Consider the following 56,967-nt stretch of genomic DNA (forward strand, 5'->3'; position numbering starts at 1 on the left):
GCGGCGACCGCCGCCTGGGCGCGGTCTCCGATGCCGCGCTTGGGGACGTTGAGGATCCGCCTCAGGTTGACGTCGTCCGCCGGGTTGGCCACGACGCGCAGGTAGGCCAGCGCGTCCTTCACCTCGCGCCGCTCGTAGAACCGGGTGCCGCCGACCACCTTGTACGGGAGGCCGGTGCGCACGAAGACCTCCTCCAGGGCCCGTGACTGGGCGTTGGTGCGATAGAAGACGGCGACGTCCTTGGGCCTGACCCCGTGCTCGTCGCCGAGCCTGTCAATGGTCTGGGCGACGAAGGAGGCCTCGTCGTGCTCGTCGTCGGCGACGTAGCCGACGATCATCTCGCCGTCACCCAGGTCGGACCACAGACTCTTGTCGCGCCGGCCCGGGTTGCGCGAGATGACGGAGTTGGCCGCGCGCAGGATCCGTTCGCTGGACCGATAGTTCTGCTCGAGCAGGATGGTGCGGGCCTGCGGGTAGTCCTTCTCGAACTCGACGATATTGCGGATCGTGGCGCCCCGGAAGGCGTAGATCGACTGGTCGGCGTCGCCCACGACGCACAGCTCGGCAGGGGGCACGTCCTCGTCCTCGGTGCCGACCAGCTCGCGCACCAGGGTGTACTGGGCGTGGTTGGTGTCCTGGTACTCGTCCACGAGCACGTGCCGGAAACGTCGGCGGTAGTGCTCACGGACGGCCGGGAAGGCCTGCAGGATGTTGACGGTCATCGAGATGATGTCGTCGAAGTCGAGAGCGTTGGCCTGGCGCAGCCTGCGCTGGTAGTCGGTGTAGGCCTGGGCCACGACCGCGTCGTAGGGGTTGTTGCCCACCTGCGCAGCGAACGTCTCCTCGTCAATCAGCTCGTTCTTGGCGGAGGACACCTTGTGGCACAGCACACGGGGCGGGTAGCGCTTGGGGTCCAGGTCCAGGTCGCGGATCACCATGGCCATCAGCCGCTGGCTGTCGGCGGCGTCGTAGATCGAGAAGGTCGACTTCAGACCGACGGTGGCTGCCTCGCGACGCAGGATCCGGACACAGGCGGAGTGGAACGTGGACACCCACATCGCCTTGGCCCGCGGGCCGATGAGCCCCTCCACCCGCTCACGCATCTCCGCGGCGGCCTTGTTGGTGAAGGTGATGGCCAGCACCTGCCCAGGCTGCACCCCACGGTGTGCCAGCAGGTAGGCGATCCGGTGCGTGAGCACGCGTGTCTTGCCGGAGCCGGCCCCCGCGACGATCAGCAGCGGACCGTCCGCGTGGACCACTGCCTCCCGCTGCGGCCCGTTGAGTCCTGCGAGCAGCACCTCCGGGTCAGCGCTGGCGGGAGCCGCCTGCTCCGGAGCGAAATCGGGGGCGGGCTCCTGCTCGAGAGCCCAGAGTGGCACGCCGGAGTCGTCCACGGGCACGCTGCCGCTGGCCTGCGCAGGTGACATCGGGGGCAGCGGAACATTGTCGAAGAGCGTGCTCATGGTGCGGCTCAGTCTAGGTCGCTCGGCCGACAGGACCACCGCGTTGTCCACCGGCAGTCCGACGTACGCTGTCCCCCGTGATTCGCGAAGCGACCGAGCAGGACATCCCGGCCATCCTCGACCTGGTCCGCGAGCTGGCCGAGTACGAGAAGGAGCCGGAGTCCGCCGTCGGCACCGTGGACTCCTACCGCGCGGCCCTCTTCCCCGAGCAGGGCTCACCCACGGTGTGGGCCCATGTCGCGGAGGTGGACGGCAGGGTGATCGGCATCGCCGTCTGGTTCCTCACCTTCTCCACATGGACGGGCCGCAACGGACTCTGGCTCGAGGACCTCTACGTCTCTCCGGCACACCGCGGCAGCGGGATCGGCCGGCGGCTGATGGCCACGCTGGCCCGCATCTGCACCGAGCGCGGTTACCCCCGCATGGAGTGGACCGTCCTCAACTGGAACACCCCGGCGATCGAGGTGTACCGGCACGTCGGTGCGGCCCCCCTGGAGGAGTGGACCACCCAGCGCCTCACCGGCGACGCGCTCACGGCCCTGGGTGCCGACGAGTGATCACGAGCCCTGCCCTGTCGACCGGCACGACGAACTATCTCGACGGCTGGACGGTCGCCCTGCTCGTCGCCGGGTTCCTGAGCATGGGCGTCTGCGTCGTTGCCGGCCTCCGCGGCCACGGCCCGGGCAGGTTCACGCTGGGCGTCACGGCGCTGCTCCAGGCGGTTGTCACCGTCGTCTTCGGTGCCTACCTGCTCCGGTCGCTGGGCGGGGAGTCGCCGGTCGGGCCGGTCTGGGAGCTGTGGGCGTATCTGGTCACGGTCCTGATGGTGCCGGTCGTGGCCTGGCTCTGGGCCCGCAGCGACTCGTCTCGATGGGGCACGTTCGTGCTGGCCCTCGCCGGCTTCGTGGTCGCCGTCATGGGGGCCAGGGCCGGACAGATCTGGCACGGAGTGGGCTACCAGTGAGCAGTGAGCAGGGAGGGCACCACCGACCCGCCGCGGGAGCCGTCCACAACCCACGGGCCTCGGGACCGGGGCGCCTGATCATCGCGTTGTATGCCGTTTTCGTGATCGGGTCCCTCTCCAGGGCCGGCTTCCAGATCGCCACCCGCTTCGCCGAGGCGCCCCTGGCCTACACCCTCTCCGCCGTCGCCGGAGTGATCTATGTCGTGGCCGCGGTCTCCCTGGCCGTCCGCGGCCCTCGGGCCTGGTGGGTCTCGCTCGTCGCGATCAGCACCGAGCTCGTCGGTGTGCTCGCCGTCGGCTTGTGGAGCGTGCTGGATCCGGCGGCGTTCCCTGACGCGACCGTGTGGTCCGGCTTCGGTCGCGGCTACCTCTACATCCCACTGGTGCTGCCGGTCGTTGGCCTGTGGTGGCTCCGGAGCACCCGCCCTGCTCGCCGCGCCATGGTCTGACCCACGGCCGAGTTCCGGACGTGAGGACGGACGCACCCGGCCCGACGTCAGGTCTCCTCGACCGCCCCACTGGACTCGTCAGGCGACGGCTGCTACCTCCACAGCGAGGCGACGAGCACGTTGACGATGGCCAGGGCGCCTGCGGCGTGCACCATGCCGGCAGCCACCGGCTTGTCCTTGCGTGCGCGGGCGGCGGCGATCTCGGTGAGGGCGGCCACGGCGAGCGCCACGACCAGCTTCACCGCGATCTTGGTGTTGTTGACGTCCATGTCGTCCATCGCCCCCGAGGCCAGACCCGTCAGGATCACCCCGGTGAGCACCTGCAGGCGCGCTCCCCACACCATCACGGTGTTGGGCACCAGCCCCTGCGCGCTCTGGGTGGCCGCCACCAGGTAGCCGCCGACGAGGGCGGCCAGCCCGAGCATGTGGGTCACGACGAAGAGGTTGTAGACGAAGTCCATGCCGCCTACCTTAGGTCCCGAAGCAGGACCCGCCGCTGCCAGTCGAGCAACGGTGTGGTGGGCAGGGACGCCACCGGGATCCAGCGGGCATCCGCCGTGCTCCCGCCCACATCGTGGATGACCGGCGGCACCGGCTCGGGACACTCGCCCCGATAGACGGCCGACACCGCGTGGTAGTCCTCCAGGCGACCGGAGGGCGCCCGTCCCGTCCAGTGCCGACTCACCAGCTCGAGCGGCCGCAGGTCCCGGACGCGCTGTCCGGTCTCCTCCCACACCTCGCGCACGGCTCCGTCGACGAGGTCCTCGCCCGGGTCGACGCCTCCGCCGGGCAGGCCCCACACCTCGTGCTCGCTCATCGTGAACGTGGTGAGCAGCAGGGACGGGACGCCGAGGTACTCGGCGACCACCACGACATACGCGCTCAGTCGTTGATGAGGCTCTGGCTGCTCCCCCGGCGCGACCCGGTAGATCAGGACGACCTGGCCGTCGACGACCTCGCTGCCCACCCACACCGGCTCGTGCCCGTGGGCCTGCAGGACGGCAGCGGGGTCGACCCCGTGCGGCACGGACTCCTCGACCAGGGTCCGTCCCACAGCGTCGACCGCACGCACGCGCGCCACGTCAGGCCTCCCTCGTCGACTCGACCGGTTCCAGCATCAGCATCAGGTCGTTGGCCAGGTCATTCCACTGGAACCGCGCGGTGACGTACTCCCGGCCCGCGCGTCCCCAGGCTGCGGCGCGCTCCCGGTGCTGCAGCAGATCGCTCACCGCAGCCGCGATCTCGTCGAGGTCACGGCCGTTCACCAGGTGCCCGGTGAGACCGTCGACCAGCGTGTCCGCCGCGCCACCGGAGTTGCCCACGACGACCGGGAGGCCGCTGGCCTGGGCCTCCAGGACCGACAGGGGGACACCCTCGGGCTCCAGTCCACGCCAGCGGGTGCGACTGGGCATGGCGAAGACGTCCCCGGCAGCGAAGTACTCGGGCGTGCGGGACCAGGGCACGCGGCCGGTGAGGGTGATGTCGCGGCCCAGACCCGCCTGTTCCACCTGGGCCACGAGCCGGGGACGGGACGGGCCGTCCCCCACGATGAGCAGCGCTGCGTCGGGAACCCGGGCCTGCACCCGCGGCCACGCCGCGATGAGGGCGTCCTGCCCCTTACGGCGAACGAGCCGGGACACACTGACCACGACGGGACGGCTGCTCAGGCCGAGCTGTGCGCGCAGCCGCGTGCCGTCCACCTGGGGGTGGTAGCGCTCGACGTCGACGCCTGGCGGAAGGTGCTGCATACGGCCCGCCGACTCCGGCGAGAGCACCGTGGCCAGACGGCTGCGCGAGTACTCCCCCAGATAGGTCACCGTGTCCACGCGCTCCCCGATCCGGCGCACGACGGACCGGGTCCCCGGGAGCCGGGACCACCACTCCTCCGCGCTGTGCGTGGTCGCCACGGCACGGCGCACCCCTGCCGCGCGCAGTGCCGGCGTCATCTGGGCGAGGGGGGCGGCCGAGCCGAACCAGACCCGGTCGCACCCGAACTCGCGCGCCGTGCGGGCGCAGCGCCGCACCACCCCGGCGGTGGGCAGCAGCACCCGCGCCTCGTCCCGCACCACGGTGTAGGGCAGGCCGGCATCGAAGGCGGCGGCCCCGCGCTGGCGGGCCGTGTGGACCACCACGGAGCCGGGCCCACGAGCCGTCGCGATCCGGTCCGCCATGGACTGGACGAACGCCTCGATCCCGCCGACGCGGGGACCGAAGTCATTGGTCACGATCAGGGTGGCACCGGACACGAGGGCCCCCTTCCGGACGAGATGTTGGCGGTGTCGCACCCTACCCTTGCGCCCAGGCACCGCGTCCGCAGGTATCGTGCTCTGGGTTGTCTACACAGGTCCGGGCGGGCCGGGGGAGGTATCTACGACGTGCGAGAGCACCCAGCACGAGGCCGTAGCCTGTCGGACGTGCGCACCCCTGTGTCCCGACCGAGCCGACGTCCGGTGGTCACCGCGTGACGATCCACGCGACCGAGGACTACGAGCCCACCCGGAAGTTCGGATGGCGCGAGGTCCTGCAGTCGGTGGTCGGCCTGACCATCGCCACCCTGCTCCTGATCTTCGTGCTCCCGCGGGTGGCCGACTCCTCCTGGCCGGACATCCTGCGCCAGATGGCCCTGGTCGGCGGGTGGGTCGCGGTCCTGATGGTCGTGCTGAAGCTCATCGGGTTGTACTCCTACACCTTCACCCTCACCGGGTCGCTCCCCGGCCTCAGTCACCGCCGAGCTCTGCTCGTCAACGCCTCGGGGTCGATGATCAGCAACATCATGCCCATGGGTGGCGCGGTCGCCGTGGCGATCACCTATGTGATGTGCCGGTCGTGGGGGTTCATGCGCCGCAACATCTCCACGTCACTGGTGGTCACCGGGGTCTGGAACATCATGGCGCGCCTGGCACTGCCGGTGATCGCCATCCTGGTCGTCATCATCGGCCCGATGGACACCCCGGCACCGGTCATCCTCGGCTCGGTCATCGCCGTGGTCGCGCTGCTGATGGTGCTCGCGTTCTTCCTCGCGGTGATCTACAGCGACAAGGCCTCGCACCTGGTCGGGCACAGCCTGGGGTGGGTCGCCAAGCCCTTCTCCAAGCGGCTGCGCGCGGGGGCCAACCTCGACTCGCTCATCCAGGACCAGCGCGGCCGCTGGGGCAACGTCGCGAGCAGCAACGGCTGGAAGATGAGCCTTGGCCTGGCCGGCATGCTCGGCATCTTCTTCGTCCTGTACCTCGTCGCGTGCCACACCGTCGGCGTCGAGCTGCCGATCGCGCACATCTTCGCGGCCTACGCCATCCGCCAGCTGCTCACCGTGGTGGCCATCACCCCGGGCGGCCTCGGCATCACCGAGGCCGGCACTGCGGCGGTCCTCATCGCCTTCGGTGCCGACCCGACGGCCGCCGCGGCGGCAGCCCTGCTGTATGCCGTGGTGACCCACCTCCTGGACGTGCCCCTGGGCGCCCTGGCCATGTTGATCTGGTGGCTCAGCCCCAACCGGCCCACGACCTACCAGCTCGACAGCCAGGGTGAGCTCGCCCCGACACCCCGGGGCGCCGCGCTGCCCGGTGGCGAGCGGGCGGAAGCGGTGGGCGACCCCGCCCCGAGCACCGCCCCGGACGAAGCGCGCAACGGGCAGGACTAACCTGCTAGCAGCCGACTGACCTGACGGGCGTGTGCCTGCTCGGCGACAGAGTCGTCGATCTCACCGGGCTCCCAGCCTCCGGTCGCCCGGGTGGCGGCGACCCGCAGCAGGTGGTCGGCCAGGGCCGGGTTGGCCGGCAGGACCGGCCCGTGGAGGTAGGAGCCGATCACCTCGTGCACCCGGGCCCCCTCGGTGCGGTCCGCACCGTTGTTGCCCTGCCCGTGCCGCACCGTGCCGAAGGGCTCCTGCCCGGCCGCCAGGACCGTCGAGCCGGAGTGGTTCTCGTAGCCGACGACCTCCCCGGCAAGGGTGTCCAGCACCACCGGGCCGATCATTCGCGTCGCGTTGCCGGTGGTGGTCACGTCGAGGATGCCCAGGCCCGGCAGGCGCGTGCCGTCCACGGTGAGGAAGGCCTGACCGAAGAGCTGGTACATGCCGCAGATCATCAGCATCGGCATCCCGTCGGCGGCGTACGCCCGCAGCCGGTCGGCGTGGGTGAACAGGTCCTCCTGGACCCGGACCTGGCCGGAGTCCTGGCCACCGCCGCCGAGGAGCAGGTGGGCGTGCTCAGGCCACGGGGCACCGGGGTGGTGCTGGTGGACGACGGGGGTGTAGCCGTGCCAGCGCAGGCGGCTCGCCAGCGCGCGCGTGTTGCCCAGGTCGCCGTAGATGCTCATCTCGCGGGGGTAGAGGTGGACGATGTGCACGGTGCCCTTGCTAGGCCCACCGCCTCCGGTGCCTGCAGTCACTGGGCGTCCTCCCCGAAGCGTGCGAGCCCGTAGCGGGCGGCCAGCCGACGACGCAGGTGCATCATCGCCGTGTAGGTGCAGAAGATCCGTTTCGGACCGTCCGCGTGCTCGTGCAGGAACTGCTCCAACGCCGCGTCGAGGTCGGTCTCGGTGCGCTCGACCGGCACCTCGTCATACTGCAGCCGCAGGGCCATGTCCCACCCGCGCACCCCGCTGGTCAGGGCGACCCCCTGCTCGCGGAGGCTCTCGAACGAGACGTCATAGAGCCAGGAGACGTCCCGGCCATCGGCGTAGTTGTCGTTGATGGCGATCATCGTGGCCACCGGCTCGGAGCCGTAGGTGCCCAGTGCCACGGTGAACCCGGCCGGGTTCTTGACCAGCACGAGCTCGAGCGGCTGCCCGTCCACATCGATCACCTCACCGCGCCCGAACGGCGGGGTCACCGAGGCGAGGGTCGTCGCGGCGACACCGGGTTCGAAGCGCTCACCCAGCACCGCCCGGGCGGTGGCGGTGGCGGCGGTGGCGTTGATCATCGCCGCCAGGCCGCGCTGCCGCAGCGTGACCGGACCGACGTCGGCCCCGGACCCCGTGACCGTGAAGGAGCGCTCGTCGTGGACCAGGAGCAGGGAGGCGTCGGCGGTGACCGGCAGGGCGGCCGCCCCGTCGACCTCACGGACGTCGGCCTCCTGCAGCTCGGGCAGCCGGTCGGCACAGGCGGGGTCGACCCCGAACCATCCGACCGAGACGTCCGGACCGACGCTGCGGTGGATGCGCGAGATGAACGAGTCGTCGACGTTGAGCACCACGCCCGTGGTGGTCTGCTCCGCCAGGCGGGTCAGGAGCTGGGCCGTCTGGTCGATCTCGGCGAACCGGTCGAGCTGGTCGCGGGCGACGTTGAGCAGCAGGGCGTGCGTGGGGGCGACCGCCGCGGCGAAGTGCAGGGCATGGGCCTCGTCGAGCTCCAGGACCGCCCAGTCCGCGTCGAGCCGGCCGCTGAGCGGGACCTCGGAGAGCATCGCCGAGATGACCCCACGGGTGAAGTTGCTGCCCGTCGGGTTGGTGAAGACCCGCTGCCCGTGGGCCCGCAGCAGCGCCACCAGCATCTTGGTCGTCGTGGTCTTGCCGTTCGTGCCGCTGACCACCACCACACCACCCGGCAGGTCCGCCAGGGTGTGCGCCAGGATGCCCGGGTCGATCCGTTCGGTCACCAGCCCGGGCAGTGCCGAGCCCCCACCGCGCAGCCGGGTGGCGTGCCGGGCCAGCTTGCCGGCGGCGATGGCGAGGGTGGAGCGGATCACGCGCGCAACTCTAATCGCGCTCCCGGCACGGCACCGCCCGCCACACCCAGCACCACCGCGGGGAGACGTCCAGGCAGAGAGCTGCCCGCCACACCCCGACGGGGGTATGACGGGCAGTTCCGTCCGCGGGTCAGCGCAGCCAGCCGTTGCCGACCTTGCCTCCCCACCAGCGGCCCAGACCCCAGGTGTCGCCGGCGAGGGTGTAGGCAGCCACCAGCAGGACCGCCGCCTCGATCCAGTGCGCGTCGGTCACCGGGTTCGTGAAACCCGCGCCCGCCTGGCCGATCGGCAGGGCGGCGAGGTACATGAGTGCCATGAGGAGGGTGCCGCCCCAGGCGGCGATCTTCAGGCCGGCCCCGGTCAGCATGGCCAGGCCGATGCCGAACAGCCCGACCATGAACAGGACGTCGGCGACCGGCCCGAAGCTCTCGGCCACCCAGACGAAGACCTCTTTGAACGGGCCCGAGGTCGCGTGGACCAGGTAGCCCTGTGCGGGAGCTCCACCGTTGACGACGGCCGCCTCCGCGGCGGTGCCGTAGCCCAGGCCGAACAGCTTGTCGACGAAGGGCCACATGAAGGTCCAGCCGATGAGGATCCGCAGGAACGCCAGCAGCCTGCGCGCGACGCCCGAACGGACGATGTCGGCCTGGTGGACGACGCCGTCGGCGCGCGCCGCGCGCCCTACAGCAGCGTCGTCCTGGGCGGGGAGGTGGACTGTGACGCTCATGACGATCCCTTTCGGTCTGTGCGGTGGAGGTCGTTCTCGACTTCCACTATTGAGTGTAGTACTACAGATCGTCGCAAGTGCGCCAGAAGTGGCCGTGAGCGGTGTCTGCTACCTCACACGTGTCGCCGCCTGAGCTCGTAGCGCCTGGAGTGCGTGTCGAGTCACCCCTTCGTGAGGGAGGTCCGACATGACGACGATCGTCGACGACTACCGGCTGCTCATGGCCGACGTGTACGAGGTCGCTGGCCTGTCCCGGCGGACGGCGGAGGCCCTGGCGAGCGCGGCCGGTCAGGCGCTGGGCCGGCTGCAGGCCTCACTCCCACTCGATGGTGCCCGGCGGCTTGCTCGTCACGTCGAGCGCCACGCGGTTGATCTCCTCGACCTCGTTGGTGATCCGGTTGGAGATCCGGGCCAGCACGTCGTAGGGCACGCGGCTCCAGTCGGCCGTCATGGCGTCCTCGCTGGAGACCGGTCGCAGCACGACCGGGTGGCCGTAGGTACGGCCGTCACCCTGCACACCCACCGAGCGCACGTCCGCCAGCAGCACGACGGGGCACTGCCAGATGTCGCGGTCCAGACCGGCCCGGGTCAGCTCCTCGCGCGCGATCGCGTCCGCACGGCGCAGGATCGCCAGCCGCTCGGCGTCCACCGCCCCGATGATCCGGATGCCGAGCCCCGGCCCGGGGAAGGGCTGGCGCCAGACGATCTGCTCCGGCACGCCGAGCTCGAGGCCGACCTGGCGGACCTCGTCCTTGAACAGCGTGCGCAGCGGCTCGATCAGGGTGAACTGCAGGTCGTCGGGGAGGCCGCCGACGTTGTGGTGGCTCTTGATGTTGGCGGCGCCACTGCCGCCACCGGACTCCACCACGTCGGGATAGAGCGTGCCCTGCACCAGGAACTTCACCGGGTGCCCCTCGGCGTCGGCGGTGCCGGCCACGTCCCGGGCAGCCTGCTCGAAGACGCGGATGAACTCCCGACCGATGATCTTGCGCTTGGTCTCCGGGTCGGTGACCCCCGCGAGCGCATCGAGGAAGCGCTGCTGCGCGTCGACGACGACGAGCTCGACCCCGGTCGCGGCCACGAAGTCCTGCTCGACCTGCTCGGCCTCCCCCTCGCGCAGCAGCCCGTGGTCCACGAACACACAGGTCAGCTGGTCACCGACGGCGCGCTGCACCAGCGCGGCGGCCACCGAGGAGTCAACGCCGCCCGAGAGCCCGCAGATGACGCTGGCGTCACCCACCTCCTCGCGGATCCGGGAGACCAGGTCCTCGACGACGTTCTCGCTCGTCCAGGTCGGCTCGAGCCCGGCGCCGCGCAGCAGGAAGTTCTCCAGGACGCGCTGCCCGAAGCTGGAGTGCAGCACCTCCGGGTGCCACTGCACCCCGTAGCGTCGCGCCTCGTCGTCCTCGAACGCGGCCACGGCGGCACCGGGCGTGGTCGCCGTGACGCGCGTGCCCTCGGGCGCCTGCGCGACGGAGTCGCCGTGGCTCATCCACACCGGCTGCTCGTCCGGCTGCCCGTCGAAGAGGGTGCTGGCGGTGTCGGAGATCCGAGCCCGGGTCTCTCCGTACTCACGCAGGCCCGTCTTCTCGACCGAGCCGCCCAGGGCGGTCGCCATCGCCTGGAAGCCGTAGCAGATGCCGAGCACGGGCACCCCCGCGGTCAGCAGGGCCGGGTCCAGGGACGGTGCCCCCTCCGCATACACCGACGAGGGCCCACCCGAGAGGATCAGGGCCGCCGGGTTCTTGGCGAGCACCTCCTCCGCGGGCATGTCGTGCGGCACGATCTCGCTGTAGACGGAGGCCTCACGGACCCGTCGCGCGATCAGCTGGGCGTACTGCGCGCCGAAGTCCACGACGAGGACGGGGCGCTGCTGGAGAGCATCGGTCACCGGGACAGGTTAGCCGGGTCGGGCCCTGCGGACCGACTCGGTCGGGGCCGGTATGCCGAGGGGCCGGGTCGTGCGGTCAGGCCGGCACCCCGGTGGCCGCCGACTCCCTGGCCTCGATCTGCGCCCTGGCGGTCCGGGTGACCCGGTGCTCGACCCAGAAGGAGAGGAAGGGCACGCAGCCGGCCAGCATGACCAGGACCATGGGGCCGATCTCCCAGCGGAGGGCGAAGCCGAGCAGGGCCACGGCGACCAGGTAGACCATGTACAGGAAGCCGTGCGGCATCGCCCACCAGTCGAGTGCGTGGTTCTGGAACCCGTAGCGGAGCACCATGTGCACGGTGAGGACGAGGAGCGCGACACCGACGACGAACGCCATCACCTGGAAGAACGTCAGCTTGGCGCGGTCAGACATGGTGGGGCTCGATCCTCTCGTCGGCGGGTGCGGTGGTGCTGCTCACTGTAGGCGGACTCCCTGAGCGCTCCCGCGCGGCGTCGTGCAGCAGCTTGAGGTACATGAACACCGCGAACGCGGCGAAGACCCACCACTGCAGCGCGTAGCCCAGGTTGCGCCAGTCGACCTCGCCCGCGGTGAGCTGCGGCGGCGGCACGGGCGCCACCGTGTCGGCGGTCAGCCGTGGCTCCTCGGCCGTGCTGAACAGGAACCCGTTGTAGAGGTCCTCCGGCCACTCGTTGGCCAGCACCGACAGGTCGATGGTCCCGCGCTGCCCCTCGGGCAGGACGGCCTCCCCGAAGTAGGGCGACTCCCCCGGCGCCAGCTCGCCGCGGACCGTGACGGGCTCGGCCGGCGGGACCCCGGCCTCCCCCGGGTCGTCGACGAAGCCGCGCAGGACCGGGATGACGGCCTGCCCCTCGTCGACCAGCAGCGGGGTCACGACCCAGTACCCCGGCCGTCCCTCGAGCACCCGGTCGGGCACCAGGAACTGGCGTGCCCCGTCATACTGCCCGCGGGTGACGACCGGGTGACCGGCACCGTCCGCCGGGAAGGGGGCGTGCGGGGCCAGGACCTCGGTGAGCGGCTTCTCCACGAGCGCGTCGCGCTGCTCCTGGAGCTTCTCGACGGCGTCGTGCTGCGCGACCGACAGCTGCCACAGACCGAGCCACACGAAGGAGAGGCAGACCGCGGCGACGACTCCGAGGAGCGTCAGCCAGCGGGGGGTGAACAGGGTGCGCAGCACCCTCCCAGGGTAGGCGACCTTCCTGGCAGGGCCGGCCGGTGCTCAGGCGTCGGGGTCGGTCTCGAGCGTGTCGTCGAAGACGTAGATGGAGCCGCCGTAGCAGGCCACCCAGACCGTGTGCGTGATCGGCTCGTAGGTGATACCGATCGGGTTGGCGTCGGTCGGCTCCTTCTGCAGGACCTCCATGTCGTCGGTGCTGATCTTGGCGACGGAGGGCTCGTAGTAGTTCACGACGTACAGGGCGGTCCCGTCCGAGGACAGGATCATCGAGCGCGGCTCCCGGCCCGAGACGACCTGGTCCACGATCTCCTCGGTCTCGGTGTCGATCTTGTAGATGGTGTCGGCCCCGCTGACCGCCATGTAGAGGTACTTCCCGTCCGCGGAGAGGTTGAGGTGGCGCGGCTTGCGGCCGGTCTCCATCATCACCTCGGACTCGCCGGTCACCAGGTCCACCTTGAAGAGCTTGTCGGCATACATCGCGGCCACGTAGGCGGTGCGGTTGTCCGGCAGTACCTCGATCCCCCGGGGGGCCGCCGCGATCGGGATGGTCTTCTCCTCCCGCGCAGTCTCGACATCGACCACGGAGAGGGTAGAGTCGCACCAGTTCGAGACCAGGACCTTGGTCTGGTCGGGCGTGATGTCGACGTACTTGGGCACGGCACCGACCTTGATCGCCTGGTCCCACTCCATGGCCTCGGCGTCGAAGCGGTAGAGCAGCGAGGGACCGACCCCGTCGGCCGGCGTGCAGTCGTCGAAACCGTCCTTGCCGAAGCCCTCGCCGTACATCGTGTACTGCGAGACGTAGGCGTACCTGCCGTCGGCGGTCCACGCGGCCTCCACCGGCGACCCCGACGCGCTCCCCGGGTGCCCCTCGATCCCGAACTCCTCCGGGACGATCTCGTCGGACAGGGTGGCGACGAGCTCGCGGGACTCCGCGTCGTAGACCGTGGAGGTGTGCCGGTACATCATGTTGTTGGCGATGACCAGGCCCGCGCCGGAGGCCACGACGGACTTGGGCGTGATCTCCCCCGTCAGGTAGTCGACCCGCTCCATGAACGACTCGTCGGAGGGGATGGGCGGCGGACCGGCCACGGGGGCGTCGCCGGTCGGCGAGCCGGTGCTCTCGGATCCATCGGCACCCCCGCCGACCGCACTGTCGAAGCCGTCCTTCGCGGTGCCCTCCGTGGGTTGCGGGGACGTGTCCGCGGGGGCCGGGGCGGCGGCCTCCGGCCCGGTGTCCTGCGGGCCGTCGTCTCCGCCCGCGGTGAGGCAGGCGGTCAGCGAACCGGCCAGGACCAGCGCTGCCACCCCGCCGACGAGGGCACGGCGCCGCCGGTAGGTGGGTTCACGGCGAACTCGCATGGTCTGCTCCTCGGGCGCGGGGCGGCCGGTGGCTGCACCGTGCCGGCCCCTGGTCACGAACAGCACCAAGGGTAAGGGCAGGAACGGCCCGCGCCCTGCAGGCGCTCCCCGCCTCAGCGAGGTTGGTAGGGAGCGACGACGACCTCGACGCGCTGGAACTCCTTGACGTCGGTGTAGCCCGTCGTGGCCATGGCCCGGCGCAGAGCACCCATCAGGTTGGTCGTGCCGGAGGCGTCCCGGCCGGGGCCGTTGAGGATCTCCTCCAGGGAGCCGGCGGTGCCCACGCGGACCCGCTCGCCGCGCGGCAGGAACGGGTGGTGGGCCTCCGAGCCCCAGTGGTAGCCGCGCCCCGGAGCCTCCTCGGCACGGGCGAGCGCGGCACCGATCATCACCGCGTCGGCGCCGCAGGCGACCGCCTTGACGATGTCGCCGGACTGGCCCATCCCGCCGTCGGCGATGACGTGGACGTAGCGCCCGCCGGACTCGTCCAGGTAGTCGCGACGCGCGGCGGCGACGTCGGCGATCGCCGTGGCCATCGGCGCGTGGATGCCCAGCGTGGTGCGCGTCGTGTGCGTCGCTCCCCCACCGAAGCCGACCAGGACTCCCGCAGCGCCGGTGCGCATCAGGTGCAGCGCCGCCGTGTAGGTCCCGGCGCCCCCGACGACGACCGGCACGTCGAGCTCGTAGATGAAGCGCTTGAGGTTGAGCGGCTCGGCGCTGCTGGAGACGTGCTCCGCCGAGACCGTGGTGCCCCGGATGACGAACAGGTCGACGCCGGCGTCCACGACGGTGCGCCAGAACTGCTGGGTCCGCTGCGGGGACAGGGACCCGGCGACGGTGACGCCCGCCTCCCTGATCTCCCTGAGCCGCTGGGTGATCAGGTCGGGACGGATCGGCGCGGCGTACAGCTCGCGCAGCCGCGCGGTGCTCGCTGCGGCCTCCAGCCCGGCGATCTCCTCCAGGTAGGCGCTCGGGTCGTCGTAGCGGGTCCACAGCCCCTCCAGGTCGAGCACCCCCAGCCCGCCGAGCCGTCCCATCATGATCGCCGTCTGCGGCGAGACGACGGAGTCCATCGGCGCCGCGATGACCGGCAGCTCGAAGTGGTAGGCGTCGATCTGCCAGCTGATCGACACGTCCTCCGGGTCGCGGGTGCGCCGGGACGGCACCACCGCGATGTCCTCGAAGGAATAGGCGCGCCTACCGCGCTTGCCACGGCCGATCTCGATCTCGCTCACCGGCTCAGGCTACAAGCAGGCCGCCGGGATGCTGGGACGGCCACCACACGGCATACTGGAAGTTGAAAAATTGACCGACTGGACCGGCCCCCTGGAGGCACACCGTGGAGCACGCCGACCGCACCCCGACCACCGAGCGGCAGCCGGTGCTCTACCTGAGCCACGGGGCCCCGCCGCTGGCCGACGACCAGACCTGGACCGGGCAGCTGCACGCCTGGTCCGACCGGCTCCCCCGCCCCACGAACATCCTGATGGTCTCGGCGCACTGGGAGAGCGCGCCGCTGACGGTCAGCGCCAGCCGGCAGCAGGTGCCGTTGGTCTACGACTTCTGGGGCTTCCCGCAGAAGTACTTCGAGGTGGAGTACGCCGCGCCGACCGCTCCCGAGCTGGCCGACGAGGTGACGGCGATCATCGGCGACTCCGTCCACCGGGACGAGGGCCGCGGCCTGGACCACGGGGCCTACGTGCCGCTGGTGGAGATGTTCCCCGACGCCGACGTCCCGGTGCTGCAGATGTCGATGCCGACCCTGGACCCGCGCGAGCTCTTCGAGATCGGGCGCCGGCTGGCGCCGCTGCGGGACCAGGGCACGCTGATCGTCGGCTCCGGCTTCACCACGCACAACCTCAAGTGGTTCAACCCGCGCAACCCGGCCGACGCGCCCGCCCCACAGGTCTCGCAGGAGTTCGACCACTGGGCCGCCGAGGCGCTGGCACGGCAGGACGTGGACGCCGTCCTGGACTTCGAGAACCAGGCACCGGGCGCGCTGGAGGCGCACCCCCGGACCGAGCACTGGGCCCCGCTCTACGTGACGCTCGGGGTCGCCGAGGCCAGCGGCGGGCTCGACAACGAGGTCGCCGTCGACGGCTTCTGGTACGGCCTGTCCAAGCGGTCCTGGCAGTTCGGCTGAGCGGGGAACGTGCGCTCGTGAGTGGAAGCTAGCCCCCTCGGGGGGCGTTCACTCCACTCACGAGCGGGACACCCCCCTGCTGATCAGCCGCCGACACTGTAGTTCGGCGCCTCCACGGTCATCTGGATGTCGTGCGGGTGCGACTCCTGCAGGCTGGCCTGCGTGATGCGCACGAACTGCCCGCGCTCCTGCAGCTCGGGCACGGTGCGCGCACCGACGTAGAACATCGCCTGGCGGAGTCCACCGGACATCTGGTGGACCACGTTGGCGAGCGCACCCTTGTAGGCGACACGCCCCTCGACGCCCTCCGGCACGATCTGGTCGTCGCTGCTCACCTCGGCCTGGAAGTAGCGGTCCTTGGAGTAGGACGTCCTGCCGCGCGAGCTCATCGCGCCGAGCGAGCCCATGCCGCGGTAGGACTTGTACTGCTTGCCGTTGACGAAGATCAGCTCGCCCGGGCACTCCTCGCACCCGGCCAGCATCGAGCCCATCATCACCGACTCGGCACCGGCCACGAGCGCCTTGGCGATGTCCCCGGAGTACTTCATCCCACCGTCGGCGATCACCGGCACACCGGCGTCACGGGCTGCCTGGGCCGCCTCGTAGACCGCCGTCAGCTGAGGGGCCCCGATGCCCGTCACGACACGGGTGGTGCAGATCGCGCCCGGACCCACACCGACCTTGACCGCGTCGGCGCCCGCGTCCACGAACGCCCGCGCCCCCGCGCCGGTCGCCACGTTGCCGCCGACCACCTGGACGTGCCGGGTCGCCGGGTCGGTCTTGAGCCGCTTGACCATGTCGATGAGCATCCGCACGTGCCCGTGCGCCGTGTCGGCGACCAGCACGTCGACACCGGCCTCGATGAGGGTGGTCGCCCGCTCCCAGGCGTCGCCGTAGTAGCCGATGGCCGCGCCCACGAGGAGCCGCCCCTCGGAGTCCTTGCTGGCGTGCGGGAACTGCTCGGACTTGACGAAGTCCTTCACGGTGATCAGACCGGCCAGGCGGCCCTCCGCGTCCACGAGGGGCAGCCGCTCGCGCTTGTGGGCCCGCAGGATGGCAGCGGCATCCTCCCGACTGACGTCCTCCGGCGCCGTCACCAGCGGCGTCGGGGTCATCACGTCGCGGACGAGCGTGTGCTCCCACTCCGCCACCGGGGTGAAGCGCAGGTCACGGTTGGTGCAGATGCCCAGCAGGTGACCCTCGGCGTCGACGACCGGAAGGCCGGACACGCGGTACTGCCCGCAGATGGTGTCGAGCTCCTCGAGCGTGGCCTCCGCACCGATGGTCACCGGGTTGCTGATCCGGCCGGTCTGGGTCCGCTTGACCAGGTCCACCTGATAGGCCTGGTCCTCGATCGAGAGGTTGCGGTGCAGGATGCCGATGCCCCCCTGACGGGCCATCGCGATGGCCATCCGCCCCTCGGTGACCGTGTCCATCGCGGCCGAGACGAGCGGGAGGCGCAGGCTGATCTCGCGGGTCAGCCGGCTCGTGGTGTCGATCTGCTCGGGCACCAGGTCGGTCTCGCCCGGCAGCAGCAGGACGTCGTCGTAGGTCAGGCCCAGGGCACGGAACGGATCGGGGACGGCAGGTGCCACAGTCATACGGCCCATCCTAGAGTCGTGCGGGCCGACGAACCGCGCCCACCTCGGCGGCGGTGACGGCTCTCACACCGAACCAGGGTCTTGGCGGGCGGCCTGCGCCGTGAGACGCTGCGAGAGCGGATGATCCGGCAGCTCGGATTACCACTGGGCCGTGTGACTGTGGTTACAGTGACTCGACCGAACGAACCACATATCGCCCGGCCACAACCGGACGGTAGCTCAGGATCACGGACGCACACACGGTGTGCCTGAAGGACGAGAGGTGGGCGCAGGTGAGTGACACGACTGCCGGACCAAGTCCGGTTGCAGAGCAGTGGGAGTGGCAGTTTGACGGGCTGTGCCGGACGGTCAGTCCAGAACTCTTCTTTCACCCGGAGGGCGAGCGCGGCTCGGCCCGAAGGCGGCGCGACGAGCGCGCCAAGCGTCTCTGCCTCCAGTGCCCCGTACTGGAGGCGTGCCGGACGCACGCGCTGCGCGCACGTGAGCCCTACGGTGTGTGGGGCGCGATGACCGAGGAGGAGCGCGCCGCGATCCTCGCCGAGGCCGACATCACTCCCGAGACACCCACCACGGACCCCGTACCGACGGACGAGCCCGGTCGCAACACGGCGTGACGCCGAGCCGGACCGGGCTCATCACCGGGCGGTGCCCGGTCGGGTCAGCCCCGACCGGGCACCAGCTGGTCAGTGGCTGTGGCCGTGACCGGCGTTGTCCTTCTCCTCCGGCTTGTCGGCGACCAGCGTGTCGGTCGTCAGCACCATCGAGGCGATGGAGGCGGCGTTGCGCAGCGCGGAACGAGTCACCTTCACCGGGTCGATGACGCCCGCGGCCAGCAGGTCGCCGTACTCACCGGTCGCCGCGTTGAGGCCCTGGCCGACCTCGAGCTCGGAGACCTTGGCGGTCGCCACGTAGCCCTGCAGGCCGGCGTTCTCGGCGATCCAGCGCAGCGGCTCCTGCACGGCCTTGCGCACGATCGTGGCGCCGACCGCCTCGTCGCCCTCGAGCGAGAGCTCATCCAGCACCTTGGAGGCGTGGATCAGGGCCGAGCCACCGCCGGCGACGATGCCCTCCTCGATGGCCGCACGGGTCGCGGAGACCGCGTCCTCGATGCGGTGCTTCTTCTCCTTGAGCTCCACCTCGGTGTGCGCGCCCACCTGGATCACACAGACGCCACCGGAGAGCTTGGCGAGCCGCTCCTGCAGCTTCTCGCGGTCCCAGTCGGAGTCGGTGTTGGCGATCTCCGCGGTGATCTGGTCCACGCGGGCCTGCACCTCGTCGGCCGCACCCTCGCCGTCCACGATGACCGTGGAGTCCTTGGTGGAGACGATGCGGCGGGCCCGGCCGAGCACCTCGAGGCCGACCTGGTCGAGCTTGAGCCCGACCTCCTCGGCAACGACCTGCCCTCCGGTGAGGACCGCCATGTCCTGCAGCATCGCCTTGCGGCGGTCGCCGAACCCGGGGGCCTTGACCGCCACGGCGTTGAACGTGCCACGCATCTTGTTCACGACGAGGGTCGAGAGGGCCTCGCCCTCGACGTCCTCGGCCACGATGAACAGCGGCTTGCTCTCACCGATGACCTTCTCCAGCAGCGGCAGCAGCTCGGAGACCGAGGAGATCTTGCCCTGGTGGAACAGGATGTAGGCGTCCTCGAGGACGGCCTCCATGCGCTCGGCGTCGGTGACGAAGTAGGGCGAGAGGTAGCCCTTGTCGAACTGCATGCCCTCGGTGAAGTCGAGGGACATCGCGGTGGTCGAGGCCTCCTCGACGGTGATCACACCGTCCTTGCCGACCTTGTCGAACGCCTCGGCGATGAGCTCACCGATGGTGGTGTCCTGGGCCGACAGGCTCGCGACCTGGGCGATCTCGTCGCGACCCTCGACCTCGCGGGCGGTCTCGAGGAGACGGTCCGAGATGGCCGTGACGGCCTTGTCGATGCCGCGCTTGAGGCCGGCCGGTCCGGCGCCCGCGGCGACGTTGCGCAGGCCCTGGTGGACCATCGCCTGGGCGAGCACGGTCGCGGTGGTGGTGCCGTCACCAGCGACGTCGTTGGTCTTGGTGGCGACCTCCTTGGCGAGCTGGGCACCCATGTTCTCGTAGGGGTCCTCCAGCTCGACCTCACGCGCGATGGTGACACCGTCGTTGGTGATGGTCGGGGCGCCCCACTTCTTGTCCAGGACGACGTTGCGACCCTTGGGGCCCAGGGTCACCTTGACGGCGTTGGCGAGGGCGTCGACGCCCCGCTCCAGCGCCTTGCGGGCGTTGTCGTTGAATTCCAGCTGTTTGGCCATCAGGGCCGGTCCTTCCGTAGCGGTGGGTCACTGCACGACACCCCGGCGACCCCTGCTCGTGCAAGGGGCCCCGGGGCGTCGGCGGAGGTCAGTTGCTGGCGACGACGGCCAGCACGTCACGCGCGGAGAGGATGAGGTACTCCTCGCCTCCGTGCTTGATCTCGGTGCCGCCGTACTTGCTGTAGATGACGCGGTCGCCGACGGCGATGTCGAGCGGGATGCGCTCGCCGCCGTTCTCGTTGAACCGGCCCGGGCCGACCGCCAGGACCTCGCCCTCCTGGGGCTTCTCCTTGGCGGTGTCCGGGATGACCAGGCCGGAGGCGGTGGTCTGCTCGGCCTCGACGGCCTTGATAACGATCCGGTCTTCGAGCGGCTTGATGGAAACCGACACGGTGGGACCTTCCCTTCGCGAGTTCGACTAGTCAGTGTCTGCGTCCGGTCCGGGCCGCCGTCGCGGGGATCGGCTCGTTCCGGGCATTGGCACTTGCAGGTGCAGAGTGCTAACCCTGAATCTATGCATCGTTTAGCACTCGGTCAAGCCGAGTGCCAGATTTTCGCTCAGAGGAGAGGGTGCAACGGCTCCAGGATCCACTCCGCGGCCCGCGAGAGCAGCCCCCGCTGCTCCCACTCCTCCAGGGTGAGCTCGCGGGAGTTGGCGAGGTCGCGGCGGAAGATCTCCTCCATCTGGGCGGCCTGCCCCCGGTCGTGGATCTCCAGGTTGACCTCGTAGTTGCCGATCAGGGACAGCCGGTCGATGTTGGCCGTGCCGACCGTGGTCCAGGTGCCGTCGACGGTCGCGGTCTTCGCGTGCACCATCACGTCCTGGTAGAGGAAGATGCGCACCCCGCCGCGCAGCAGGGTGCTGTAGTGCGACCGGGCGACCCAGTCGGCGACGACGTGGTTGGACGCCTCCGGCATCAGCACCCGGATGTCCACGCCCCGCCTCGAGGCACTCAGCAGGCCGGTCAGGATCTCCCGGTCCGGGATGAAGTAGCCCTGGGTGATCCAGACCCGGTGCACGGCCCGGTCGATCGCCTCCAGGTAGATGTTGCGCACGGGGAAGACCAGCCGGCTCGGCTCGTTGCGCGCAGCCATGATCCGCGAGTTCCACACCTCGGTGCCCGAGTCGGGCAGCTCGGGGTGGCTGCGTTTGCGGTGCCTGTTCCAGAAGTCCACGAACGTGTTCTGGAGCTCCCAGACCGCGGGGCCCCTGACCCGCATGTGCGTGTCCCGCCACCGGTCGGCATACAACGAGCCGATGTTGTAGCCGCCGACGAAGCCGACCCGGCCGTCGACGACCAGCACCTTGCGGTGGTCCCGCCCGGTGCGCCGCACGTTGATCAGGAAGCCCGCCCGGATCGTCGGGAACTTCAGGAGGTGCACCGAGGCGGGGAACCGCTTGAACTCGGTCGGCACCACCAGGTTGGCGAACCCGTCGAAGACGACACAGACCCGCACGCCGCGCTCCGCGGCCCGGATGACCGCGTCCTTGAACTCCTGTCCGGTCTCGTCGGCCTTCCAGATGTAGGTGACCAGGTAGACGAAGTCGGTGGCGTCGTCGATCGCCTGCAGCATGTCCCGGTAGAGGTGCTCACCGTAGGTGTAGGTGCGCAGCTCGTTGCCGTCGACCTCGGCCGGGAGCGGCTCGTGCGGTGGCACGGAGTGCTCGTCGGGGGTGCGGTCCTTGCGCATCTTGTCCGCGACGGTGAGCGCCATGGCCAGGCCCACGGGCGTCGCGACGCTGGCCACCCCCGCCCCCAGCAGCAGCCGGCGGGTGCTGCGCTGCAGTTGGCTCCATCGGCTCATGGGCTGAACCTAGCCGGTCCGGCCCACTGTTCCTACCAGGTATCCGCCACCCGGCGGTGGCGAGCGCGCTCGCCGGCATCGGGGAGGATGGACGGATGGACCCGCAGACCGCCGCAGCCCTGAGCGAGCCGTCGGCGTGGGCACTGCTCCAGTCCCTGCCGGAGTATGACGAGGGGTCGGCCCTCGTGCTCGGCACCCGGTTGCGCGCGGACGGGCACGACCCGACACTCGTCGCGGCCCTGCTCACCCAGTCCCGGCTGCGGGCCCGGGGGCGGGTGAAGTTCGGGGACCGCGTGGACCGCATGCTGCTCACCCCCGACGGGGTCGAGCAGGCCACGCGCTGGCAGCTCGCGCAGCGACATGCCGCACGCTTCGCGGCGGCGGGCGTGGAGACCGTGTGGGACCTCGGCTGCGGGCTGGGCGGTGACGCGCTGGCCCTGAGCGCGGCGGGCCTCGCGGTCGAGGCCGTGGATGCCGACCCGGGCACCGCCGCCCTGGCCGCGGTCAACCTGCGCGACGCTGCAGCGACGCGGGTCAGGTGCGCCCGGCTCGAGGACCTGGACCTGCGGGCGGAGGCGGGCGCGCCCGGCACCCGAACCGCGGCCTGGCTGGACCCGGCGCGACGGACCCCCGGGCAGACCGACCACCGCGGGCGGACCAGACGCACGTTCTCCCTCGACTCCCTCTCCCCGACCTGGGAGCAGGTGCAGGGGGTCGCCGCGGAGCTGGGCACGGTGGGCGCCAAGCTCTCCCCGGGGTTCCCGCACGACGCCGTCCCGGCCGGTGCCGAGGCGCAGTGGTCCTCCTTCGGCGGCGAAGCGCTGGAGTGCGTCGTCTGGTGGGGCGACCTCACCCGGCACCCCGGCCGGACCGCCCAGGTGCACACCGGCCCGGCGGACAGCGGGCAGTGGCTCGAGGTCCGCGACGAGGACGGTGACGACTGGGCCGGTCCCGTCCCCACCGCCACCTCCCCCGACGAGCTGGGCGAGTGGCTCTACGAGCCCGACCGGGCGGTCCTGCAGGCCGGACTCACCGGCGTCCTCACCCGGCTGGTCGGCGGGACCGAGACGGCGCAGGGGGCGGGCTACGTGACCGGACCGCGGGAGATCGAGGTGCCGTGGGCGCGCCGGTTCCGGGTGCTCTCGGTGCACCCCCTGTCGACCAAGCCGCTGCGCCGCTGGGCACGGGAGGCCGACGTCGGGCGGCTCACCATCAAGAAGCGGGGCGTCCCGATCGACCCGGACCGGCTCCGCCGCGACCTACGGCTGACCGGGACCCGGGAGGCGGTGGTTGTGCTCACCCCGCTCGCCGGGCGTCCGGTCCTGCTGGAGGTCGAACCCGCCGGGTGACAGGGGCCCTGGCTTCGCGAGCCAGTGCAGCCGCTCGATCATGATCGCGCTGCCGCCCCTGCCGTTCCAGGTGACCGTCACGCCCTCGGCCTCCAGCCCGGCGACGACCTGTCGCCCCACGGCCTCGTCCTCGGCGTACCTGCCGGCGGCCGAGGCCGACGCGTGGCGCGAGGCGGCGAACCGGAGGAACAGGGTGCCTGGGCCGTCGGTCAGGCGGCCCGCGTCCTGGGCGTGGAAGAACACGTAGCCGTGGGCTCCGGCGGCGGCCCGGGCTCCGTGGCCAGCTCGTGCCCCTCGGGCTTGTCGTGGGCGAGGTTCTCCAGCGCCAGCACACCGGCCCCGGTCAGAACGGCGAGGGCACCGCGCACGGTCCAGCGGGAACCCCTCGGACGCGATGTCGGTGGCCAGCCCGTCGTGCCACTCGAACGGGTCGGTCGTCGTGAGGAAGGCGACCTGCGCACTCCGCCGCAGGGATGTCTCGGCGTGGGCGAGCTCTGCCGGGTCGAGGGCGCCCTCGGACGTCTCGGGGCCGGTCGGTGTGGAGCGGCCACCCGGACGTGCCGCGACCGGGACGTCGAGCGTCCGAACAGGCGTCGGACCCCCATCGGGCCAACCTAGCCGCAGCCGGAGCCGACGGGGTGGTCACCGACCGCGGTCGGGAGCACACCAGGAGCCTCCACCTCGCCCAGGAGCACCCGGACGAGTGCCTCCATCGTGGCCGGGTCGCGGCCGTAGGCGGCGACGAGCGCGGTGGTGGCCGTGCTGTCGGCCAGGGCGTAGGGCTGATCGGTCGCGACCACGACGTCGCCGCTGCCGGTGCCGGGACCTCCGGGTCCGCCCCCCGCCTGGTAGCTGGTGCCGCCCACCAGCACCACCGAGTCCCCGCCGCCCGTGCCCAGCCCGGCGGCCTGGGCGGCCGCGGACAGGTTGGCCCGGTCGCTCTCGGTGCCGCCCTCGATCGTGATCGAGTCACCGACCAGACGCTCGCCGCAGGTCCCGGACAGCTGGGTGATCCCGGCGGTGGCCGCGCGCACCGAGAGGTCTCGCCGCGAGCCGATCACCGAGAGGTCGGGGGCCGGGACCTGCTGCTGGTGGCGCAGCAGGGCGACCGTCCGGGCCGCGGACTCCTCGAGGTCCTCACGCTGCAGCGTGCCGTCCTCCAGCGCGAAGACGATCGCGTCGATGCTCGCCACCGGGTCAGGGGGCATGAGCAGCACGTCCGCGCCGGCGCGCAGGGCCTCCACCGCCGGGTGTCCACCCGACTGCGTGATGGCGCCCATGTTGAGCGCGTCCGTGACCACCAGGCCGGTGAAGCCCAGGTCCTCCCGGAGCAGACCGGTCAGCACCTCGTGGGACACCGTCGCGGGCCGCTCCGGGTCGAGGGCCTCCACCACGATGTGGCCCGGCATGATGGCTGGTCCCCCGGCGTCGACGACCGCACGGAACGGCACGAGGTCGCGCTCACCGAGGACGGCCAGGTCCGCGGTCTGGCGGGCCGCGCCGAGGTGGCTGTCGGCCGGGATCGTGCCGTGGCCGGGGAAGTGCTTGGCGACCGGCAGGATGCCGGCACCCGAGAACCCGCGGACCTGGGCCACCGCGGTCTCCGCCACGACCGCGGGGTCACTGCCGGGCGAGCGCGCCCCGATGGTCGGGTCCTCCGGGCCCATCGTGACGTCGGCGACGGGTGCGAAGACGACGGTGTAGCCGAGGGCCCGCAGCTGCTCCCCGGAGGCCCGGGCCACCTCCTCCGCCAGCCCGGCGTCGCGCGCGGCACCCAGCGCCATCCCGGCCGGCCAGTGGTCCAGCGGCGCCCCCACCCGCGTGATGGGGCCGCCCTCCTGGTCGATCCCGAGGAAGGCGGGCCAGTCCCGGCCGTCCGCGGCGACGGCCTCCTGCACGGCGGCGGTCAGCGCGATCAGGTCGGGCACCCGCTCGTCCACCGGCACGGGGACGTTGGCCCCCAACGTGATCACCCCGGCCAGGTGGTGGTCGCTGACGAGCTGGGCCGCTGACCCCGGGTCGGTGCCGGCGTAGGCAGCCACGACCAGCTGACCGGCGAGCTGCCGGTCCGGGAGGGCAGCCACGTCCTCGCGTGCCGCGGCGAGCTCCTCCTCACCGGGCAACCCGATCCCGTCCTCACCGGACGGCGGGGCCGCGGGCTGGTCAGGGGTGGGCGCCTGCGGACCGGTCGTGCTCGTCGTGGCGTCGCCGCTGGTCGGTGCACCATCCCCCGTGGTCGGCCCACCGTCGCCCGTGGTGGGCGCACCGCCGTCGCCAGGCGGTGCCTGGTCCGAGCTGGTCGGCACAGGACCGGTCTGAGCCGTCTGCCCGTCGCTGCCGGAGCCGCTGCACGCCCCCAGCAGCAGCGTCGCGGCCGTGGCCGCCGCGAGCAGGTGGGCGGCGCCGACGGCCCTGACCTGCGCCAGTCCGCGCCGCGAGCCGCTGCGGCCCGGCGTGCCTGCCCGCCCGGGCCCTCCCCGGCCCGGGAGCGGAGGACGCGGGCGCGGTCTCACGCGCCGACCTGGGCCAGGGGCCGGATCTGTCCCACCGGCTGGGAGGAGTCGGCCGGGATGTCCAGGGGTGACGGCTCGTGCCCCTTGGCGATGAGCAGCGAGCCCAGGGCAGCGACCATCGCGCCGTTGTCCGTGCACAGGTCACGGCGGGGCACGCGCAACCGGATCCCGGCCTCGGCGCACCGCTCCTCCAGCAGCTCCCGCAGCCGGTTGTTCGCCGCCACGCCACCACCGAGCTGCAGGTCCATCACCCCGTGCTCGGTGCAGGCGAGCACGGCCTTGGCTGTGAGCACGTCCACGACCGCCTCCTGGAACGAGGCGGCGACGTCGGCGACCGGCACCGGCTCGCCCGCCCGCTCCCGCGCCTGGACCCACCGCACCACGGAGGACTTCAGCCCGCTGAACGAGAAGTCGTAGCGGTGCCGGTCCATGTCCTTGCGGGACGTGAGCCCGCGGGGGAACCGGATCGCGGTCGGGTCGCCGTCGCGGGCGGCGCGGTCGATGTGCGGTCCGCCGGGGTAGGGCAGCCCCAGCACCCGGGCCACCTTGTCGTAGGCCTCGCCCGCGGCGTCGTCGATCGTCTGCCCCAGCGAGCGGATGTCGCTGGTGATGTCGGGCACGTGCAGCAGGTTGGTGTGTCCGCCGGAGACGAGAAGGGCCATCATCGGCTCGGGCAGCGGGCCGTGGTCGAGGACGTCGACCGCGACGTGGGCGCCGAGGTGGTTCACGCCGTACAACGGCACGCCCAGACCCAGCGCCAGCGACTTGGCCGCGGCCACCCCCACCAGGAGTGCCCCGGCCAGGCCGGGGCCGGCCGTGACGGCGACCGCGTCCACCTGGTCCAGGGTCACCCCCGCCTCCGTGCACGCCCGCTGGATCGTCGGCACCATCGCCTCAAGGTGCGCGCGGCTGGCGACCTCCGGGACGACGCCCCCGAACCGGGCGTGCTGGTCCACGCTGCTCGCGACGGCGTTGGCCAGGAGGGTGGTCCCCCGGACCAGCCCGATCCCGGTCTCGTCGCAGCTGCTCTCGACTCCCAGCACCAGCGGCTCAGCCACGGGTCACCTCTTTCCGCATGATCAGCGCGTCGACGCCGCCCGGCTGGTAGTAGCCGCGCCGGCGGTGCAGCTCCGCGAACCCGTTGCGCGCGTACAGCGCGATCGCTGCCTCATTGTCCTCCCTGACCTCCAGCATCACCTGGGACGCACCGGCACCGGCCGCGCGTTGCAGCAGCCGGTCCAGCAGCACCTGGCCGTGGCCCTGCCCGCGCCGAGCCGGGTCGGTGGCGATGGTCATCACGTCGGCGGTCTCCCCCGCCAGGTCCAGCCCGGCATAGCCGACCAGCCCGTCGTCCTCGAGGACCACGTAGTCGCGTCGCGGCCGCGCGGCGAGCTCGGCCCAGAAACCTGCCGGTGACCACGGGTCCTGCGGGAAGCACCCGAGCTCGAGGCGGTGCACCTCCGGGAGGTCCTGCCACCGCATCGGCCGCAGCCGCGTCGTGCTCACGAGACCACCTTGACCGGTCCGGGCTCGACGGCGTCGGGACGACGCAGATAGAGCGGCTCGGGAGGCAGCAGTATGCCGTCCGCCGGGTCCTCCACGACCCGCTCCCCCGCGGTGAGGGCCCGGTGGGCGACGACCCCGAGCAGGCCGGGACTCACCTCCACGGGGGCGTCGGCAGCGGCTCGGGTGAGCACGTCGTAGAGCAGCGGACCGCGTCCCACGGCCGGCAGTGACCGGACCTCGTCCGGCAGGTCGGCCGCCCGGGCGACCCCCGGTCCACCGGTGCGGCGCACGGTCCCCTGCTCGACGGCATACCGTGCCCAGTAGACCTCCTTGCGGCGCGCGTCGGTCGCGACCAGGAACGCCCCGTCGGCCACCTGCGCCGCGTGCGCCTGCTCGGCCAGGGCGTCCAGGGAGCAGATGCCGTAGACCGGGAGACCGCGGACCTGCGCGAGGACCAACCCGGTGACGATGCCGACGCGCAGCCCGGTGTAGGGGCCGGGCCCGACGCCCACCACCACTGCGGTGAGGTCGGGGACCGTGGCTCCCGCGCGGGCGAGGGAGTCCTCCACGGCCGGCGCGAGCAGCTCCCCGTGGCGGCGCGAGTCCTGGTGGGTCACCTCGGCGAGGACGCGCCCTCCGTCGAGGACGGCGGCGCCGAGGGCGCCGGTGGCAGTGTCGAGGGCGAGCAGCACCGCACCAGGCTACGTGCTCCGGCTGGTGGGACCCGCACGCACGGACTCAGATGTCGAGCAGCGCCACGTCCGACGGGGTGACCCGACCCTCCCGCACGAGCACGCGGCACAGGGAGCGGACGACCGCGGGGTCGTACTCGTAGCCGAGGTTCAGGCGGATCCGCTCCAGTGCGTGCAGGGTGACCGGTGGCCGGGTCGAGCCGGCGGTCAGGTCGTCGAAGGCGTTGCTGACCTTCAGGATGCGGCACAGCTGGCTCACGTCCCGGGCGTCCCGGCCGTAGCGGTAGGGCGCTGCCTGCCCGGCGACGATCAGCGACAGCCGGCTCAGCTCGGCGGTGCGCGCCAGGATGGCGGCGCCGGTCTGGGCGATCCGCCGCTGGTCCAGCGGCGAGGTCGTGATCGTGGCACCACCCGGGATGGGGCGGCGCAGGGACACCTGGCCGAGGTCGTGCAGCAGGGAGGCGTACTCGAGGTCGACCAGGTCGCGCTCTGCCAGACCCAGCTCCCGGCCGATGGCGACGGACAGGTGTGAGACGCGGACCGCGTGCCCGGGCGGGGTGAAGCCACCCTGGTCGGTGAGCCGGGACAACGACCTGATCGTCTGGCGCTGGGCGTCGCGGACCATCGACTGACGGCTGACCGCCAGCTGCAGGAGCAGCAGGGGGGCCAGGAAGAGCGGGATCGCGATCGGGCCGAGGGCACTCACTGCCAGGGCGAGCACCACGGCGCTGAACGTCGTGGCCAGTGCCAGGGGACCCACGGCCCCCACCTCGTCGACGAGTGACTGCCACAGCAGCGCGTGGGTGCTCAGCGAGTGCCGCATGGCCATGAGCACCAGCTGCAGCCCCATCGCCACCGCCCCGACCGCCAGCATCGCCAGGGCCGTCAGCCAGATGATGTCCTTCCAGTCACTGACCCAGTCCGACAGGGGGCGGCCGGCCAGCGGGAGCTCGCCGTAGAGCAGCGCCGCCAGGGCCACCACGAGGATCCGCGAGGCCACCTGGGAGGGGACGAAGGCGCCGATCGAGAGCCACTGCCGCAGGGCGTGACCGAGCAGGGTCGCCACCCCGACCACCACGACGACCAGCCCTGCGGAGTAGCCCGCGGTCACGGCCACCGGCAGGGTCGTGGTCATCGGCATCGCCAGGGCCGCGGCGAGCGCGATCGGTGGGAAGTCGCGGGTGCCGAGCACGCTGACCCGCCACAGCTCACCCACCACGATGGTGACGGAGTAGACCAGGGCGGCCCCCCAGCCGATCGGCGAGACCTCACCCAGGTGCAGCGAGGCGTGCACGACCGAGCCGACCATCACCAGGGCGGCCAGCCAGAGGATGCCGTGGGCGCGGCGCACCAGGGCGCGCAGCCGCCTCACCGGGGCACCTCGCCCTCGGGTGACCAGTCGGCATACAGGTCGCTGACCAGGGGGTCGTCGTGGTCGTGTGCGTCGCCGACGGCGGTCCGGACGTCGTCCTCGATCACGGTGGGCCACCAGCGTCGGGTGGCCAGGGCCTCGGCCAGCGCCTCGACGACCGCGCCGTCCAGGTGCGTGCCGGACCGCCCCCGCAGCACCTCCAGGGCGCTGTCCTGGTCGAGCGCGGCGCGGTAGGAGCGGGTGGTGGTGAGGGAGTCGAACGCGTCGGCCACCGCGATGACCCGTGCGAACAGCGGGATGTCCGCACCGGACAGCCCGGCGGGATAACCGCGGCCGTCCAGGCGCTCGTGGTGGTGCAGGATGCCGGGCACCGCACCACCGAGGAAGTTCATGCCCTCCAGCATGCGGACGCCGGCCTCCGGGTGGGTGGTGATCGTCACGAGGTAGTCGACGTCGACCGGTCCGCTCGCCCGCGGGATGCGCGGCGCCGCCGCGATCAGCCCGATGTCGTGCAGCAGCGCCGCGTAGTGGAGGGCCTCCGCGTCGGCGGTGTCGATGCCGACCCTCGGAGCGATCCGCCCGCACAGCTCGGCCACCCGGGCGCTGTGCCCGACGGAGTAGGGGTTGGCCTCCTCCAGCGCCGCCACGATGGTCTTGACGGTGCGCAGGTGCGAGCGCCGCTCGACGGAGTCGCGGCCCAGCGTCCACTGGGCGATGAACATCGGCCCGAGGATGAGCACGGCGCTGAACGTGCCCACCCCCACCGGCGCCCACAGGACCACGAAGAGGAAGGCGATGAGCGCGTGCGTCAGGTAGCCGCCGCCGAGCCGCCGGAAGGTCCGCACCGCGACGTCCCAGACCTGCGAGCCGCTCACCACCCGGGCCATGCCGCCGATCAGCAGCGTGTTGAGCATGGTCATCACGACGTAGCCCAGGACCAGGGGGATGGCCACCCGCCAGAGCAGGCCGAGCGGTGTCAGCCCGCTCTCGCCCGGCACGAGGCCGCCGGCGGAGATGTAGACGAACCCGCCGACCCCGCCCATCAGCCCCGTCATCCCCGCGTTGAACAGCCGGGTCCGCAGCCGCTGGCTGCGCACGCTGCCGAGGTAGGAGAGGAAGCCGACGATCACGGCACCGGACGGACCGACCAGCGGGAGCGCGGCCGCGAGGATGACGGTGGCGACCGACACGCCGAGGTGTGGTCCGAGGTCACGCTCGCGCAGGGAGGAGCCGAGGATGCCGAGGACGGTCAGCACGGCGACCGCGTCACCGGCCGGGGGGCCGGTGAGCTGCCCGCCGGCGAGTCCCAGGGCGAGGGCCGCGAGGCAGACCGAGGTGACATAGACTCCGACCGGCAGGGAGGTCTTCTCCGCCGGGCGTGGTCGGTGCACACGACCGGGAGAGGACTGGACAGGCTGAAGCGGCGTCGACACCTGACTATTCTCAGGCATCGACGCCGCTCAGAAACTCACTCGGCCGCGAGGACCGGTCAGTCCTCCCAGCTCACGACGTCGATGTAGGCGAAGCCTCCACCAGCGCTGCCAGTCAGCAGGTTCATGATCGCTGCAATCATCAGTCTCAGTCCTTCCCGGGGCCGATACATTCTCGTGCGCGATACCCCTCCTGCGTGGGTGTTGCGCGCGTAGGAGCAAGCGTGTCACAACTTGTGAACTATTGACGAACCGAGGGGAAGAATGTAACCATTCTTTGCCGAATCTTTACTCACTGGGTGGTTCGCCTCACGCGCGGCCGCTCGATAGACGCCTGCCTGGGTTCCCGCGGTGCGTCCGCAGGTGACGCGGCGGGGACGATCGCGAGGATGTGCGAGAATGGGCGGCCGGACCGGTGGACGCGGATCAGTGTCTGGAGTCGTGAGACCGACCGGCCACCGCCGAGCCCCAACCGTGAGGAGATGCCATGAGCAAGCGAGGACGCAAGCGTCGCGACCGCAAGAAGAAGGCCGCCAACCACGGCCGCAAGCCCAACGCCTGAGCGCGTCGCAGCGACGCCGAGCACGGCGTCAGGCCGACACAGAAGGACCCCGTTGCCCTGGTGGGCACCGGGGTCCTTCTGGTGCTGGGTCCTTCTGGTGGTGCAGGGTGCGCTCGCCGGGCGTGCGCCTCAGCCGCGCTCGTCACTGGCCAGGTGGCTGGTGACCGTGATCGTGCTGATGCGGGCCATGATCTGGGTCCGCAGGGCTGCGGGTGCGGCCTCCGAGCTGCACGCGCGCTTGACCATCTCCTTCAGGAGCAGGTCGCGCTCGTACTCGCGCAGGCACGACCCGCAGGCGTCCAGGTGCTCGCGGATGCGCCTGCCGTCCTCCTCGGCCGCCTCGTGGTCGACGTACTCGAACAGGCGCAGCACCACCTGCGCACAGTCGGTCTCCGCCTCGTGTCCCGTCTCGCTCATGACGTCACCGTTGCCTCGTTGATGAAACCGCGCTCCAGCGCGTAGTCCGTGAGCAGGTCGCGCAGCTGACGCCGGCCGCGGTGCAACCGCGACATGACCGTGCCGATCGGGGTGTCCATGATCTCGGCGATCTCCTTGTAGGAGTAGCCCTCGACGTCGGCGAGGTAGACCGCCATCCGGAAGTCCTCGCCGATCGAGGCGAGCGCCCGCTTCACGTCGGAGTCGGGGAGATGGTCCAGCGCCTCGGTCTCGGCCGAGCGCAGTCCCCGGGAGGTGTGCTGCGCGGCGCGCGCCAGCTGGTAGTCCTCGACCTCGGCCGCGTCCGACTCCAGCGGCTGACGCTGCTTCTTGCGGTAGGTGTTGATGTAGGTGTTGGTGAGGATGCGGTACATCCACGCCTTGAGGTTGGTCCCCGGGCGGTACTGGTGGAAGGCCGCGAAGGCCTTGGCGTAGGTCTCCTGCACCAGGTCCTCGGCGTCCGTCGGGTTGCGGGTGGTGCGCAGGGCCGCGCTGTACATCTGGTCCAGCAGGGGCATCGCCTCCCGCTCGAACCGGGCGGCCCGCTCGGCGGGGTCCTCCGCCGCGACATCCACCTCGTGGTCCGGGTTGACCGGCTCCTCCGTCACGTCTTCGCTCGTCATCGGGGTCCACGATAGCCCGGACCCCTGTGACGACGCGCTCCCGCCGAACCTGACGGGACCGGGCACCCGCACACCGGCATCGGTGGCGGCCAGGCAAGCGACCGTCATACAACCTCCTAGGCTCTCGCACTCTCCCCCGGGTCAACAGCAACGCCCCGCTGACGATTCCCGGGGCGGTGCGGTGGCAGGATGGGCCGGTGAACGCGTCCAGCCACGAGGGTCCGCTCCGCCCCCTGCGTCAGGCGAGCAAGCTGCAGAACGTCCTCTACGAGATCCGCGGCCCCGTCGCCACGCGCGCCGCCCAGCTCGAGGCCGAGGGACACCGCATCCTCAAGCTCAACATCGGCAACCCCGCGCCGTTCGGCTACGAGGCGCCCGACACGATCCTGCAGGACATGATGGCCGCCCTGCCGACCTCCCAGGGCTACTCGGACTCACGAGGGATCCTCTCGGCGCGCCGGGCCCTGGTCAGCCGTTACCAGGACGAGCCGGGCTTCCCCGATATCGATGTCGACGACGTCTACCTCGGCAACGGGGTCTCCGAGCTCATCATGATGGTCCAGCAGGCACTGCTGGACGACGGCGACGAGGTGCTCATCCCCGCGCCGGACTACCCCCTGTGGACCGCGGCGACCAGCCTGGCCGGCGGCACCCCCGTGCACTACCTGTGTGACGAGGCGGCGGGGTGGGCGCCGTCGATCGAGGACATCCGGGCCAAGGTCACCGAGCGCACCAAGGCGATCGTGGTGATCAACCCGAACAACCCGACCGGCGCGGTCTACTCCCGGGAGGTGCTCGAGCAGATCGCCCAGGTCGCCCGCGAGTACTCGCTGCTCGTCCTGGCCGACGAGATCTACGACCGGATCCTGTATGACGGGGCGCGGCACACCAGCATCGCCGCCGTCGCACCCGACCTGCTGGTCGTCACCTTCAACGGGCTCTCCAAGACCTACCGGGTCGCGGGCTACCGGGCCGGGTGGCTCGTCCTCAGTGGGCCGAAGTCGCACGCGACCGGGTTCCTGGAGGGCATCCAGCTGCTGGCCTCCACCCGGCTGTGCCCCAACGTCCCCGCCCAGCACGCCATCCAGGTCGCGGTGTCCGGGCGGCAGAGCATCGAGGAGCTCATCCTCCCGGGCGGGCGGCTGCTGGAGCAGCGCGACACCGCGTGGTCGATGCTCAACGCGATGGACGGCGTGAGCTGTGTGCGGCCGGAGGGGGCGCTCTACGTCTTCCCCCGGCTCGACCCCGAGGTGCACGAGATCCACGACGACATGCGACTGTGCCTGGACCTGCTGGAGCAGGAGCGCATCCTGGTGGTCCACGGGACCGGTTTCAACTGGCCCGACCCCGACCACCTGCGCATCGTGACCCTGCCCGCGCACCGGGACCTGGCTGACGCCCTGGAGCGGATGGGCAACTTCCTGGCCTCCTACCGGCAGTGACCCACGCGGGCGGGACCGTGTCGCCGGCGAGCCGTATGTTGGGGGCATGTGCGGTAGGTACGCGGCGACGGCAGACCCCGACGAGCTGATCGAGGCCTTCGAGGTGGACCTGGACGCCACCGGCGCGACCTCACGCAGCGTCCTGGTCAACCCACAGGACCCTCCGGCCGGCACCCCGGACTACAACATGGCACCGTCCAAGCAGGCCCCCGTGGTCCTCAGCCGGGTGCCCCGCGACGCCGACGGCGAGCGCGCGGACGGCGCGGACCCGGTGCGCCAGCTGCGGCTGCTCACGTGGGGGCTGGTGCCGTCCTGGGCCAAGGACCCCAAGGTCGGGATGCGGATGACCAACGCCCGTGCCGAGTCCCTGCTCGACAAGCCAGCCTTCGCGCGGGCCGCCACGGCCCGGCGGTGCCTCGTGCCGGCGGCGGGCTGGTACGAGTGGCAGGTCTCCCCCGTGGCCAAGGACACCCGGGGCAAGCCGCGCAAGCAGCCGTTCTTCCTGCACCGCGGCGACGGTGACGACATCGGCTTCGCCGGGCTCTACGAGTTCTGGCGCGACCGGGAGGCCGCCGAGGACGACCCGGCCGCGTGGATCGTCAGCTTCACCATCATCACCACCGCCGCCGAGCCGGGGCTGGACCGCGTGCACGACCGCCAGCCGGTCGTGCTGGAGCGGTCCGACTGGCAGGAGTGGCTCGACCCCGCGACGACCGACCCGGACGCGGTCCGCGCGCTGCTGGAGTCGCCCGGCCCCGGCCGGTTCGAGGCCTACCCGATCGGCACGGCCGTCAACGCCACGCGCAACAACGGTCCCCAGCTGCTCGACCGGCTACCCGACGAGCAGCTCGTCGGCGCGGTCAACCCCGCCACCGGAGAGGTGCTGGGCGGATGATCGCCGAGCCGACGGCGATCGACACCAGCCAGGGGCCGGCCGCCGTCCGCGTGCACGCCCCCACCGCCGGCGACCGGGGCACCATCGTCCTCGGGCACGGCGCCGGCGGGGCCCTCGGCTCCTGGCCCAAGGACCTGCAGAGCGTGCTGTCGGCCACCGCGCACGGCTGGACGGTCGTCCTGGTGGAGCAGCCGTGGCGCCTGGCGGGCCGCAAGGTGGCCACCCGTCCCCCGACCCTCGACGCGGCCTGGCGCGAGCTGCTGCCGGTCCTCACCGGTGTCCCGCTGCCCCGTCCCCTGGTCGTCGGCGGGCGCAGCGCCGGCGCCAGGGTCGCCTGCCGCACGAGCCCGGGCGACCCGGAGGCCGGGTTGCCGCGCGCCGACGGCGTGCTCTGCCTGGCCTTCCCGCTGCACCCGCCCGGTCGACCCGACCGGAGCAGGGCCCCGGAGCTGGCGACCCCGGTGCGCCTCGGCATACCGACCCTGGTCGTGCAGGGCAGCGCCGACCCGTTCGGTTCCCCGACGGAGGTCCGGGAGTCCCTCGCCGCGGAGCTGGGCACCGGCGAGCCGGCCACCGCGTCGCTGCACCTGGTCGAGGTCCCCGGCAACCACTCCCCCTCGCGCGACCAGGGCCTGGTGACTCGCACGGTCCTGCACTGGCTGGAACAGTTAGGTTAGGACCAGAGGGCGACCCCACCGTCGTCCTGCCACCGGCCGACACCACAGGAGCATCATGGTCTTCCGCAAGTTCGCCCGCCCGCTGCTCGCCAGCGCCTTCATCACCCGCGGCATCGACGCGCTGCAGCACCCCGGCTCCCGGATCCCGGCCGCCGAGAAGTTCTCCAGCACGGTGGCCGAGCCGCTGGGCCTCCCGGCCGACCCCGAGCTCCTCGTGCGCGTCAACGGCGCCGTCATGGCCGGCGCCGGCACCCTCCTGGCGATGGGCAAGTTCCCCCGCCTCGCCGGGACCGCACTGACCCTCAGCCTGGTGCCCGCGACCGTCTTCGAGCACCGCTTCTGGAAGGAGTCCGACCCCGAGGTCAAGGCCGCCGAGAAGAAGGCCTTCTTCGGCAACCTCGGCCTGCTCGGCGGGGTGCTGCTCGCCTCGCTCGACACCGCCGGCAACCCGGGCCTGGTGTGGCGCACCAGGAACGCCGCGCACATCGCCTCCCTCGAGTCGCAGCTGGCCGCCCGCAACGCCGTCTCGTCGGTCTCCGACAAGCTCCCCTTCTGAGCACTGTGGTCTGGTCCGCTCCCGCCGCACCGGGACCCGTCACCGGCACCGTCGTCGTGCCCGGCAGCAAGTCACTCACCAACCGGCACCTGCTGGTCGCCGCCCTGGCCGAAGGCCCGACCACCCTGCACCGGCCCCTGGTCTCGCGCGACGCCGAGCTGATGCTCGGTGCGGTGCAACAGCTCGGGGTGCGGGTGGACCGCTCCACCGACGACGCCACCTGGGTCCTGACGCCACCGGACCGGCTGCGCGGCGGCGGGAGCGTCGACTGCGGCCTGGCCGGCACGGTGCTGCGCTTCGTCCCGCCGGTCGCGGCGCTGGCCGACGGCCCGGTCCACTTCGACGGTGACGAGCAGGCCCGGTCCCGGCCGGTGGCCCCCCTGCTCGACGCGCTCGCGGCGCTCGGCATCGAGGTCGACCACGGCGGCCGCAACACGCTGCCGTTCACCGTCGTCGGCACGGGCCGGGTGCGGGGCGGTGAGGTCGGGGTGGACGCCTCCGCGAGCTCGCAGTTCGTCAGTGCCTTGCTCCTGGCGGCCCCCCGCTTCGAGCAGGGACTGATCGTGCGGCACACCGGGGACCGGCTGCCCAGCCTCCCCCACATCGAGATGACCGTGCAGACCCTCCGCGAGGCCGGCGCGCAGGTCGACAGTCCCGAGCACGGGGTCTGGCGGGTGGCCCCCGGGCCGCTGCACGGCCGGGAGATCGACGTCGAGCCCGACCTGTCCTCGGCGGCACCGTTCCTGGCTGCCGCCGCCGCGACGGGCGGCACCGTGACCGTGCCGGGCTGGCCGGTCCGCACCTCGCAGGCCGGCGACCGGATGCGCGAGATCCTCAGCACGATGGGATGCCGGGTCGAGCTGACCGGGTCCGCCGGGCCCACTGGCACCCTCACCGTGACCGGACCGGGGCGCGGTGGGCTCCGGGGCGCCGACCTGGACCTGCACGACGTCGGAGAGCTGACACCGGTGGTCTCGGCGCTGGCGGCGCTGGCCTCCTCACCGTCCCGCATCAGCGGGGTCGCCCACCTGCGCGGGCACGAGACGGATCGGCTGCACGCGCTGGAGACCGAGTTGAGCCGGCTGGGCGGCGAGGTCACCCAGACCGATGACGGCCTCGAGATCGTGCCCGCCCGGCTCTACCCCGCGCCGTTGGAGACCTACGAGGACCACCGGATGGTGATGGCCGCAGCGGTCCTGGCACTCCACGTGCCGGGCACCGAGGTGCTCGGGGCCGGGACCGTCGCCAAGACCTTCCCTGGTTTCGAGCAGGCCTGGACCTCGCTGGTCCTGGGCCAGGGCGCGACCGCCGTGGCGGACAGTGGCCGGGTGTGAGCCGGTACGACCACCTCGACGAGTCGGCCGTGCGGGTCCGCCCGTCCCGCCGGGGTAGTCGTCCTCGCACCAAGGAGAGACCTGCCCACGAGGACGCCGTGGAGGCCCTGGTCATCGGTGTCGACCGTGGGCGCTACACCACCCGCCTCGACGACCGGCAGGTGACCGCCATGCGGGCCCGCGAGCTGGGCCGCAAGAGCATCGTCGTCGGGGACCGGGTCGGTCTGGTCGGCGACACCACCGGCGGCCCCGACAGCCTCGCCAGGATCGTGCGGGTCCTCCCCCGCTCCTCGGTGCTGCGACGCTCCGCGGACGACACCGACCGGGTGGAGCGGGTCATCGTGGCCAATGCCGACCAGATGGTCATCGTGACCGCCCTGGCCGACCCGGAGCCGCGGCCGCGCATGATCGACCGGTGCCTGGTCGCCGCCTACGACGCGGGGCTCGACCCCCTGCTCGTCCTCACCAAGTCCGACCTGGCCTCCGCGGAGCCGCTGCTGGACATCTACCGGCCGCTGGAGGTGCCGTATGTCGTCACCTCCCTCGATCCTGTCGGCGCCGGTCCCGCGGACCATGGCGTGGAGGAGGTCCTCGGGCACCTGCAGGACAGGGTCAGCGTGTTCGTCGGTCACTCCGGCGTGGGCAAGTCCACCCTCGTGAACGCCCTCGTGCCGGACGCACGTCGCACCACCGGTGTGGTCAACGTCACCACCGGTCGGGGCCGGCACACCTCGACCAGCGCCGTGGCCCTCGAGGTCCCGGGGGGCGGTTGGGTGGTCGACACCCCGGGCGTGCGGTCTTTCGGGCTCGGGCACGTCGACCCGAGCACCTTCATCGAGCACTTCCCCGACCTCGCCGAGGGAGCACTGGAGTGCCCACGGGGCTGCAGCCACGACGAGCCGGAGTGTGCGCTCGACGCGTGGGTGGCGGCCGGCCGCGCCGGCGCCTCCGGTGCGGTGCGGCTCGAGTCGCTGCGGCGGCTGCTCCGCAGCCGCACCGGGGACACGTCCGACCCGACCACCGGCTGACCCAGCGTGCGCCATCATGGGGTGTGGCCCTTGCCGTGTGCCTGCTCTTCGACGCACGGACGGAGCGGCGGCTCGTCAACCTCTGGCGGAGCCTCGAGTCCGTCGGCATCGCCAGTCTGCCCTCGCACACCCACGGCCACCACGTGCCGCACCTGTCCTACGCCGTGCTCAGCACCTATGAGGTGGCGGCCGTGCGTGCCGCCCTGACGGCCCTGCCGGAAGGGCCGCCGGTGCCGCTCCACCTGGATGCGGTCGGCTGTTTCCGTCGCGGTCGGGCCTCGCTCATCCCGGCCGTGTCGGTCGACCTGGCGGCACGTCAGGCCCGGGTCGTCGAGGCCGTCGAGGGCACGGGCGCCGACCTGCACCTGCACTACCGACCCGGCCAGTGGGTCCCGCACTGCAGCATCGCCACCAGGCTGCGCCGTGAGCAGGTGGGCGATCTCACCGTCCTGGCCTACGACGTCCTGCCGATCGAGGCGGTCGGGGACCGGGTCGCCCTCATCGACAGCAGCACCGGCGAGCGCTGGCCGCTCGACGCGCTCGTGTGACGTGCCGCCGGCCGACCGGGACCAGCCAGGGCGGGCCCGGAGGAGTGCGCACGCTCGGCGCCGGGATGCAAGAAGGCCCCACGCTCAGTTGCGCGGGGCTTCCTTGTGCAGTCGGTCGTGCTCAGCTCAGAGCGGCCGGACCTTCTCGGCCTGCGGGCCCTTGGGGCCCTGGGTCACGTCGAACTCCACCTTCTGGCCCTCCTGGAGCTCGCGGTAACCGGAGCTCTCGATGGCGGAGTAGTGGACGAAGACGTCAGCGCCTCCGCCGTCCTGCTCGATGAAGCCGAAGCCCTTCTCGGAGTTGAACCACTTCACGGTGCCTGTAGCCACTGGTGCTGCCTCATTCTTGATCGCTGGCGGGGCCCACGAGTGCGGCGCCTCCGGACCGCCGCGGACTCCCTCGATGCTGCACTCCGGAACACCGAGGCGCGGTAACGACGTAGGACTCTGATACGGCGGGTCGCCCCGACGCTAACACGCGCAGGCCCCGAGCCCTAGTCGCAGGCGTGGAACGTCCCCGCGTCGAAGGGTGGACCTCCCCGGTGAACGGGCCTGCACGGGCTAGCGTGTCCCCGATGGCCACCTTCGACGACGACCTCCGTCTCGCCCACGTCCTGGCCGACGCGGTCGAGCGCTTCACGCTGGAGTCCTTCCGCAGCGACGACCTGGAGGTCGAGTTCAAGGAGGACGGCACTCTCGTCAGCAACGCCGACCGGCACACCGAGGAGCTCCTGCGCCACCAGCTCGGCCGCACCCGCCCGCGCGACGTCGTGCAGGGCGAGGAACTCCCCACCACCGGGCACGGCAACCGGCGCTGGATCCTCGACCCCATCGACGGCACGACCAACTACGTCCGCGGGGTCCCGGTGTGGGCCACCCTCATCGGGCTCGTCGTCGACGACGAGCCCGTGGTGGGGCTGGTCGCCGCGCCCGCCCTGAACCGCCGGTGGTGGGCGGGCACCGGCTCAGGTGCCTGGACGGGCCGCTCGCTGTCCCGGGCCAAGCGCATCTCGGTCTCCGACACCTCCCGGATCGAGCACGCCTCGCTGTCCTTCGCCGAGCTCAACTCCTGGCTGGACCATCCGCGGCGGGACGGCTTCCTGCGCCTGGCGGCACGCTGTTGGCGCACCCGCGCCTACGGCGACTTCTGGAGTCACGTGCTCGTGGCCGAGGGAGCGGTCGACCTGGCCATCGAGCCCGCCCTCGCGGTCCACGACATGGCGGCGCTGGCCCCCATCGTCACCGAGGCCGGCGGCCGGTTCACCGACCTCGAGGGCACCGACGGTCCCTTCGGCAGCAGTGGGGTGAGCTCCAACGGGCACCTGCACGACGGCATACTGTCGCTCCTGCATGACGGACTGACCAGCGAGGACGAGCGCCCGCACCGTCCCTGAGGGGTGCCGCGAGCGGCTCCGCCGCGCCATACTGGTCAGGTGCCCGTTGCGCGAGCCCTCGCCGCGGCCTGTCTGGCGGTCCTGCTGGCCGTCACCGGCGCCGGGCCCGCTCCTGCCCAGCCGTCACCCGATGAGGAGACCAGCCTGGAGCGCGACGACCCGGCCCACCTGCTGGCGGTCGTCACCAAGCAGGTCCCGATCAGCCCGCTCGACTACGAGCCGGACGACCTGGTCACCTGGCCGGGCACGGACTACCGGATGCGTGCCGAGGTGCGCGAGCAGTTGGAGCGGTTGTTCGCCGCGGCCCGGGAGGACGGCCACGGGCTGCGCGTGATCAGCGGCTACCGCTCCTACGACACCCAGGCCGGGACCTACGACTACTGGGTGCGGCACTACGGCCGTGCGGCGGCGGACGCGACCAGCGCCCGTCCCGGGCACAGCGAGCACCAGACCGGGCTCGCCGTCGACCTCGACAGCACCACCGGGGAGTGCTACCTGGAGCAGTGCTTCGGGGAGACCGCTGAGGGCCAGTGGGTGGCCGAGCACGCCCACGAGTTCGGGTTCCTGCTGTCCTACCCCAGCGCCGCCCGCGCCCTGACCGGCTTCGCCTACGAGCCCTGGCACCTGCGCTACGTCGGGCCCCGCGTCGCCACGGACATGCACGAGCGCGGGGTGCTCCTGCTCACGAGCTACCTGGGGGCCTCGGCGTCCTCGGCCCGCATCGGCGAGCTGCTCGGCTCGCGCGGCTGAGTGACCACGTCGACCCTGCCGCGGCCCAGGGCCCGGATCCCGGCGGCGTGCTGGGCGTCCCCGACGAGGACCACGGTCCAGGGCTCCCCGCGGTGCCGGTCCCAGGCCGCACGGGCGACCTCCGGCTCGAGGGTGCGGATCTGGGCCACGGTGCGGCTCACGAAGTCGACCTCCAGGCCGTCCAGTGCCAGGGAGACCGCCTCCCCGGCCACTGCCTCACAAGTGGCGAACCGTCCCGGGGCCGTCCGCGCCTGGTATCCCGCGGCATGGGCCAGCTCGGCGTCGGTCAGGTCACTGCCTCGCAGGTCCAGGATGTCCAGGAGCGCCTCGACGGCCTCCACGGTGACCTCGCCCCGCACGGACCCGGAGGCCAGGAACAAGCCACCGTGCGCACGGTGCCGGAAGCCGGCCCGGATGCCGTAGGTGTAGCCCCGCTCCTCGCGCAGGACGCTGTCGATGCGAGCCTGCGGGGAGCCACCGACCGCGAACGAGAGCACCTGGTAGGGGCCCCAGCCCGCCGGGTCGGTGCGGCTCGGCCCGGGACCGCCGACATGGAGCTCGGTCTGCACCGCGCCCGGGCGGTCCACCAGGACGATCCGCCCGGCGTCCGGTGCCCGGGTGCCCCGCGCGGCCTCGGCGGGGCGGTGCCCCGGCCGGCTGGGCCAGCGCGCGAGCGCGGCCTCGAGCAGCTCGTGCAGGGCGATGCCGGACAGGTCGCCGGCCACCGCCAGGACGGCACCGTCAGGGTGCAGGGTGGCCGCGTGGTAGGCCCGCACGTCCTCCGCGGTGATCCGGGCCACGGTCTCCCGGCTGCCGCCGCCGGGGCGGGAGGCCCGGTCGGCCGGGTCGAAGTAGGTCCTGATGAACTCCAGGGCCGCCAGGCTCGCGGGGTCGGCACGGTCCTGGCCGATGTCGGCCAGGCGCCGCCGCACCTCGCGACGCACCTCTGCCTCCGGGAAGTCGGCCTCCGTGAGGCACTCGACGAGCAGGTCGAGGGCGTCGGGCAGGTTGCGGCTGATCGTGTCGACCTCGACCAGCACGGCCCGCTCCCCCACGCCGGCGTGCAGCGCGATGCCCTTGCGGGCGAGGAGCTCGGCCATCTCGTCGGCGGTATGCCGCGTGGTCCCGAGATCGAGGCAGCGCGCCATGATGAGGCCGACCCCCTCGACCTCGCGGGGCTCACCGGCGAGCGGTGCGGGGACGCCGAGCTGCAGGGACAGGACGTGCTGGCCGGGCATGTCGAAGGCCTGCACCGACAGCCCGTTGGACAGCACGAACCGCTCCGGCTCGGGGAAGGCCCAGGGGGCCGGCTCGGCGACCTCCGGGCGCGGGCCGACGGCGGGGGCTGCCGTGCTCACGCGACCACCTCCGTGGAGACGTCGGGAGCCACCGTGAAGGCCACCGTGGCCCGGGCGTCCGGCACCAGCCAGCGCGCCGCGGCCCGACGGACCTGCTCCGCGGTCACGGCGCGGACCCCGTCCAGGTAGGTGTTGATGTGCTCGGGGTCGTCGTGCAGGAGGGTGTAGTGGCTGATCAGGTCGGCCCGCTCCTGGTGGCCGGCGAGCGCCTCGAGCCAGGACCGCTCGGTGTCGGCCAGCGAGGACTCCAGCTCGACCGGGGTCGGGCCCTCCTGGGCGAAGCGCTCGAGCTCCGCGCAGACGGCGGCCTCGACCTGTGCCGGGTCCGCGCCCTCGGCCACGTCGATGCCCAGGAAGCCCAGGGAGGCACCGTCGATCAGGCCCAGGGACGCGCCGGAGACGCTGGTGGCCAGCTCCTCGGAGCGGACGAGCCGCCGATAGAGCCGGCTGGTCATCAGGCTGCCCAGCGCGTCGAGCGCGACGGCGCACGCCAGGAACTCCGGCGTGTGGGCGACCGGCAGCCGGAACCCGAGATAGAGCCGGTCGTTGGGCACGTCCTCGGCCAGGTCCACCCGCGGTGCCGCGGTGAGCGGCGGCAGCTGGCCGCGCGGCTGCTGGGGCGCCGGTGCCTCGGCGGTCAGGCCGTCGAAGTGGCGCGCCACCGCGGCGAAGCCGTCCTCCGGGGTCACGTCACCGACCAGGGTGAGGACCGTGTTGCCGGGTGCGTAGTGCCGCCGGTAGAAGTCGTGGACGTCGTCCAGGGTGGCGGCGTCGAGGTCCTCCATCGAGCCGATGGTGGGGTGGTGGTAGGGGTGGCCCTCCGGGAAGACCAGACTGCCGAGGTCGGCGATCGCCGTGCCGTAGGGCTGGTTGTCGTAGCGCTGCCGCTTCTCCTCCTTGACCACGTCGCGCTGGTTGTCCAGGTTGGCCTGGGTGACCGCCTCCAGCAGCCGGCCCTGCCGGTCCGCCTCGAGCCACAGGGCCAGGTCGAGCGCGCCGGTGGGCACGGTCTCGAAGTAGTTGGTGCGGTCGAACCAGGTGGTGGCGTTGAGGGTGCCGCCCTGCTCCATGAGCAGGGAGAAGTGCTCTCCCTCGGCGACGTTGGCCGACCCCTGGAACATCAGGTGCTCGAACAGGTGCGCCAGTCCGGTGCGCCCCGGGCCCTCGTGTCGCGACCCGACGCCGACCCACAGGTTGAGGGTGACGGTCGGCACGGTGTGGTCCGGGCTGACGACCACGCGCAGCCCGTTGCCCAGGGTGCGGGTGGCGATGGGGTAGTCCAACGGCATCTGGTCACTGTAAGCACGATCGGGTCGGTGGACTGAACCGGCGGTGCGTCGCGCGCTCAGTCGGCCACCGTCCGGCGCTGGTGACCGGGCCGTTCAGGCCTCGTCGCTCGACGTCCAGCCCACGTTGCGGGCGGCCCGTTGCGGCAGGTCGTTGATCCGGTCCATCGCGAGCCGGCCGAAGATCTGCTGCTCGGTGATGTTGCGCTCGGAGCGCCCGCGGCCCAGGAAGCTGACCACCCAGTGCAGCAGCGTGGTGATGCGGGACTTGAACCCGATGATGTAGACGAGGTGCACACCCAGCCAGAGGGCCCAGGCGGGGAAGCCGGTGACCTTGACCTTCCCGATCTCCGCGATGGCGCGGAACCGGGAGATGGTGGCCATGTTGCCCTTGTCGAAGTAGCTGAACGGCTCGGTCACCGGTCGGCCGCCGAGGCTGGCCCTGATCTTCCTCGCCGCGTAGCGCGACTGCTGGATGGCGACCTGGGCGACACCGGGCAGGTTGTCCAGGGCCGCCATGTCCCCCACGACGTAGACGTCGGGGTGCCCCGGGAGGGTCAGGTCCGGCTGGACCGGTATGCGGCCGGCCCGGTCGACCTGCAGCCCCACCTGGTCGGCGAGCTGGCGGGCCAGGGGTGAGGCGGCGACGCCGGCCGCCCACACTTTGGTGAGCGCCTCGATGCGGTGCTGCTCACCGGCCTGGTCGAGGTACTCGATGCCGCGGGCGTCGACGTCGACGACCTTGGCACCGAGCAGCACCTTGACGCCGAGCCGCTCCATGGCCCGTCGGGTCCTGGTCTGCAGGGACTCGTCGAAGGTGCCGAGCACGGCACCGGCCGCGTCCATCAGGTAGATCGTGGCGTTGCGCGGGTCGATGTGCCGGAAGTCGTGCTTGAGCGTGCGGCGGGAGAGCTCGGCGAGCTGACCGGCCATCTCGACGCCGGTCGGCCCGGCGCCGACGACCACGAAGGTGGTGTGCGCCCTCGCCTCGGCGTGGCGTCCCTGGGCGGCGGCGAGCTCGGCGAGCTCGAAGGCACCGAAGATTCGCCCGCGCAGCTCGAGGGCGTCGTCGATGCTCTTCATGCCCGGCGCGAAGTCGGCGAACTGGTCGTTGCCGAACCACGACTGCGCCGCACCGGCAGCGACGATCAGGTGGTCGTAGCTGTAGGTCCGGGGGACGCCGAGGGTGCTGGCGGTGACGGTCTTGGCCTCGACGTCGATGGCTGTGACCTCACCCAGCTCGACCTGGACGTTCTCCTGGCGGGCGAGCACCTCGCGGGTCGCGGGGGCGATCTCGCCGGGCGACAGGATGCCCGTGGCGACCTGGTAGAGCAGCGGCTGGAACAGGTGGTGGGTGGTCCGGCCGATGAGGCGGATGTCGACCTCCGCCTTGGCCAGGGCACGGGCGGCGAACAGACCGCCGAAGCCGGAGCCGATGATGATGACCTTGGGGCGCTGGGCAGTGGGGTTCATGGTGGTGCCTCCTCTACCAGGGTCAACCGACCCTCCCGGCCGAGTATGCCGTGACCTCCGCCACTCCGCCCCGCCGGACCTCCCCCGGGCAGACCAGGACCTAGCACATGACCGCGGCGGCCTTGTTGACGTAGCCGTCGCTCTCCAGCAGGTCCAGCATGAACGCGGCCAGGTCGGCCCGGGAGATCCTCGGGACCACCGAGACGGCGGTGATCGTCTCGCCGTGCCGGTACGCGCCGGTCCGGAGACCGTCCGTCAGGCGTGGTGGCCGGACCAGGGTCCAGCTCAGCCCGCTGGCACTGATCAGCGCTTCCTTGGCGGCGTGGTCGGCCACGACGTGGCGCAGCACGACCCGCGACACGAGCGTGCGCCCGAGCAGGCTGAGCTGGTGCCGTCCGGCCGGCACGCCGAGGAAGGACAGGTACACCAGTCGCGGGACCCCGCTGGCGGTCATGGCATCGACGACGTTCCGCACACCGTCGACGAGCGCGGGGTCGCGCCGTCTGGGGCTCGCCGAGCCGAGGGCGCACACCACGGCCTCCTGGCCCGCGACAGCCCCTGCCACGGCGCGCTGGTCGGTGACGTCGCCGTGCACCACCGTCAGGCCCGGGTGCGCCTCCGGCGCGGTGTGCGGATGGCGCACCAACGCCGTGACCCGGTGCCCGCGCGCGAGGGCCTGAGAGACCAGCTCGCGGCCGGTTCGCCCCGCGGCCCCCAGGAGCAGCACCTTCATGACACCGTCGTCCCGAGAGGCTCTGCCGTCTCCCCTGCGCTTCCGGGTGGTCGCACGAGGAAGAACCACGAGAGGACAGGCGGATGAAGGTGCTGGTGATCGGCGGTCGTGGCTACATCGGCTCGGCCGTGGTGAGTCGACTCGAGGAGTCCGGACACGAGGCGGTCGTCCTGGTCCGCCAGGACCCACCCGGCCAGGACGGGACGCGGGTCGGTGACCTGACGCGGCCCGAGAGCCTGCGGCCCGCGGTCACCGACGACATCGACGCCGTCGTGCACGCCGCACCGCCTACGGGAGACTGGGACGGGGATCTCGCCGCGCTGAGAGCGCTCACCGAGTCCCTGCGTGGCGGCGACCGGGCACTGGTCTACCTCAGCGGCGTCTGGGTCCTGGGCGCCACGGACACCGCGGATGAGACCTCTCCCACGAGCCCGATCGACATCGTCCGGCCACGCCCGGAGCTGGAACGGCAGGTGCTCTCCTCCGAGGACGCCCGCGGCGTCGTGATCCGCCCCGGGATCGTGCACGGACGGGGTGCCGGCATCCCGCGGATGATGGTGGACTGGGCACGCCAGGCGGGGGTCGGTCGGCATCTGGGCGACACCTCCACCGGCTGGCCGATGGTGCACGTCGACGACCTCGCCGACCTGGTCGTGCTCGCGCTCGAGTCCGCTGAGCCGGGCGCCCTGCTGCACGGCGTTGCCGAGCCCTCGGTCGCCGTCACGGCGCTCGCGCAGGCCGCAGACGTCGCCGCCGGAGGCACGGGTCGCGCCGAGGCCTGGCCGGCGAACGAGGCGGTGGCGGCGCTGGGGCCGACTTCGCCGAGGCGCTGGCCCTGTCCCAGTCCGTCGAGGCACCGGCCTCGCGCCGGCTGGGCTGGGAGCCGCACCGCGTCGATGCCGTCGAGGACCTGCGCTCCGGCTCCTACCGGTCCCTCCAGGTCCAGCCGGCCGACGCCGCCGGGGCCCGTGCCGACGACATCGACGAGATCGTCTCCCTGGTCCGCCGGCTGCAGCACGCCCAACAGACGGAGGACGTCGCCGCGTTCGTTAACCTCTTCCGGGCGGAGACCGTGTGGACCACCGCGCACGGCAAGAAGCTCATCGGCCGGGACGAGATCAGCGAGTTCACCGAGCGGGTGCTGCCAGGCGCGATGCGCACCTCCACCGCGACGTACTCCGTCGAGCAGGTGCTCTTCGTCCGGCCAGATGTCGTCGTCGTCAACGCACGGCAGCGCCCCGTCCACCTGGATGGCACGCCACTCCCCGACACCCCGGAAGGACGCCCCGTCTACGTGCTCGCCAAGGACGCGGACGGGTGGCGGATCGCTGCCGGCCAGAACACCCAGGTCGTGGCCTGAGCCCGAGCTGGCACCGTCGACGACGAGAGAGGAACTACGCCCATGGATCCCGTGTGGGTCATCTTCGCCATTGCCCTCATCATCACGGCGCTGATCGCCTGGAGAACCTTCGTGCGACGCAAGTGACGGCACGACGTGGTCGGTGTCGGAGCGCGACGGCCATCCCAGGCCATGACAAAGGCCCTCCGGTCTGGGTGTGTCCCAGACCGGAGGGCCTTCTTTTGTAGCGGGGGCAGGATTTGAACCTGCGACCTCCGGGTTATGAGCCCGGCGAGCTACCGAGCTGCTCCACCCCGCGTCGGTAGTTCAAGCATACGTCAAGCGCTACGGAGGGACAAATCCGCGCGTTGACTCATCCAAGATGCCCGCGTACTGGCAGTCGTTGACTCACGCCAGGATGCCCGCGTGGGCACGCTGGGTGAGTGGAGCTGACTCTGATGGTGCGCAAGCAGGTGCTGGTCTCTCAGGTGCGGGCTTGGCCGAAGGCGACGAAGGCGGAGAAGGGAGCGATCCTGGACCACCTGTGCGCGGTCAACGGGTGGCATCGTGATCATGCCCGCAAGATGGTCCGCCGCGCGGTCTGCGGTGACCAGCCACCTCCCCGCGCCCCGCGAGCACCGCGGTACACCTACGGCCCGGAGGTGATCGCAGCCCTGGAACTGTGCTGGGCCGAGCTCGACGCCCCGACCGGCAAGGTGTTGGTCGGGGCACTGCCGGACCTGGTGCCCAACCTGCTGGCTCACGGCGCGCTGGTCGCCGAGGCGGCCACCGTGGACGCCCTGCTCTCGATGTCGGCGGCCACAATCGACCGGCGCCTGGCCCGGGCCCGATCGGGACTGCAGGTCAAGGGCATCTCTCACACCAAGCCCGGCTCGATGCTGAAGGCCGCCATCCCGATGAAGACCTGGCAACAGTGGGACAACACCGCCCCCGGCTTCCTCCAGATCGACCTGGTCGGCCACGACGGCGGCGACAACAACGGCCACTTCTACTACACCCTGGACGCCACCGACGTGGCCACCGGCTGGACCGAGTCCATCACCGTGCGCTCCAAAGGCGAACGCATCGTGCACACCGGCCTGGCCGACCTCCAGCTCCGCTTCCCTTTCGCCGTCCTGGGCATCCATTCCGACAACGGCAGCGAGTTCATCAACCACCAACTGGCCCGGTGGTGCCAAACCCATGAGATCACCCTCACCCGAGGCCGCCCGGCCCACTCCAACGACCAGGCCCACATCGAGCAGAAGAACTGGTCACAGGTCCGCCGGGTCGCGGCCTACTACCGATACGACACCCCGCCCGAGCTGGCCCTGCTCAACCACATCTGGCCGGCCGAGTGCGCCCTGAACAACCTCTTCAAACCCCAGCAGAAACTCCTCACCAAGACCCGCCAGGGAGCCAAGGTCACCAAGACCTACGACCAGGCCACCACACCCCTGCGGCGCCTGCTGCGAGACCACCCCGAGTACCTCACCGACCAGGACAAGACTCAGCTCCTGGCCCAACTCGAGGAGCTCAACGTCGATGCCACCCGACGACAGATCCACGCCAACCAGGCCACCCTGCGCGACATCGCCACCCGCCGTCAGCAACGCATCACACGCCGCGGCAACCGACACCACGTCTACTCATCCGGCACCAAAACGGGCCTGCCACCCAAGCGGGCACAACCCAACGAGTCAACGACCCACCCGAACCGGGCATCTTGACATGAGTCGTCAGGATCCGCCCGGTCCGGTCAGTCCAGCTCGGACCGCGCCCGTGACTCGACGGTGATCGACACGCTCCCTCCGAGGGAGCGCAGGACGCGGCTGACCACCGGGATCCTGGCCTCCCCCTGCAACCGCACCACGGCTGTCCGCGCATCCGGTGTGCCCGTGCCCGGGAGGACCTGCCAGCTCGCGAGGCGGTCGGGCCGTGGCTGGCGAGCCAGGTAATCCTGCGCGGCCGCGGCCACACCCTCGGACGTGAGTGGGAGGCCCTCCCCCAGCCCCGCGCCGTAGATCGTCTCCTCGTCGACACTGTCGGCCGCGGCGAGGGCGGCGGCGTCGGCCGCGTCGAGCAGGTGGATCCGACTGAGCTGGACCGAGGTCGTTCCCACGACACCGAGGATCAGGACGAGGGCGATGGACACCATGCCGATCAGCAGGACGCTGATCTGCCCAGCATCCGCCTCCGGACCCAGCCGGTCGAGGATCCGGTGCTGTGTGAGGGCCCGGCGGTCACGGCTCACGGAACGCATCCACCGGTGAGACGTGGCTCGCGGACAGGGTGATCGAGGCGGGGAGGGCACCGGACAGGAAGTCGGGGACGAGCGGGAGCGGTACGTCGACGGAGGCATCGATGCGCACGGTGCTCCCCGGGGTCAGGCAGGGACTCGCCTCGCACGTGATCGCGACTTCGCCCTCGTCGGCAGTGAACCCGTGCGCCGCCAAGACCAGGGCGGAGGCACTCTGGGCCGCGCCGTGTCCCGACGCGTCGTCCGGGCTGGCCACGAACGTGCGACCCGCCTCCCGTGCCGCGGCGGACGCCGCGTAGGCGCCGGCCTGGAGGCGCCCCAGCGTCCCGACAAGGAAGAGGAGAGGAACCAGCACCAGGACGAGCAGGAACGCGGTCTCGACCAGCATGGACCCCCGCTCCGCCGCGAGGTCACGGCGACCGGACCCGACGAGCACCCGCAGGCTCCGGAACACGCTCACTGCCCCTCGGCATAGGCCTGACCGGTGACCGTCATCGTTCCCGGAACCCCCAGGGGGCCCACCACGGGCAGCGGCAGGTCGGCTGACACCCGGACGACCTCCACCCCGCCGACAGAGGCGCGTTCCCCGGTCACCGTGGTGCCGTAACGCCCAGGCAGCGTGGTGGCGAGCAGTTCCGTCGCCCGTGCCACCCCGTCCGCAGGCGAGTTGTCCGCCCGCGCCCCCACACGGGCGCCCTCGATCACGTGCGCAGTCGCCGTGTTGCGCACATGAAGGGCGTAACCGACCTGGACGGTGGCCAGGAAGAGCAGCACGAGCACCACCGAGACGAGGGCGAACTCAACGGTGGCGGCACCACGCTCCGGACCGAGCAAGTGGCACGAGCTGCGCCCTCGTGGCGTCGTCGTCCCGGGCGGGAGCGCCCCACCCCGGAGCGTGGTCACGGCCCACTGACGCCCGACACGGAGGACACGAAGAGGTCGGACAGCAGCGGTTCGGCCACCAGCCAGAGTGCGGCGACGAGACCGGCTGTCATGATCGTGATGAGGACCCAGCCGGGCACATCACCGCGCTCCGGCTCGCTCCGCCAGGCGGCGAGGCGGTTGGCGTAGCCCGCAAGGGCGCGGACGAGTCGGTCGCGCTGGTGCGTGTGTGCCTGCATCGTGTTCTCCCTTGTCGATGTGGGTTGAGGTGGATAGGTCATGCGTCAGACCGCGATGCGCAGCATCGAGGCGCCGGGGTAGACGGCAAAGAGGACTGTCACGGGTAGCACGAGGAACACGACCGGGACCATCATGAGGATCTCCCGCCGGCCGCCCTCCTCGATCAGCTCCTGACGCGCCGACTCCCGGGCGTCCTGGGCCTGTGCGCGCAACACCTCTCCGAGAGGCGTCCCGCGCTCGATGGCGATCACGAGTCCGTCGACGAACCTGACGACGGGGCCGAGACCGGTGCGCGCACCCATGCCCTGCAACGCCTCGACCATCGTTGCGCCGGTCCGTGCCTCCGCGAGGCAGATCTCGAGCTCATCCGACAGCTCGCCGCGAGACAGCCGGGAGACGCGGTCCAGCGCCTGTGGCGTGCCTTCACCCGCGGTGACCGACAGTGCCAGGAGCTCGGCGATCGCAGGGAACTCGCTCATGATCCGCCGCTCCCTCCGGACAGCCGCACGGGTGAGCAGCTGGTCCCTGAGCAGCACACCGCCCAGCACCGCCGAGAGGCTCACGACGACCAGGGCAGGGATGCTCACGCCGCGCGTCCACACCGCCACGGAGCCGACGAGGGAGACGAGGACGACGGACGCGGCTCCCCAGAGCACCTGCTGGATGCGGAACCCTTCGACGTCGGGCGGCAGGCCTGCGCGCTGGAGTCGCGACGCGACGGAGTCGGAGCCACCGAGGACGCGGTCCACGAGTCGGCCCGCCCACCTCAGTCGGCCCAGCGTCTCGCTCAGGCTCCACGGGCCGGAGGAGCCCACACCGCGAGTCACTGCCCTGTCCGGGGGCCGGTCGAGATACGGCTCGATCCGTGCAGCGAGATTGGTCCGGCCGGGTCTGGGGACACCGACCAGGATGAGGCACAGCCCGAGTGCGAACGCGCCTGCGAGCGCACCGCCCAGGAGGAGTTGCAGGGTCATCGCAGCACCCGCTGCTCCTCGGGGAGCCTGCCGATGCGCACCATCACCTGGAAGGCGACGATGGACAGCACCGCCCCGATGATCAGGATGAGCACGCCGGTGGGCTCCCGGTAGGCCTGGAGCGCGGTGCCACGCGTGGCCATGAGCAGCAACACGATCCAGGGCGCCACCATCGCCAACCGTGCGGCATTGACGGTCCAGGACTGGCGGGCCTCCAGCTCTGCGCGGGAGCGGGCGTCCTCGCGCAGGAACGTGGACAGGGTGCGCAGAACCCTGCCCAGGTCGCTGCCTCCCACCTCCCTGGCGAGGCGGAGTGCCTCGATGAGCCGGTCGGCGACGGGGTCTGCCATCCGATCCTTCAACCGGTCCAGGGAGTCCGCGAACTGACCGCTCGCCCGGTAGTCGTGTCCGAACGCCTCGAAGGACGGTCGGAGCTCCGCCGGGCCCCGCTGCCCGAGCTGGATCAGCGCCTCGGGCAGGGCGAGTCCGGCGCGCACGCCGGAGGCAATGTGGTCGACGGCATCCGGCCAGACCTCACGCAGCCGGGAGCGCTTCCTGCGTGCCCGCGTCCGGATGACGGCCAACGGTGCCCAGCCAGCCATGAGGGCAAAGGCGAGACTCACCGCCGGGACCCTGGTGAGGGCGAGCCCGAGAACGAACACGACGCCCGTCGCGATGAGACAGCTCACAAGGAGGCCAGGCCAGCTGACGGCGCGCACTCCCGCCAGGCGGAGGTCGTCGTCCAGCCTCACCAGGGCGGAGTGCCTGCGTCGGCGTCCGGCCTGCTCGCTCTGGGGCCAGAAGGACCACCAGATGCAGGCCAGGCCCAGGCCGAGGATCAGCCCGATGATCGCGCCGCTCACGGGGCACCACCTGGCGCGAGGAGGGCCACGAGGTCGTGTCCGGCACGCTCGAACCGCTCCTGGTGCGGAGGGAACCCGTCGCCCCGCACCAGGACCCCACGCCGCGTGACGAAGATGTCTGCGACCTCGACGACCTCCGCCTCGACGCGGCCGGGCAGGCCGATGATCTCCCGGACCCGTCGGGTGCCGTCGGGGAGCAGAGCCATGTGGACGACGAGGTCGATGGAGCTGGCGACGGTGGGCACCACGAAACCGCTGGAGACGTTGGTGCCGGCCAGCAGCGGCAGCGTGCACATCTTGGTGACCGCCTCGCGCGCACTGTTGGCGTGGACCGTACACATCCCTGGCAGGCCGCTGTTGAGGGCGATCAGCAGGTCGAGGCTCTCCTCCTGCCGCACCTCGCCGACGAGGATGCGTGAGGGGCGCATCCTCAGGGCCTCCTTGACGAGGCGTCGCAGCGGCACCTCACCGGTGCCTTCCAGACTTGCCTGGCGACACTGCAGCGCCGCCACGTCGCGCAGCGGCACCTTGAGCTCGAAGACCTCCTCGCAGGTCACCACCCGCTCGGTCGGCGGGATCGCGGCGGCCAGGCAGTTGAGCATCGTGGTCTTGCCTGCCTGCGTGCCCCCGGCCACCAGGATGTTGAGCCCGCTCTCGACCGCCGCGGACAGGAACGTCGCGGCGCGCTGCGTCAGCGATCCGAGCCGGACCAGATCGGTCAGCTCGTCGGCAGCGACCACGAACTTGCGAATGTTCACGGCCCAGTGCCGGCGTGTGATGTCCGGGATCACGACGTGCAGGCGGGAGCCGTCAGGGAGGGCCGCGTCGACGAAGGGACTGCTGAGGTCGACACGGCGGCCCGACGAGCGCAGCATCCGCTCGACGAGGTCGCGGACCTGCTGCTCGGTCAGCAGGGTGGGCGTCAGCTCCGAGCGACCGTGCCTGGCGACGAAGACCTTCCCGGGCTCGTTGATCCAGATCTCCTCGACGTGCGGATCGTCGAGGTACTGCTGGAGGGGCCCGAGGCCGGCCACGGACTCGAGCAGGAGCCGACCCGCCTCGTCCGGGTCCGGGAGCGGCCGCACACCACCCCGGAGGGCGCGCTCGTCGAAGTCGGTGACGACCTCTCGCACGAGCTGGCGCAGAGCGAGATCGTCCGTGGCTGGGTCGAGACGCCGCTGCCTGATCTGCTCGCGGACCTCGTCCTCCAGTGACTGGAACGTGGTCGCCTGCACGAGTTCCCCCCGTCGCACTCTCTCCGGCGGTGCCGGTCCGATCTGTCGGTCGGGACAGTGCACTCCCGCCGATCAGCCCTCCTCCTGGCCAGTTGGGCCCCACATAACCCGTCGGCCCACACCAAGGTAAACAGAGTTTGCGAAACCTTTAGACGATCAGAACGAATCCTGTGGATAACCTCCGCGCAGCCTGGGCGCTGTGCGTGTGGGAGGAGTGCGCGGACCTCCTGCGCCGACCGGCCGGGGACAGCTGACGACCCGAGACACCTGCGGGGCCTGTGGACAGCGGGGAGGACCGGTTGCGGAAACTCGGCAGGATCAACAGGTGCAACTCCGCCTGTCCATCGTCGAGGGCCACCGCGTCCGGACCGTGAGCATCCGGTCGCCCCGCGGCCTGATCTGGCCGCGTGTCCGCCAGGTGCTCGGTCTGCCGCCCAGCAGCGGCCAGGTCGTCGAGTATGCCGGCCGCACCCTCCCCCTGCGGCCGGACACGGTCCTGGGAGAACCCCCGCTGCTCCACGGCGTCACGATCGGGCCCGGAGGACCAGCCCACCGACCGGAGCCGGCAACTGCCCCGGTCATCCTCACGGTCACCGGCGGACCGGACGCTGGCGGGACCCACCCGCTTCGACCCGCGGGTCGGGTGACGGTGGGTCGCAGTCGGTGGTGCGATCTCACGGTCGACGATCCGGCCCTGTCGCGACACCACCTGACGCTCCGGACGACCCGGCGTGGCATCGTCGTCGACGACGGCGGATCGACGAACGGGACCCACCTCGGGGCAGACCTGCTCCTCGGGCCCACCGTCTGGACACCGGGAGAGGCCCTGCGTGCGGGCGCCTCCACCTTCCACCTGCGGCCGGCCACCGTCAGCCTCCCGCGCGCTCGTCCCGACGGGGAGGGACGGCTGGTGGTGACACCGCGGAGCCAGGCCCCACCCCAGCTCGCCGCGGCGTCTTTCGACACTCCCGCGAGGACCGTTCCCACGGCACCCGTGCCACCGGGAGCACTGGGGTGGCTGCTCCCCCTGGCCGTCTCCGTCCTCCTCGCACTCGTGCTCTCGATGCCGGCACTGCTGCTGTTCGGTCTGATGGCGCCGGCCATGTCCCTGGGGAGCTACCTCGGCGAACGGCGTCGTCACCGCCGAGAGCGCACAGCAGCTGACGCGGCACACCAGCAGGCGCTGACCGCACTGCGCAGGTCGGTGCACGAGGCAGTGGATCGTGACCTCCGGCAGCGTGAGGAACGGTTGCCTGACCTGGGGCGGCTGATCGAGAACGCGCAGCAACGCGGTCCTCTGCTCTGGAGTCGGGCCATCACCCCACTGCTGTGCCGGATCGGGTTGGCCGAACAGCCCGTCGCCGTCACCGTGGACGGGGTCGTCGAGACCACCGGCCACGTGCCGGTCGAGATCGATCTGGCCCGTGGACTGTCACTGGTCGGCCCCGTCGAGGAGGCGCGCGCGGCCGCCCGGGCCGTGCTGCTCCAGGTCGCGGTCCTGCACGGACCTTCCGAGCTCAGGATCGAGGTGGCGGGCCGGGGCGGAGACCAGCCCGAGCAGGCACGCGGGTCCCGCGCCTCGACCTGGGACTGGCTCACCTGGTTGCCGCATGCCACGGGTCCACCACGAGGTGGCGTCACCATCCGCCTCCACGACCTCACGGAGCAGACCCGGCCGACCGACGCCGTGGCAGCATCGCCCGGCGAGGCGCCTCCGGCAGATGCCGTGGGCGGGTCGACACCCCGGGCGGAGAGCAGCGCAGGCCCAACCGGGGAGGAACCGGGCGCACCCCCACCCAGGGTTGTCCCGATCACGGTGTGCGGCACCGAGGCACAGGCGCCCCAGGGCACGACAGTCGTCGACGTCCGGCGCTCCCACCTCATCGTGCGGGCCGCCTCCGGCCTCGTGAAAGGCGTCCCGGACCTGGTGTCCCATCACCGGGCCCACCGGGTGGCCCGTCTCCTGGCACCACTGACGGACGGCTCCGCCGACACGGGGGCGGGAGCGGTCCCGACCGAGGTCGACCTCGCAGCGTTGGTCCCTGTGCCGACCTCCCCGGACCAGCTCGCTGGCCGCTGGCGCCGGGAGCCACGCTCGACGGGCTTCCTCCTGGGCCAGGACGCGACCGGCCCGGTCGCCCTGGACCTGGCCCGCGACGGGCCGCACGCGCTCGTGGCGGGGACCACCGGCTCGGGCAAGTCAGAGCTGCTCCGCACCCTGGTGACCTCCCTGTCGCTGGTGAACCGCCCGGACGAGCTGATCATGGTGCTGGTCGACTACAAGGGCGGCTCGGCCTTCGCCGAGGCCGGAGCCCTTCCCCACGTGGTGGGGGTGATCACCGACCTGGACCCGCACCTGGCGGACCGCGCGCTCACCTCGCTCACCGCCGAGCTCAAGCGGCGGGAACGGGTCCTGGCGGCGGCAGGGGTGCCGGACCTCACGGCATACCAGCAGCTGTCCGGTGCCGCGCCGCTGCCGAGGCTGGTCCTCGTGATCGATGAGTTCCGCGCCCTCGCCGAGGAGCTGCCGGGCTTTCTGGACGGACTGGTCCGGATCGCGGCCCTCGGGCGCTCCCTCGGGGTCCACCTCGTGCTCGCCACCCAGCGTCCTGGGGGCGTCGTCTCGGCCGACGTCCGCGCCAACGTCAACCTGCGGATCGCCCTGCGCGTCCGGGACGGCTCCGACTCCTACGACGTCATCGACTCCCCCGCGGCTGCTGACCTGCCGGAAGGGGTTCCGGGACGGGCCCTGATCCGCACCGGGTCGAGTGCCCCGCGCACGGTGCAGGTGGCCAGCAGCTCCTCGGCGCCCGCCTCGGGCCAGGGCGTCTCCGAGCAGATCAGCGTCGTGCCGGTCTGGGACGCCTGGGCCGAGGACGTGCACGAGACGGCTCCGACCGGCTCCACAGAGGCCGGCTCGACGCTCACCCGGGTGATCGCCGCGGCCACGGAGGCCGCCCGGCTCGTCGGCGCGGTGCCGCCGGCCTCACCCTGGCTTCCGGCCCTCCCCGATCTGATCACCCTGGCCGACCTCGGCGCTGCCGCGGAGAACCAGCTCTCGGTGCCGCTCCTGCTCACCGACCTCCCGGCGGAGCAGGAGCAACGGGTGCAGCACTGGCGACCACTGACCGACGGGCACCTCGGTGTCGCGGGTGCCTCCCGCTCGGGCCGCAGCACGATGGTGCGCACCGTCCTGGCGGGGCTCCTGGCCCACCACCCGTCGGATGTCCATGCCTATGTCTTCGACCCGGCGGGCAGCTGTGGCCCCGTCGCCGGTGCCCCGCACGTCGGGGCTGTGCTCGCGGCCGCTGACGTGGCGCGCGGGTGCCGCGTCATCGATCACCTGACGGAGCTGGTGGCCTCGCGGCAGCGCGACCTGGCCCGGGCGGGCTTCACCTCCCTGGCGGAGCAACGACAGCACTCCGATGCCCCCTGGCCCCTGGTGGTCCTCGTGATCGACGGGTGGCCACGCTTTGTCGAGCTGTTCGGCGAGGTCGACCGCGGGCGGCCGCTCGAGCAGGTGCTGCAGCTCCTGCGTGAGGGGCTGGCCGTGGGGCTCGTGGCGGTGCTGACCGGCGACCGTTCGTTGTTCAGCGGCCGGGTCTCCCCACTCCTCAACCAGCTGTGGTCCCTGCGGCTCA

The 56,967-nt window shown here is 71.8% G+C and carries 57 protein-coding genes, 1 tRNA gene and 1 pseudogene (2 of these 59 running past the window's edge); 21 read left to right on the forward strand and 38 right to left on the reverse strand.

Going from position 1 to position 56,967, the window contains the following annotated elements:
- Positions 1-1,463: the 5' portion of a DNA helicase PcrA gene (pcrA, locus tag DA085_RS11650; RefSeq protein ID WP_109473152.1), read on the reverse strand. The gene continues 970 nt to the left of window position 1, outside the view; 1,463 of the gene's 2,433 nt are visible here — the first part of the coding sequence; it begins with the start codon at positions 1,461-1,463; its stop codon lies beyond the left edge, outside the window.
- Positions 1,464-1,540: 77 nt separating this feature from the next.
- Between pcrA and DA085_RS11655 the strand changes: the two genes are divergently transcribed.
- Genes DA085_RS11655 through DA085_RS11665 form a run of 3 tightly spaced genes read left to right on the forward strand, consistent with a single transcriptional unit; the run spans position 1,541 to position 2,876 of the window.
- Positions 1,541-2,020 (forward strand): GNAT family N-acetyltransferase, encoded by a 480-nt coding sequence (locus DA085_RS11655; protein ID WP_109473153.1) that lies wholly within the window; start codon positions 1,541-1,543, stop codon positions 2,018-2,020.
- Entirely contained in the window at positions 2,017-2,427 is a 411-nt protein-coding gene (locus DA085_RS11660) for a hypothetical protein (RefSeq protein ID WP_109473154.1), read from the forward strand. The genes DA085_RS11655 and DA085_RS11660 overlap by 4 nt, the downstream gene beginning before the upstream one ends.
- Positions 2,424-2,876 carry a hypothetical protein gene (locus DA085_RS11665; RefSeq protein WP_109473155.1) on the forward strand — a complete coding sequence of 151 codons (453 nt, stop codon included), beginning with the start codon at positions 2,424-2,426 and terminating at the stop codon, positions 2,874-2,876. The genes DA085_RS11660 and DA085_RS11665 overlap by 4 nt, the downstream gene beginning before the upstream one ends.
- Positions 2,877-2,968: 92 nt before the next feature.
- Here DA085_RS11665 and DA085_RS11670 read toward each other — a convergent pair whose 3' ends face one another.
- From DA085_RS11670 to DA085_RS11680, 3 genes are read right to left on the reverse strand one after another with little or no spacing between them, the layout of a single operon-like run.
- Entirely contained in the window at positions 2,969-3,337 is a 369-nt protein-coding gene (locus DA085_RS11670; RefSeq protein ID WP_109473156.1) for a hypothetical protein, read from the reverse strand.
- Between the two features lie 5 nt (positions 3,338-3,342).
- Positions 3,343-3,957, reverse strand: coding sequence for an NUDIX domain-containing protein (locus DA085_RS11675; RefSeq protein WP_109473157.1), 615 nt, complete (start codon positions 3,955-3,957; stop codon positions 3,343-3,345).
- A 1-nt stretch (position 3,958) separates the two neighbouring features.
- Positions 3,959-5,122: a glycosyltransferase family 4 protein gene (locus tag DA085_RS11680; protein ID WP_237565460.1), complete on the reverse strand. Its 1,164-nt coding sequence runs from the start codon at positions 5,120-5,122 to the stop codon at positions 3,959-3,961.
- Between the two features lie 215 nt (positions 5,123-5,337).
- Here DA085_RS11680 and DA085_RS11685 point away from each other — a divergent pair, with 215 nt between their 5' ends.
- Positions 5,338-6,516, forward strand: coding sequence for a lysylphosphatidylglycerol synthase transmembrane domain-containing protein (locus DA085_RS11685; protein WP_109473158.1), 1,179 nt, complete (start codon positions 5,338-5,340; stop codon positions 6,514-6,516).
- Here DA085_RS11685 and DA085_RS11690 read toward each other — a convergent pair.
- From DA085_RS11690 to DA085_RS11725, 8 genes are all read right to left on the reverse strand, one after another.
- Positions 6,513-7,265, reverse strand: coding sequence for a type 1 glutamine amidotransferase (locus DA085_RS11690; protein WP_272914486.1), 753 nt, complete (start codon positions 7,263-7,265; stop codon positions 6,513-6,515). The genes DA085_RS11685 and DA085_RS11690 overlap by 4 nt on opposite strands.
- A complete protein-coding gene (locus DA085_RS11695) occupies positions 7,262-8,563 on the reverse strand; it encodes a Mur ligase family protein (RefSeq protein WP_109473160.1) in 1,302 nt (433 codons plus the stop codon). Before DA085_RS11695 ends, DA085_RS11690 begins: the two co-directional genes overlap by 4 nt.
- Before the next feature lie 130 nt (positions 8,564-8,693).
- On the reverse strand, positions 8,694-9,290 hold the full coding sequence (locus DA085_RS11700; protein ID WP_109473161.1) for a DoxX family protein: 597 nt from the start codon (positions 9,288-9,290) through the stop codon (positions 8,694-8,696).
- Between the two features lie 313 nt (positions 9,291-9,603).
- Positions 9,604-11,181: a glutamine-hydrolyzing GMP synthase gene (guaA, locus tag DA085_RS11705; protein WP_109473162.1), complete on the reverse strand. Its 1,578-nt coding sequence runs from the start codon at positions 11,179-11,181 to the stop codon at positions 9,604-9,606.
- Positions 11,182-11,257: 76 nt separating this feature from the next.
- Positions 11,258-11,593: a DUF3817 domain-containing protein gene (locus DA085_RS11710; RefSeq protein ID WP_109473163.1), complete on the reverse strand. Its 336-nt coding sequence runs from the start codon at positions 11,591-11,593 to the stop codon at positions 11,258-11,260.
- Positions 11,586-12,377, reverse strand: coding sequence for an SURF1 family protein (locus tag DA085_RS11715; protein ID WP_109473164.1), 792 nt, complete (start codon positions 12,375-12,377; stop codon positions 11,586-11,588). Before DA085_RS11715 ends, DA085_RS11710 begins: the two co-directional genes overlap by 8 nt.
- A 42-nt stretch (positions 12,378-12,419) precedes the next feature.
- Positions 12,420-13,739 carry a YncE family protein gene (locus tag DA085_RS11720; protein WP_109473165.1) on the reverse strand — a complete coding sequence of 440 codons (1,320 nt, stop codon included), beginning with the start codon at positions 13,737-13,739 and terminating at the stop codon, positions 12,420-12,422.
- Positions 13,740-13,852: 113 nt separating this feature from the next.
- Entirely contained in the window at positions 13,853-14,974 is a 1,122-nt protein-coding gene (locus DA085_RS11725) for a GuaB3 family IMP dehydrogenase-related protein (protein ID WP_109473166.1), read from the reverse strand.
- A 104-nt stretch (positions 14,975-15,078) separates the two neighbouring features.
- Between DA085_RS11725 and DA085_RS11730 the strand changes: the two genes are divergently transcribed.
- Positions 15,079-15,882 (forward strand): dioxygenase family protein, encoded by an 804-nt coding sequence (locus DA085_RS11730; protein WP_109473167.1) that lies wholly within the window; start codon positions 15,079-15,081, stop codon positions 15,880-15,882.
- A gap of 83 nt (positions 15,883-15,965) precedes the next feature.
- On the opposite strand, the gene guaB is transcribed toward DA085_RS11730, so the two are convergent.
- Positions 15,966-17,483, reverse strand: coding sequence for an IMP dehydrogenase (guaB, locus tag DA085_RS11735; RefSeq protein ID WP_109473168.1), 1,518 nt, complete (start codon positions 17,481-17,483; stop codon positions 15,966-15,968).
- A gap of 272 nt (positions 17,484-17,755) precedes the next feature.
- Here guaB and DA085_RS11740 point away from each other — a divergent pair, with 272 nt between their 5' ends.
- Positions 17,756-18,097 carry a WhiB family transcriptional regulator gene (locus tag DA085_RS11740; protein WP_109473284.1) on the forward strand — a complete coding sequence of 114 codons (342 nt, stop codon included), beginning with the start codon at positions 17,756-17,758 and terminating at the stop codon, positions 18,095-18,097.
- A 69-nt stretch (positions 18,098-18,166) separates the two neighbouring features.
- Here the strand turns inward: DA085_RS11740 and groL are convergent, their stop codons facing one another.
- The 3 genes from groL to DA085_RS11755 form a co-directional block, all read right to left on the reverse strand.
- Positions 18,167-19,771 carry a chaperonin GroEL gene (groL, locus tag DA085_RS11745; RefSeq protein WP_109473169.1) on the reverse strand — a complete coding sequence of 535 codons (1,605 nt, stop codon included), beginning with the start codon at positions 19,769-19,771 and terminating at the stop codon, positions 18,167-18,169.
- Positions 19,772-19,859: 88 nt separating this feature from the next.
- On the reverse strand, positions 19,860-20,162 hold the full coding sequence (groES, locus tag DA085_RS11750) for a co-chaperone GroES (RefSeq protein WP_109473170.1): 303 nt from the start codon (positions 20,160-20,162) through the stop codon (positions 19,860-19,862).
- Between the two features lie 167 nt (positions 20,163-20,329).
- Positions 20,330-21,577, reverse strand: coding sequence for a phospholipase D-like domain-containing protein (locus DA085_RS11755; protein WP_202619204.1), 1,248 nt, complete (start codon positions 21,575-21,577; stop codon positions 20,330-20,332).
- A gap of 95 nt (positions 21,578-21,672) precedes the next feature.
- Between DA085_RS11755 and DA085_RS11760 the strand changes: the two genes are divergently transcribed.
- Complete coding sequence (locus DA085_RS11760) at positions 21,673-22,926, forward strand: class I SAM-dependent methyltransferase (protein ID WP_109473171.1); 1,254 nt, start codon at positions 21,673-21,675, stop codon at positions 22,924-22,926.
- Here the strand turns inward: DA085_RS11760 and DA085_RS22020 are convergent.
- The 7 genes from DA085_RS22020 to DA085_RS11795 are packed head-to-tail and all read right to left on the reverse strand — an operon-like array spanning position 22,837 to position 30,400.
- Complete coding sequence (locus tag DA085_RS22020; RefSeq protein WP_419866508.1) at positions 22,837-23,550, reverse strand: DUF6891 domain-containing protein; 714 nt, start codon at positions 23,548-23,550, stop codon at positions 22,837-22,839. The two genes, DA085_RS11760 and DA085_RS22020, sit on opposite strands and share 90 nt — an antisense overlap.
- Positions 23,541-25,439 (reverse strand): glycoside hydrolase family 3 protein, encoded by a 1,899-nt coding sequence (locus DA085_RS11770; RefSeq protein WP_109473173.1) that lies wholly within the window; start codon positions 25,437-25,439, stop codon positions 23,541-23,543. The genes DA085_RS22020 and DA085_RS11770 overlap by 10 nt, the downstream gene beginning before the upstream one ends.
- Positions 25,436-26,497, reverse strand: a complete 1,062-nt coding sequence (gene tsaD, locus DA085_RS11775; RefSeq protein WP_109473174.1) for a tRNA (adenosine(37)-N6)-threonylcarbamoyltransferase complex transferase subunit TsaD — start codon at positions 26,495-26,497, stop codon at positions 25,436-25,438. Before tsaD ends, DA085_RS11770 begins: the two co-directional genes overlap by 4 nt.
- On the reverse strand, positions 26,490-26,945 hold the full coding sequence (gene rimI, locus DA085_RS11780; RefSeq protein WP_237565461.1) for a ribosomal protein S18-alanine N-acetyltransferase: 456 nt from the start codon (positions 26,943-26,945) through the stop codon (positions 26,490-26,492). The genes tsaD and rimI overlap by 8 nt, the downstream gene beginning before the upstream one ends.
- Entirely contained in the window at positions 26,942-27,637 is a 696-nt protein-coding gene (tsaB, locus tag DA085_RS11785) for a tRNA (adenosine(37)-N6)-threonylcarbamoyltransferase complex dimerization subunit type 1 TsaB (protein WP_202619205.1), read from the reverse strand. The genes rimI and tsaB overlap by 4 nt, the downstream gene beginning before the upstream one ends.
- Before the next feature lie 46 nt (positions 27,638-27,683).
- Complete coding sequence (locus DA085_RS11790; protein WP_109473175.1) at positions 27,684-29,009, reverse strand: HD-GYP domain-containing protein; 1,326 nt, start codon at positions 29,007-29,009, stop codon at positions 27,684-27,686.
- Positions 29,006-30,400, reverse strand: a complete 1,395-nt coding sequence (locus tag DA085_RS11795) for an HD-GYP domain-containing protein (RefSeq protein ID WP_161958489.1) — start codon at positions 30,398-30,400, stop codon at positions 29,006-29,008. Before DA085_RS11795 ends, DA085_RS11790 begins: the two co-directional genes overlap by 4 nt.
- 526 nt (positions 30,401-30,926) lie before the next feature.
- Here DA085_RS11795 and DA085_RS22025 point away from each other — a divergent pair.
- Complete coding sequence (locus DA085_RS22025; RefSeq protein WP_419866509.1) at positions 30,927-31,001, forward strand: 50S ribosomal protein bL37; 75 nt, start codon at positions 30,927-30,929, stop codon at positions 30,999-31,001.
- A 129-nt stretch (positions 31,002-31,130) separates the two neighbouring features.
- Here DA085_RS22025 and rsrA read toward each other — a convergent pair whose 3' ends face one another.
- The gene (gene rsrA, locus DA085_RS11800) at positions 31,131-31,418 is read right to left on the reverse strand and encodes a mycothiol system anti-sigma-R factor (RefSeq protein ID WP_109473177.1); all 288 of its coding nucleotides are present in this window, start codon (positions 31,416-31,418) and stop codon (positions 31,131-31,133) included.
- On the reverse strand, positions 31,415-32,059 hold the full coding sequence (locus DA085_RS11805) for a sigma-70 family RNA polymerase sigma factor (protein ID WP_109473178.1): 645 nt from the start codon (positions 32,057-32,059) through the stop codon (positions 31,415-31,417). The genes rsrA and DA085_RS11805 overlap by 4 nt, the downstream gene beginning before the upstream one ends.
- Positions 32,060-32,256: 197 nt before the next feature.
- On the opposite strand from DA085_RS11805, the gene DA085_RS11810 reads away from it, so the two are divergent.
- From DA085_RS11810 to DA085_RS11840, 7 genes are read left to right on the forward strand one after another with little or no spacing between them, the layout of a single operon-like run.
- Positions 32,257-33,501 (forward strand): pyridoxal phosphate-dependent aminotransferase, encoded by a 1,245-nt coding sequence (locus DA085_RS11810; RefSeq protein WP_109473179.1) that lies wholly within the window; start codon positions 32,257-32,259, stop codon positions 33,499-33,501.
- A gap of 46 nt (positions 33,502-33,547) precedes the next feature.
- Positions 33,548-34,396, forward strand: coding sequence for an SOS response-associated peptidase (locus DA085_RS11815; RefSeq protein ID WP_109473180.1), 849 nt, complete (start codon positions 33,548-33,550; stop codon positions 34,394-34,396).
- On the forward strand, positions 34,393-35,073 hold the full coding sequence (locus DA085_RS11820) for an alpha/beta hydrolase family protein (RefSeq protein WP_109473181.1): 681 nt from the start codon (positions 34,393-34,395) through the stop codon (positions 35,071-35,073). Before DA085_RS11815 ends, DA085_RS11820 begins: the two co-directional genes overlap by 4 nt.
- Positions 35,074-35,128: 55 nt before the next feature.
- Positions 35,129-35,629, forward strand: a complete 501-nt coding sequence (locus tag DA085_RS11825) for a DoxX family protein (RefSeq protein WP_109473182.1) — start codon at positions 35,129-35,131, stop codon at positions 35,627-35,629.
- Between the two features lie 5 nt (positions 35,630-35,634).
- Positions 35,635-36,963, forward strand: a complete 1,329-nt coding sequence (gene aroA / locus DA085_RS11830; protein WP_237565462.1) for a 3-phosphoshikimate 1-carboxyvinyltransferase — start codon at positions 35,635-35,637, stop codon at positions 36,961-36,963.
- Positions 36,960-37,991 (forward strand): ribosome small subunit-dependent GTPase A, encoded by a 1,032-nt coding sequence (gene rsgA / locus DA085_RS11835; protein ID WP_109473183.1) that lies wholly within the window; start codon positions 36,960-36,962, stop codon positions 37,989-37,991. The genes aroA and rsgA overlap by 4 nt, the downstream gene beginning before the upstream one ends.
- A gap of 23 nt (positions 37,992-38,014) precedes the next feature.
- Complete coding sequence (locus DA085_RS11840; RefSeq protein ID WP_109473184.1) at positions 38,015-38,539, forward strand: 2'-5' RNA ligase family protein; 525 nt, start codon at positions 38,015-38,017, stop codon at positions 38,537-38,539.
- Positions 38,540-38,665: 126 nt separating this feature from the next.
- Here DA085_RS11840 and DA085_RS11845 read toward each other — a convergent pair whose 3' ends face one another.
- Positions 38,666-38,869, reverse strand: coding sequence for a cold-shock protein (locus DA085_RS11845; protein ID WP_109473185.1), 204 nt, complete (start codon positions 38,867-38,869; stop codon positions 38,666-38,668).
- A 245-nt stretch (positions 38,870-39,114) separates the two neighbouring features.
- Between DA085_RS11845 and DA085_RS11850 the strand changes: the two genes are divergently transcribed.
- Both DA085_RS11850 and DA085_RS11855 read left to right on the forward strand, forming a co-directional pair.
- Entirely contained in the window at positions 39,115-39,933 is an 819-nt protein-coding gene (locus tag DA085_RS11850; RefSeq protein WP_109473186.1) for an inositol monophosphatase family protein, read from the forward strand.
- A 39-nt stretch (positions 39,934-39,972) separates the two neighbouring features.
- Complete coding sequence (locus DA085_RS11855; protein ID WP_237565463.1) at positions 39,973-40,683, forward strand: M15 family metallopeptidase; 711 nt, start codon at positions 39,973-39,975, stop codon at positions 40,681-40,683.
- Here the strand turns inward: DA085_RS11855 and DA085_RS11860 are convergent.
- From DA085_RS11860 to DA085_RS11875, 4 genes are all read right to left on the reverse strand, one after another.
- A complete protein-coding gene (locus tag DA085_RS11860; protein ID WP_109473188.1) occupies positions 40,623-42,041 on the reverse strand; it encodes a M16 family metallopeptidase in 1,419 nt (472 codons plus the stop codon). The genes DA085_RS11855 and DA085_RS11860 overlap by 61 nt on opposite strands.
- Complete coding sequence (locus tag DA085_RS11865; protein WP_109473189.1) at positions 42,038-43,330, reverse strand: M16 family metallopeptidase; 1,293 nt, start codon at positions 43,328-43,330, stop codon at positions 42,038-42,040. The genes DA085_RS11860 and DA085_RS11865 overlap by 4 nt, the downstream gene beginning before the upstream one ends.
- A gap of 93 nt (positions 43,331-43,423) precedes the next feature.
- Complete coding sequence (locus DA085_RS11870) at positions 43,424-44,800, reverse strand: NAD(P)/FAD-dependent oxidoreductase (protein ID WP_109473190.1); 1,377 nt, start codon at positions 44,798-44,800, stop codon at positions 43,424-43,426.
- A 100-nt stretch (positions 44,801-44,900) separates the two neighbouring features.
- Positions 44,901-45,533, reverse strand: a complete 633-nt coding sequence (locus DA085_RS11875; RefSeq protein WP_109473191.1) for an NAD(P)-dependent oxidoreductase — start codon at positions 45,531-45,533, stop codon at positions 44,901-44,903.
- 83 nt (positions 45,534-45,616) lie between these two features.
- On the opposite strand from DA085_RS11875, the pseudogene DA085_RS22030 reads away from it, so the two are divergent.
- Together DA085_RS22030 and DA085_RS21615 are read left to right on the forward strand one after the other, a co-directional pair.
- Positions 45,617-46,261, forward strand: a pseudogene (locus DA085_RS22030) (NAD-dependent epimerase/dehydratase family protein); the annotation flags it as partial.
- Positions 46,262-46,512: 251 nt separating this feature from the next.
- On the forward strand, positions 46,513-46,893 hold the full coding sequence (locus DA085_RS21615) for an SgcJ/EcaC family oxidoreductase (RefSeq protein WP_272914487.1): 381 nt from the start codon (positions 46,513-46,515) through the stop codon (positions 46,891-46,893).
- Positions 46,894-47,117: 224 nt separating this feature from the next.
- Here DA085_RS21615 and DA085_RS11885 read toward each other — a convergent pair.
- Positions 47,118-47,191, reverse strand: a tRNA-Met gene (locus DA085_RS11885).
- Positions 47,192-47,315: 124 nt separating this feature from the next.
- Between DA085_RS11885 and DA085_RS11890 the strand changes: the two genes are divergently transcribed.
- Positions 47,316-48,602, forward strand: coding sequence for an integrase catalytic domain-containing protein (locus DA085_RS11890; protein WP_202619207.1), 1,287 nt, complete (start codon positions 47,316-47,318; stop codon positions 48,600-48,602).
- A 29-nt stretch (positions 48,603-48,631) separates the two neighbouring features.
- On the opposite strand, the gene DA085_RS11895 is transcribed toward DA085_RS11890, so the two are convergent.
- From DA085_RS11895 to DA085_RS11925, 7 genes are read right to left on the reverse strand one after another with little or no spacing between them, the layout of a single operon-like run.
- Positions 48,632-49,126 carry a pilus assembly protein TadG-related protein gene (locus tag DA085_RS11895; protein WP_161958490.1) on the reverse strand — a complete coding sequence of 165 codons (495 nt, stop codon included), beginning with the start codon at positions 49,124-49,126 and terminating at the stop codon, positions 48,632-48,634.
- Positions 49,116-49,592 carry a pilus assembly protein gene (locus DA085_RS11900; RefSeq protein ID WP_237565464.1) on the reverse strand — a complete coding sequence of 159 codons (477 nt, stop codon included), beginning with the start codon at positions 49,590-49,592 and terminating at the stop codon, positions 49,116-49,118. The genes DA085_RS11895 and DA085_RS11900 overlap by 11 nt, the downstream gene beginning before the upstream one ends.
- Entirely contained in the window at positions 49,589-50,035 is a 447-nt protein-coding gene (locus DA085_RS11905; RefSeq protein WP_237565465.1) for a TadE/TadG family type IV pilus assembly protein, read from the reverse strand. The genes DA085_RS11900 and DA085_RS11905 overlap by 4 nt, the downstream gene beginning before the upstream one ends.
- Complete coding sequence (locus DA085_RS11910) at positions 50,032-50,253, reverse strand: hypothetical protein (protein ID WP_109473194.1); 222 nt, start codon at positions 50,251-50,253, stop codon at positions 50,032-50,034. The genes DA085_RS11905 and DA085_RS11910 overlap by 4 nt, the downstream gene beginning before the upstream one ends.
- Positions 50,254-50,298: 45 nt before the next feature.
- The gene (locus DA085_RS11915; RefSeq protein ID WP_109473195.1) at positions 50,299-51,228 is read right to left on the reverse strand and encodes a type II secretion system F family protein; all 930 of its coding nucleotides are present in this window, start codon (positions 51,226-51,228) and stop codon (positions 50,299-50,301) included.
- Complete coding sequence (locus DA085_RS11920; RefSeq protein ID WP_109473196.1) at positions 51,225-52,091, reverse strand: type II secretion system F family protein; 867 nt, start codon at positions 52,089-52,091, stop codon at positions 51,225-51,227. Before DA085_RS11920 ends, DA085_RS11915 begins: the two co-directional genes overlap by 4 nt.
- The gene (locus DA085_RS11925; protein ID WP_109473197.1) at positions 52,088-53,326 is read right to left on the reverse strand and encodes a TadA family conjugal transfer-associated ATPase; all 1,239 of its coding nucleotides are present in this window, start codon (positions 53,324-53,326) and stop codon (positions 52,088-52,090) included. Before DA085_RS11925 ends, DA085_RS11920 begins: the two co-directional genes overlap by 4 nt.
- 325 nt (positions 53,327-53,651) lie before the next feature.
- On the opposite strand from DA085_RS11925, the gene DA085_RS11930 reads away from it, so the two are divergent.
- Positions 53,652-56,967 carry the 5' portion of an FtsK/SpoIIIE domain-containing protein gene (locus tag DA085_RS11930; protein ID WP_154402184.1) on the forward strand. 845 nt of this gene lie beyond the right edge of the window, so 3,316 of the gene's 4,161 nt are visible here — the first part of the coding sequence; it begins with the start codon at positions 53,652-53,654; its stop codon lies off the right edge, out of view.

It is taken from the genome of Ornithinimicrobium cavernae, from assembly GCF_003121625.1.
Classification (GTDB): domain Bacteria; phylum Actinomycetota; class Actinomycetes; order Actinomycetales; family Dermatophilaceae; genus Ornithinicoccus; species Ornithinicoccus cavernae.

What these genes read in the sequence shown, in the direction of transcription:
- DA085_RS11670 (WP_109473156.1), bottom strand. Translation starts at nt 3,337, where the DNA reads ATGGACTTCGTCTACAACCTCTTCGTCGTGACCCACATGCTCGGGCTG.
- DA085_RS11700 (WP_109473161.1), bottom strand. Translation starts at nt 9,290, where the DNA reads ATGAGCGTCACAGTCCACCTCCCCGCCCAGGACGACGCTGCTGTAGGG.
- DA085_RS11710 (WP_109473163.1), bottom strand. Translation starts at nt 11,593, where the DNA reads ATGTCTGACCGCGCCAAGCTGACGTTCTTCCAGGTGATGGCGTTCGTC.
- DA085_RS11720 (WP_109473165.1), bottom strand. Translation starts at nt 13,739, where the DNA reads ATGCGAGTTCGCCGTGAACCCACCTACCGGCGGCGCCGTGCCCTCGTC.
- guaB (WP_109473168.1), bottom strand. Translation starts at nt 17,483, where the DNA reads ATGACTGTGGCACCTGCCGTCCCCGATCCGTTCCGTGCCCTGGGCCTG.
- groL (WP_109473169.1), bottom strand. Translation starts at nt 19,771, where the DNA reads ATGGCCAAACAGCTGGAATTCAACGACAACGCCCGCAAGGCGCTGGAG.
- DA085_RS11755 (WP_202619204.1), bottom strand. Translation starts at nt 21,577, where the DNA reads ATGAGCCGATGGAGCCAACTGCAGCGCAGCACCCGCCGGCTGCTGCTG.
- DA085_RS11760 (WP_109473171.1), top strand. Translation starts at nt 21,673, where the DNA reads ATGGACCCGCAGACCGCCGCAGCCCTGAGCGAGCCGTCGGCGTGGGCA.
- rsrA (WP_109473177.1), bottom strand. Translation starts at nt 31,418, where the DNA reads ATGAGCGAGACGGGACACGAGGCGGAGACCGACTGTGCGCAGGTGGTG.
- DA085_RS11805 (WP_109473178.1), bottom strand. Translation starts at nt 32,059, where the DNA reads ATGACGAGCGAAGACGTGACGGAGGAGCCGGTCAACCCGGACCACGAG.
- DA085_RS11815 (WP_109473180.1), top strand. Translation starts at nt 33,548, where the DNA reads ATGTGCGGTAGGTACGCGGCGACGGCAGACCCCGACGAGCTGATCGAG.
- DA085_RS11820 (WP_109473181.1), top strand. Translation starts at nt 34,393, where the DNA reads ATGATCGCCGAGCCGACGGCGATCGACACCAGCCAGGGGCCGGCCGCC.
- DA085_RS11825 (WP_109473182.1), top strand. Translation starts at nt 35,129, where the DNA reads ATGGTCTTCCGCAAGTTCGCCCGCCCGCTGCTCGCCAGCGCCTTCATC.
- DA085_RS11850 (WP_109473186.1), top strand. Translation starts at nt 39,115, where the DNA reads ATGGCCACCTTCGACGACGACCTCCGTCTCGCCCACGTCCTGGCCGAC.
- DA085_RS11865 (WP_109473189.1), bottom strand. Translation starts at nt 43,330, where the DNA reads ATGCCGTTGGACTACCCCATCGCCACCCGCACCCTGGGCAACGGGCTG.
- DA085_RS11870 (WP_109473190.1), bottom strand. Translation starts at nt 44,800, where the DNA reads ATGAACCCCACTGCCCAGCGCCCCAAGGTCATCATCATCGGCTCCGGC.
- DA085_RS11875 (WP_109473191.1), bottom strand. Translation starts at nt 45,533, where the DNA reads ATGAAGGTGCTGCTCCTGGGGGCCGCGGGGCGAACCGGCCGCGAGCTG.
- DA085_RS11910 (WP_109473194.1), bottom strand. Translation starts at nt 50,253, where the DNA reads ATGCAGGCACACACGCACCAGCGCGACCGACTCGTCCGCGCCCTTGCG.
- DA085_RS11915 (WP_109473195.1), bottom strand. Translation starts at nt 51,228, where the DNA reads ATGACCCTGCAACTCCTCCTGGGCGGTGCGCTCGCAGGCGCGTTCGCA.